This window comes from Saccharopolyspora hirsuta, assembly GCF_008630535.1.
Classification (GTDB): Bacteria; Actinomycetota; Actinomycetes; order Mycobacteriales; family Pseudonocardiaceae; genus Saccharopolyspora; species Saccharopolyspora hirsuta.
On sequence record NZ_VWPH01000007.1, the window covers coordinates 456711 to 504440 of the forward strand.

The 47730-nt window shown below is 72.0% G+C and carries 45 protein-coding genes and 1 rRNA gene; 20 read left to right on the forward strand and 26 right to left on the reverse strand.

Annotated elements, in window-relative coordinates; genetic code table 11:
- Positions 1–21 precede the first annotated feature (21 nt).
- From F1721_RS17895 to hutH, 4 genes are all read right to left on the reverse strand, one after another.
- Positions 22–1335: a formimidoylglutamate deiminase gene (locus F1721_RS17895; RefSeq protein WP_150067828.1), complete on the reverse strand. Its 1314-nt coding sequence runs from the start codon at positions 1333–1335 to the stop codon at positions 22–24.
- 3 nt (positions 1336–1338) lie between these two features.
- On the reverse strand, positions 1339–2541 hold the full coding sequence (locus F1721_RS17900) for an allantoate amidohydrolase (protein WP_150067829.1): 1203 nt from the start codon (positions 2539–2541) through the stop codon (positions 1339–1341).
- 72 nt (positions 2542–2613) lie between these two features.
- Positions 2614–4257, reverse strand: coding sequence for a urocanate hydratase (gene hutU / locus F1721_RS17905; protein WP_150067830.1), 1644 nt, complete (start codon positions 4255–4257; stop codon positions 2614–2616).
- A 13-nt stretch (positions 4258–4270) separates the two neighbouring features.
- On the reverse strand, positions 4271–5803 hold the full coding sequence (gene hutH, locus F1721_RS17910; protein WP_150067831.1) for a histidine ammonia-lyase: 1533 nt from the start codon (positions 5801–5803) through the stop codon (positions 4271–4273).
- Between the two features lie 85 nt (positions 5804–5888).
- Between hutH and F1721_RS17915 the strand changes: the two genes are divergently transcribed.
- Entirely contained in the window at positions 5889–6671 is a 783-nt protein-coding gene (locus F1721_RS17915) for an IclR family transcriptional regulator (protein WP_150067832.1), read from the forward strand.
- A 383-nt stretch (positions 6672–7054) separates the two neighbouring features.
- Here the strand turns inward: F1721_RS17915 and F1721_RS17920 are convergent, their stop codons facing one another.
- From F1721_RS17920 to F1721_RS17935, 4 genes are read right to left on the reverse strand one after another with little or no spacing between them, the layout of a single operon-like run.
- Entirely contained in the window at positions 7055–7933 is an 879-nt protein-coding gene (locus tag F1721_RS17920) for an ABC transporter substrate-binding protein (protein ID WP_150067833.1), read from the reverse strand.
- Positions 7933–8613 carry an ABC transporter permease gene (locus F1721_RS17925; RefSeq protein WP_150067907.1) on the reverse strand — a complete coding sequence of 227 codons (681 nt, stop codon included), beginning with the start codon at positions 8611–8613 and terminating at the stop codon, positions 7933–7935. The genes F1721_RS17920 and F1721_RS17925 overlap by 1 nt, the downstream gene beginning before the upstream one ends.
- Positions 8610–9266 carry an ABC transporter permease gene (locus F1721_RS17930; protein WP_150067834.1) on the reverse strand — a complete coding sequence of 219 codons (657 nt, stop codon included), beginning with the start codon at positions 9264–9266 and terminating at the stop codon, positions 8610–8612. Before F1721_RS17930 ends, F1721_RS17925 begins: the two co-directional genes overlap by 4 nt.
- Entirely contained in the window at positions 9263–10354 is a 1092-nt protein-coding gene (locus tag F1721_RS17935; RefSeq protein ID WP_150067835.1) for an ABC transporter ATP-binding protein, read from the reverse strand. The genes F1721_RS17930 and F1721_RS17935 overlap by 4 nt, the downstream gene beginning before the upstream one ends.
- Positions 10355–10729: 375 nt before the next feature.
- Here F1721_RS17935 and F1721_RS17940 point away from each other — a divergent pair, with 375 nt between their 5' ends.
- Positions 10730–12265, forward strand: a complete 1536-nt coding sequence (locus tag F1721_RS17940; protein ID WP_150067836.1) for a bis-aminopropyl spermidine synthase family protein — start codon at positions 10730–10732, stop codon at positions 12263–12265.
- Between the two features lie 243 nt (positions 12266–12508).
- On the opposite strand, the gene yczE is transcribed toward F1721_RS17940, so the two are convergent.
- The 5 genes from yczE to F1721_RS17965 form a co-directional block, all read right to left on the reverse strand.
- Positions 12509–13180 carry a membrane protein YczE gene (yczE, locus tag F1721_RS17945; protein ID WP_246155092.1) on the reverse strand — a complete coding sequence of 224 codons (672 nt, stop codon included), beginning with the start codon at positions 13178–13180 and terminating at the stop codon, positions 12509–12511.
- Positions 13181–13313: 133 nt separating this feature from the next.
- The gene (locus tag F1721_RS17950; RefSeq protein ID WP_246155094.1) at positions 13314–14015 is read right to left on the reverse strand and encodes an alpha/beta fold hydrolase; all 702 of its coding nucleotides are present in this window, start codon (positions 14013–14015) and stop codon (positions 13314–13316) included.
- Between the two features lie 187 nt (positions 14016–14202).
- Positions 14203–14772, reverse strand: coding sequence for a TetR/AcrR family transcriptional regulator (locus F1721_RS17955; protein ID WP_150067838.1), 570 nt, complete (start codon positions 14770–14772; stop codon positions 14203–14205).
- Between the two features lie 50 nt (positions 14773–14822).
- A complete protein-coding gene (locus tag F1721_RS17960) occupies positions 14823–17639 on the reverse strand; it encodes a sensor domain-containing protein (RefSeq protein ID WP_150067839.1) in 2817 nt (938 codons plus the stop codon).
- Positions 17640–17940: 301 nt separating this feature from the next.
- On the reverse strand, positions 17941–19134 hold the full coding sequence (locus tag F1721_RS17965) for an NAD(P)-dependent malic enzyme (protein WP_150067840.1): 1194 nt from the start codon (positions 19132–19134) through the stop codon (positions 17941–17943).
- 435 nt (positions 19135–19569) lie between these two features.
- Here F1721_RS17965 and F1721_RS17970 point away from each other — a divergent pair, with 435 nt between their 5' ends.
- Positions 19570–20172, forward strand: coding sequence for a dTDP-4-dehydrorhamnose 3,5-epimerase family protein (locus F1721_RS17970; RefSeq protein ID WP_150067841.1), 603 nt, complete (start codon positions 19570–19572; stop codon positions 20170–20172).
- A gap of 6 nt (positions 20173–20178) precedes the next feature.
- Here F1721_RS17970 and F1721_RS17975 read toward each other — a convergent pair whose 3' ends face one another.
- On the reverse strand, positions 20179–20493 hold the full coding sequence (locus F1721_RS17975; RefSeq protein WP_150067909.1) for a S26 family signal peptidase: 315 nt from the start codon (positions 20491–20493) through the stop codon (positions 20179–20181).
- A gap of 78 nt (positions 20494–20571) precedes the next feature.
- On the opposite strand from F1721_RS17975, the gene sodN reads away from it, so the two are divergent.
- The 3 genes from sodN to F1721_RS17990 all read left to right on the forward strand — a co-directional run bounded on the left by sodN (position 20572) and on the right by F1721_RS17990 (position 23298).
- Positions 20572–20979, forward strand: a complete 408-nt coding sequence (gene sodN / locus F1721_RS17980; RefSeq protein ID WP_150067842.1) for a superoxide dismutase, Ni — start codon at positions 20572–20574, stop codon at positions 20977–20979.
- A gap of 349 nt (positions 20980–21328) precedes the next feature.
- Positions 21329–22192: a P63C domain-containing protein gene (locus F1721_RS17985; RefSeq protein ID WP_211840507.1), complete on the forward strand. Its 864-nt coding sequence runs from the start codon at positions 21329–21331 to the stop codon at positions 22190–22192.
- 245 nt (positions 22193–22437) lie between these two features.
- Complete coding sequence (locus F1721_RS17990; RefSeq protein WP_150067844.1) at positions 22438–23298, forward strand: alpha/beta fold hydrolase; 861 nt, start codon at positions 22438–22440, stop codon at positions 23296–23298.
- A gap of 19 nt (positions 23299–23317) precedes the next feature.
- Here the strand turns inward: F1721_RS17990 and F1721_RS17995 are convergent, their stop codons facing one another.
- Both F1721_RS17995 and F1721_RS18000 read right to left on the reverse strand, forming a co-directional pair.
- Positions 23318–23902 (reverse strand): NAD(P)H oxidoreductase, encoded by a 585-nt coding sequence (locus F1721_RS17995; protein ID WP_150067845.1) that lies wholly within the window; start codon positions 23900–23902, stop codon positions 23318–23320.
- Positions 23903–23923: 21 nt separating this feature from the next.
- Positions 23924–24919 (reverse strand): NADP-dependent oxidoreductase, encoded by a 996-nt coding sequence (locus F1721_RS18000; RefSeq protein ID WP_150067846.1) that lies wholly within the window; start codon positions 24917–24919, stop codon positions 23924–23926.
- A 107-nt stretch (positions 24920–25026) separates the two neighbouring features.
- On the opposite strand from F1721_RS18000, the gene F1721_RS18005 reads away from it, so the two are divergent.
- From F1721_RS18005 to F1721_RS18025, 5 genes are all read left to right on the forward strand, one after another.
- Complete coding sequence (locus tag F1721_RS18005) at positions 25027–28125, forward strand: ATP-binding protein (RefSeq protein ID WP_150067847.1); 3099 nt, start codon at positions 25027–25029, stop codon at positions 28123–28125.
- Positions 28126–28179: 54 nt separating this feature from the next.
- Positions 28180–29148 (forward strand): GlxA family transcriptional regulator, encoded by a 969-nt coding sequence (locus F1721_RS18010; protein ID WP_150067910.1) that lies wholly within the window; start codon positions 28180–28182, stop codon positions 29146–29148.
- Between the two features lie 10 nt (positions 29149–29158).
- Positions 29159–29785 (forward strand): DJ-1/PfpI family protein, encoded by a 627-nt coding sequence (locus tag F1721_RS18015; protein ID WP_150067848.1) that lies wholly within the window; start codon positions 29159–29161, stop codon positions 29783–29785.
- Between the two features lie 18 nt (positions 29786–29803).
- Positions 29804–30400, forward strand: coding sequence for an acid phosphatase (locus tag F1721_RS18020; protein WP_150067849.1), 597 nt, complete (start codon positions 29804–29806; stop codon positions 30398–30400).
- Positions 30401–30564: 164 nt separating this feature from the next.
- Positions 30565–31032, forward strand: coding sequence for a GNAT family N-acetyltransferase (locus tag F1721_RS18025; protein ID WP_150067850.1), 468 nt, complete (start codon positions 30565–30567; stop codon positions 31030–31032).
- A gap of 6 nt (positions 31033–31038) precedes the next feature.
- On the opposite strand, the gene F1721_RS18030 is transcribed toward F1721_RS18025, so the two are convergent.
- On the reverse strand, positions 31039–31467 hold the full coding sequence (locus tag F1721_RS18030; protein ID WP_150067851.1) for a hypothetical protein: 429 nt from the start codon (positions 31465–31467) through the stop codon (positions 31039–31041).
- A 399-nt stretch (positions 31468–31866) separates the two neighbouring features.
- On the opposite strand from F1721_RS18030, the gene F1721_RS18035 reads away from it, so the two are divergent.
- Positions 31867–32793 (forward strand): diacylglycerol/lipid kinase family protein, encoded by a 927-nt coding sequence (locus F1721_RS18035; RefSeq protein WP_150067852.1) that lies wholly within the window; start codon positions 31867–31869, stop codon positions 32791–32793.
- A gap of 247 nt (positions 32794–33040) precedes the next feature.
- Positions 33041–33295 (forward strand): WhiB family transcriptional regulator, encoded by a 255-nt coding sequence (locus F1721_RS18040; protein ID WP_093157940.1) that lies wholly within the window; start codon positions 33041–33043, stop codon positions 33293–33295.
- 287 nt (positions 33296–33582) lie between these two features.
- Here the strand turns inward: F1721_RS18040 and F1721_RS18045 are convergent, their stop codons facing one another.
- On the reverse strand, positions 33583–35076 hold the full coding sequence (locus F1721_RS18045; protein ID WP_150067853.1) for a PAS domain-containing sensor histidine kinase: 1494 nt from the start codon (positions 35074–35076) through the stop codon (positions 33583–33585).
- Between the two features lie 211 nt (positions 35077–35287).
- On the opposite strand from F1721_RS18045, the gene F1721_RS35650 reads away from it, so the two are divergent.
- On the forward strand, positions 35288–35362 hold the full coding sequence (locus F1721_RS35650; RefSeq protein WP_103908190.1) for a 50S ribosomal protein bL37: 75 nt from the start codon (positions 35288–35290) through the stop codon (positions 35360–35362).
- Positions 35363–35438: 76 nt separating this feature from the next.
- Here F1721_RS35650 and rsrA read toward each other — a convergent pair whose 3' ends face one another.
- Complete coding sequence (rsrA, locus tag F1721_RS18055) at positions 35439–35771, reverse strand: mycothiol system anti-sigma-R factor (RefSeq protein WP_150067854.1); 333 nt, start codon at positions 35769–35771, stop codon at positions 35439–35441.
- Complete coding sequence (locus tag F1721_RS18060; protein WP_150067855.1) at positions 35768–36421, reverse strand: sigma-70 family RNA polymerase sigma factor; 654 nt, start codon at positions 36419–36421, stop codon at positions 35768–35770. Before F1721_RS18060 ends, rsrA begins: the two co-directional genes overlap by 4 nt.
- Before the next feature lie 227 nt (positions 36422–36648).
- Here F1721_RS18060 and ybaK point away from each other — a divergent pair, with 227 nt between their 5' ends.
- Complete coding sequence (gene ybaK, locus F1721_RS18065) at positions 36649–37125, forward strand: Cys-tRNA(Pro) deacylase (RefSeq protein ID WP_150067856.1); 477 nt, start codon at positions 36649–36651, stop codon at positions 37123–37125.
- A 399-nt stretch (positions 37126–37524) separates the two neighbouring features.
- On the opposite strand, the gene F1721_RS18070 is transcribed toward ybaK, so the two are convergent.
- Genes F1721_RS18070 through F1721_RS18080 form a run of 3 tightly spaced genes read right to left on the reverse strand, consistent with a single transcriptional unit; the run spans position 37525 to position 39652 of the window.
- On the reverse strand, positions 37525–38136 hold the full coding sequence (locus tag F1721_RS18070) for an alpha/beta hydrolase family protein (RefSeq protein ID WP_150067857.1): 612 nt from the start codon (positions 38134–38136) through the stop codon (positions 37525–37527).
- Positions 38133–38849, reverse strand: a complete 717-nt coding sequence (locus tag F1721_RS18075; RefSeq protein ID WP_150067858.1) for an SOS response-associated peptidase — start codon at positions 38847–38849, stop codon at positions 38133–38135. The genes F1721_RS18070 and F1721_RS18075 overlap by 4 nt, the downstream gene beginning before the upstream one ends.
- Before the next feature lie 38 nt (positions 38850–38887).
- Positions 38888–39652 carry an SOS response-associated peptidase gene (locus tag F1721_RS18080; RefSeq protein ID WP_150067911.1) on the reverse strand — a complete coding sequence of 255 codons (765 nt, stop codon included), beginning with the start codon at positions 39650–39652 and terminating at the stop codon, positions 38888–38890.
- A gap of 371 nt (positions 39653–40023) precedes the next feature.
- On the opposite strand from F1721_RS18080, the gene aroA reads away from it, so the two are divergent.
- From aroA to F1721_RS18100, 4 genes are all read left to right on the forward strand, one after another.
- A complete protein-coding gene (gene aroA / locus F1721_RS18085; RefSeq protein WP_150067859.1) occupies positions 40024–41292 on the forward strand; it encodes a 3-phosphoshikimate 1-carboxyvinyltransferase in 1269 nt (422 codons plus the stop codon).
- 16 nt (positions 41293–41308) lie between these two features.
- Positions 41309–42313: a ribosome small subunit-dependent GTPase A gene (gene rsgA / locus F1721_RS18090; RefSeq protein WP_150067860.1), complete on the forward strand. Its 1005-nt coding sequence runs from the start codon at positions 41309–41311 to the stop codon at positions 42311–42313.
- A gap of 194 nt (positions 42314–42507) precedes the next feature.
- The gene (locus tag F1721_RS18095) at positions 42508–43368 is read left to right on the forward strand and encodes an SCO4651 family lipoprotein (protein ID WP_150067861.1); all 861 of its coding nucleotides are present in this window, start codon (positions 42508–42510) and stop codon (positions 43366–43368) included.
- 98 nt (positions 43369–43466) lie between these two features.
- Positions 43467–44279 carry an SCO4651 family lipoprotein gene (locus F1721_RS18100; protein ID WP_150067862.1) on the forward strand — a complete coding sequence of 271 codons (813 nt, stop codon included), beginning with the start codon at positions 43467–43469 and terminating at the stop codon, positions 44277–44279.
- Positions 44280–44341: 62 nt separating this feature from the next.
- Here F1721_RS18100 and F1721_RS18105 read toward each other — a convergent pair whose 3' ends face one another.
- Positions 44342–44845: a DUF6912 family protein gene (locus F1721_RS18105; protein ID WP_150067863.1), complete on the reverse strand. Its 504-nt coding sequence runs from the start codon at positions 44843–44845 to the stop codon at positions 44342–44344.
- A gap of 96 nt (positions 44846–44941) precedes the next feature.
- Positions 44942–46378 carry a WS/DGAT/MGAT family O-acyltransferase gene (locus F1721_RS18110; RefSeq protein WP_150067864.1) on the reverse strand — a complete coding sequence of 479 codons (1437 nt, stop codon included), beginning with the start codon at positions 46376–46378 and terminating at the stop codon, positions 44942–44944.
- Positions 46379–46462: 84 nt separating this feature from the next.
- Here F1721_RS18110 and F1721_RS18115 point away from each other — a divergent pair, with 84 nt between their 5' ends.
- Complete coding sequence (locus F1721_RS18115) at positions 46463–47224, forward strand: TrmH family RNA methyltransferase (RefSeq protein WP_150067865.1); 762 nt, start codon at positions 46463–46465, stop codon at positions 47222–47224.
- A 161-nt stretch (positions 47225–47385) separates the two neighbouring features.
- On the opposite strand, the gene rrf is transcribed toward F1721_RS18115, so the two are convergent.
- Positions 47386–47502, reverse strand: a 5S ribosomal RNA gene (rrf, locus tag F1721_RS18120).
- Positions 47503–47730 lie beyond the last annotated feature (228 nt).

The window sequence follows — 47730 nt, forward strand, 5'->3', positions numbered from 1 at the left end:
CTTGCTCCTAGTACGTTCGGTTCATCGGGGTTTGCGCAGGTCGGCGATCGCGTCGCGGAGCTCCCGCGCGGCGTCGACCGCGCGGTGCGCCCGGTCGCGCACGATCCGCTCGCCGTCCACGACCACCTCCCGCACGTCGCCTGCGCGCGCGACGGCCGGGACGGCATCGGGGGCGGCCCCGGCCAGGCGGGGCGAGCCGAGGTCGACCGCGACGAAGTCGGCGCGGGCCCCGACCTCCAGCCGCCCGGCGTCGGTCCAGCCGAGGGACCGGTGACCGGCTTCGGCCGCCACGTCGAGCAGTTCCCCGGCGGTGAAGTGGCCGCGGGTCTCGGTGGCCAGCCGCTGGTAGGACTCGATCGCCTGGGCTTCGGCGAGCGGGTCGATCACCGAGTGCCCGTCGCTGCCGATCGACAGCGGGCTCCCGGCGACCCGCAGCTCCGGCGCGGGCCCGATGCCGTCGGCCAGGTCCGCCTCGGTCGTCGGGCACAGGCACACCCCGGTGCCGCTGCCGCCCAGCAGCGCCACGTCGCCCGCGGCCAGGTGGGTCGCGTGGACGGCGGTGACGTCCGGGCCGAGCGCGCCGCGGGAGTCCAGCAGCTGCGTCGGGGTGCAGCCGTGCGCGGCGAGGCAGGCCTCGTTCTCCGCGCGCTGCTCGGAGAGGTGGACGTGCAAGGGCTTGTGCCGCGCCCACTCGACGACTTCCGGGATCGCCTCGCCCGGCACCGCGCGGACAGAGTGCACTGCGGCACCGAGCCGAGCCCGCTCACCATCCACAGTGAACTGGTCCACTCTGGACACCCAGCCCGCCGCGTCGCCGTCGGAGAACCGCAGCTGCACGCCTTCCAGCTCGCGGCCGAAACCGCCTGCCAGATAACAGGTGTCCAGCAGCGTGATCCGGATTCCCGCGTCCCGCGCGGCCTGCACCAAAGCCTCGCCCATCGCGTTCGGGTCGGCGTAGCGGGTTCCGCCCGCGGCGTGGTGCAGGTAGTGGAACTCGCCGACGCAGGTGATCCCGGCCAGCGCCATCTCCGCGTACACGCCGCGGGCGAGGCGGTAGTAGCTGTCCGGTTCCAGCGCCGCCGCCACCTGGTACATCTGCTCGCGCCAGGTCCAGAAGGTGCCGCGGTCGCCGGTCTGCCAGCCCCGCAGCGCCCGGTGGAAGGCGTGCGAGTGCGCGTTGGCCAGCCCCGGCAGCACCATGCCCGGCAGCTGCTCGGCGTCCCCGGCCGGGACGTCGACCGCCACCGCGGTGATCCGGCCCCGCTCGACTTCGAACCGCACGCCCGGCCGCGGCCCCTGCGGCAGCCAGGCCCACTCGCACCAGAACGTCGCCATCGCTCAGCCCGCCAGGTGTTCCAGGACGCGGGCGAGCGCGTGCGCGCCCTCGGTGCAGTCGTCGTCCTCGGCGTGCTCCTCCGGGGCGTGGCTGACGCCGGTCGGGTTGCGCACGAACAGCATCGCGGTCGGCACCTCGGCGGCGAGGACGCCCGCGTCGTGCCCGGCCCCGGTGGCCAGCGCGGGCGCGTCGTCCAGCAGCGCGCTGAGCCGGTCGCGGAACGCCGGGTCGAAGTGCACGGTGTCGCCGTAGGACTCCTCCGCGACGTCCACCTGGCACCCCTCGGCCGCGGCGAACTCCTGCGCCGCGGCGGTCAGGTCCGCCACCATCGACCGGGTTCCGGCGTCCTGCGGCGACCGCGCGTCCAACCAGACGTCCACAGTGGACGCGATGACGTTGGTGCCGCCCGGCGTCGGCACCAGCCTGCCCACCGTGGCCCGGCCGTCGGCCACCGCCCCGGCGGCGCGGCGCGCCGCCACCACCAGCTCGGCGGCGGGCAGCATCGGATCCCGCCGGTCGGACAGCAGCGTCGCGCCCGCGTGGTTGCCCTGGCCGCTGAACCGGAACCGCCACCTGCCGTGCGCCAGGATCGAGGACGCCACCGCGATCGGCCGGTCCAGGTCGATCAGCCCGCGCCCCTGCTCCACGTGCAGCTCGACGAACTGCCCGATGCGCCGCAGGGCTTCCTCGTCCCGCCCCACCCGGGACGGGTCCGCCCCGAAGGAGCTCATCGCCTCGGCGAAGGTCACGCCGCTCGGATCGCGCAGCGCGCGGGCCCGGTCGGCGTCGATGGTCCCGGCCAGCAGCCGCGAACCCAGGCACGGCACCCCGAACCGGCCGCCCTCCTCCTCGGCGAACACCACCACGGCCAGCGGCCGCCGCGGGCGGAAACCCCGCTCCTGCAGCAGGTCCACGGCGCTCAGCGCGCTGACCACGCCCAGCGGCCCGTCGAAGGCGCCGCCACCGGGCACCGAGTCGAGGTGGCTGCCGGTCACGACCGCGTCGTCGCCGGGCTCACCCCACCACGCCCAGATGTTGGCGTTGCGGTCGGTGGTGACCTGAAGACCGCGGGCCTCGGCCTGCTCCACGAACCACTCGCGCAGCTGCCGCTCGGCGTCGTCGAAGACGTGCCGGGAGAACCCGCCCCGCCGCCGGTCCGCGCCCACCCCGTCGATCGCCGCCAACAGCGCACCAGGTGAAACCACTTCGACTCCTTCCTGCTCGGGATCCCGCGCGCACTTTCCGGGGCTACAGCACCAGAAAGTGCGCACGGACGGTCACACCAGCGGCGTCCGGACACCGCGCTCCGCCGCGACCTGCTCCGCTCGGGGGTAGCCCGCGTCGACGTGGCGGATCACCCCCATGCCCGGGTCGTTGGTCAGCACCCGCGCCAGCTTGCGCCCGGCCAGCTCCGTGCCGTCGGCGACGGTGACCTGACCGGCGTGCAGCGAGCGCCCCATGCCGACCCCGCCGCCGTGGTGCAGCGACACCCACGTCGCCCCGGAGGCCGTGTTGACCAGCGCGTTCAGCAGCGGCCAGTCCGCCACCGCGTCCGAACTGTCGGCCATCGCCTCGGTCTCCCGGTACGGCGAGGCCACCGACCCGCAGTCCAGGTGGTCGCGGCCCAGCACCACCGGCGCCTTGAGCTCGCCGGAGGCCACCATCTCGTTGAACCGCTCCCCGGCCTTCGCGCGCTCCCCGTAGCCGAGCCAGCAGATCCGCGCCGGGAGCCCCTGGAACGACACCTTCTCCCCGGCCATCCGGATCCACCGGGCCAGGTGCTCGTCCTCGCCGAACAGCTCCAGGACCGCCCGGTCGGTCGCGGCGATGTCGGCCGGGTCCCCGGACAGCGCCGCCCACCGGAACGGGCCCTTGCCCTCGCAGAACAGCGGCCGGATGTAGGCGGGCACGAACCCGGGGTAGGCGAACGCCCGCTCGTACCCGGCGAGCTGGGCCTCGCCGCGCAGCGAGTTGCCGTAGTCGAACACCTCCGCACCGGCGTCGAGGAACCCGACCATCGCCGCCACGTGCTCGGCCATCGACTCGCGGGCCCGCTCGGTGAACTCCTCGGGCTTGGCCGCCGCGTAGTCGGCCCAGTCCTCCAGCGCGACGCCCAGCGGCAGGTAGGACAGCGGGTCGTGCGCGGAGGTCTGGTCGGTGACGATGTCCACCGGCACCCCGCGCCGCAGGACCTCCGGCAGCACCTCGGCCGCGTTGCCGATCACCGCCACCGAGTACGCGCGCCGCTGCTCCTTGGCGGCCACCGCCTTGGCGATCGCGTCGTCGAGGTCCGCGGCCACCTCGTCGAGGTAGTGGTGCCGGACGCGGCGGTGCGCCCGCTCCGGGTCGCACTCCACGACCAGCGCCACACCGCCGTTCATGGTCACCGCCAGCGGCTGCGCGCCGCCCATCCCGCCGAGACCGGCGGTGAGGGTCAACGTGCCCGCCAGCGATCCGCCGAACCGCTTGGCGGCGACGGCGCCGAACGTCTCGTAGGTGCCCTGCAGGATGCCCTGCGTGCCGATGTAGATCCACGACCCGGCGGTCATCTGCCCGTACATCATCAGGCCGAGCGCGTCGAGGCGGCGGAACTCGTCCCAGTTCGCCCAGTCGCCGACCAGGTTGGAGTTGGCGATCAGCACCCGCGGGGCCCACTCGTGGGTCTGCAGCACCCCGACCGGTTTGCCCGACTGCACCAGCAGCGTCTCGTCCTCGCGCAGGTCGGTCAGCTCCCGCACGATCGCGTCGAAGCACGCCCAGTTCCGCGCGGCCTTCCCGGTGCCGCCGTAGACCACCAGGTCGTCGGGCCGCTCGGCGACCTCGGGATCGAGGTTGTTCTGCAGCATCCGCAGCGGTGCCTCGGTGCTCCAGCTGCGCGCGGTCAGTGTCGTGCCGCGCGGGGCACGCACAGGTCGGCTCATGACACCCTCCGTTTCACAGGTACTCGGCGACGGCGGATCGCACCGCGCCGGAGCGGATCAGGTCTTCGGCCGCGGCGATCTCCGGCGCGACGTGCCGGTCGGGGCCCGGGCCGGGCACGCGGGTGCGCAGCAGGTCCCGCACCGCCGCCGTGGCCGGGGCGGGCTCGAGCGGTGCGCGCAGGTCCAGGGCGCGGGCGGCGGTGAGCAGTTCGACGGCGAGCACGCTGGTCAGCGCGTCGATACCGCGGCGGAGCTTGCGGGCCGCCGACCAGCCCATCGACACGTGGTCCTCCTGCATCGCGCTGGTCGGGATGGAATCCACCGAGGCCGGTGCCGCGAGCCGCTTGAGCTCGGTGACCAGCCCGGCCTGGGTGTAGTGCGCGATCATGTGCCCGGAGTCCACGCCCGGGTCGTCGGCCAGGAACGCGGGCAGCCCGTGCGAGCGCGCCACGTCGAGCATCCGGTCGGTGCGGCGCTCGGCCATGCTCGCCACGTCGGCCAGCGGGATGGCCAGGAAGTCCAGCGCGTAGGCCAGCGGGGCGCCGTGGAAGTTGCCGTTGGACTCCACGCGACCGTCGTCGAGCACCACCGGGTTGTCGATGGCCGCGGCCAGCTCCCGGTCGGCGACCACCTCCGCGTGGCTGACGGTGTCGCGCGCCGCGCCGTGCACCTGCGGGGCGCAGCGCAGCGAGTACGCGTCCTGCACGCGCGTGCAGTCGGGGCCGCGGTGGCTGGCGACGATCGGCGACCCGGCCAGCAGCGCGGCCATCCGCGCCGCCGACACCGCCTGGCCGGGGTGCGGGCGCAGCCGCTGCAGGTCGGCGGCGAAGACCCGGTCGGTGCCCAGCAGCGCCTCCACGCTCATCGCCGCGGTCACGTCGGCCACGTCCAGCAGGGCGGCGATGTCGTGCACCGCGAGCACCAGCATGCCGAGCATGCCGTCGGTGCCGTTGGTCAGCGCCAGACCTTCCTTCTCCGCCAGCACCACCGGCTCGACACCGGCCTCGGCCAGCACCTCGGCGGCCGGGCGCCGGGCGCCTGCGGCGTCGAAGACCTCGCCCTCGCCGGTGAGCGCCAGCGCGACCGCGGCCAGCGGCGCGAGGTCGCCGGAGCAGCCGAGCGACCCGAACTCGTGCACCACCGGCACGATGCCCGCGTTGATCAGGGAGGTCAGCGCGTGCGCGGTCGCCGGGCGGACGCCGGTGCGGCCGGTGGCGATGGTGTGCAGGCGCAGCAGCATCTGCGCGCGAACGACCTCCGGTTCCACCGCCGGGCCGGTGCCCGCCGCGTGCGAGCGCACGAAGGCCTGCTGCAGCGCGGCGCGGCGGTCGCCCGGGATGTGCCGCACGGCCAGCGCCCCGAACCCGGTCGAGATCCCGTAGACCGGGCGGGACTCGGCGGCCAGGGCGTCGACGTGCTCGCGGGTGGCGGCGATGCCCCGCTCGGCGAGCGGGGTCAGCACCACCCGGGTCCCGCCTCGGGCGACCGCGACCACCTGCTCGCGGGCCAGCGGCTCCGGCCCGAGGTTCAGCGCGTCGTCTCCCATCCCTCCATACCAACGCCCGGACGCGATTCGCAGAAGCCCGGATAGGGTGAGAGCGTCTGGTATTCCAGACCGACGGGGAGGTGCTGTGGGCGACAGCAGCGACGTGCCCGCGCTGCGGCGGGGCCTGGCGATCCTGCGGCTGCTGGCCGGGCGGGCCGGGCCGGTGTCGGCCGGGGTCATCGCCCGCGACCTGGACCTGCCGCGCTCCACCACCTACCACCTGCTCGCGGAGCTGGTGGCGGCCGGATTCGTCACCCACCTGCCCGAGGAGCGCCGCTACGGCCTGGGCATGGCGACCTTCGAGCTCGGCTCGGCCTACCTCCGCCACGACCCGCTGGAACGCCTGGCCGGGCCGCTGCTGCGCCGCCTGGTCGACGAGGTCGGCTCCACCGCGCACCTGGGCGTCCTGCACGGCGGCGAATCGCTCTACCTGATCAAGGAGCGCCCGTCCCAGCCGCAGACCCTGGTGACCGACGTCGGGGTGCGCCTGCCCGCCCAGCTGACCGCCTCCGGCCGAGCGATGCTCGCCCACCTGCCCGCCGCGCAGGTGCGAGCCGTCCTGCCCTCCAGCGAGCGCTTCGTCCGCCGCACCGACCGCGGCCCCCGCAACCTCCCCGAGCTGCGCCGCCTGCTGGCCGCCGAGCAGCGCCGCGGCTGGGCGGTCGAGGACGGCTTCGTCACGGCGGGCTTCGCCTCGGTGGCGTGCCCGGTCTTCGACCACGGCGGCCACCCGATAGCAGCGATCAGCGTGACCTTCCGCCACCCCTGCGAAGGCCAGGAGTGCGGCGCCACCTGGCCGGACCTGGCGGGTCAGGTTCACCGGACGGCGGCCGAGCTGACCACCAGGATCAGCGGACGCCCCACCTGACGGCACCGGCACCACGGCCGATGGGGGGCTTGCTCGGGGATCGGTGGTGATACCGGGGTGGGGTTGGCGAGGAGCGGTGCCGTTGGGTGCGGGGTTGGGTTTGGGTTCAAAGCGTTGCTTTGTGCGGTGTTGCAATTTCAATCGAAATTGCCAGCGTTCTCGACGGAACCTGCAGTGGCGAGGTGAGGCAATTTCAATCGAAATTGCAGACGTCACCACCCCTCGGACGGCCGTCGCAGGACGTCCCCCTCGGACGGCCTCTCGGACGGGCCCTCGGACGGGCGGGATCGGGGGTTGGGCTGGGTTTCGTGGTGGGTGCCAAGCTCAGCGGGAACGTCTGAGGGGCGCCTCCGGTGTGCGGAAGCGCCCCTCGGGACTTCGGGTCACAGCCCTGCGCTGGTGATGAACTCCTTCGCCAGGTCTGCCGGGTTGGCCTTGTCGACCTCCAGGCGGCGGTTGAGGTCCGTCAGCTTCTCCGTGGTCAGGGCTCTGGACACCTTGTTCAGGGCTTCCGCCTGCTGGGGGGTCAGCTTTCCCTTGTGCACCAGGGGGACCACGTTCTGGGCCGGGAACATGTTCTTCGGGTCGTCCAGCTTCACCAGGTTCTTCTCCGCGATCTGGGAGGACGTGGTGAACAGGTTGGCCACCTGGATCTGGCCGTCGACCAGCGCGTTCACCGTGATGGTGCCCGCCTCCACGGGGCGGATCTCCTTGAAGGTGCAGCCGTAGTCCTCGGCGATCTTGGCCTCCCAGCGGGACTTCCACTCCGCCGGGGCGCCCAGCACCAGCTCACCGCAGCGCGGCCCGAGGTCGGCCATCGAGCGCAGCCCGCTGCCCGCGGTGGCGGCGGTAACGGTCAGCACGTCGGAGTCCTCCGCCGGGGACTGCTCCAGCAGCTCCATCTCCCCCGGCACGGTCCGCTTCAGCTGGTCGTAGACCTGCTGGGTCTCGGTGACCGAGGACTTCGGGTCCAGGTACTCCAGCAGGTTCCCGGTGTAGTCCGGCACCACCGAGAGCTCCCCGTTGCGCACCGCGTTCACGTAGAACTCGCGGGCGCCGATGCGGGGTTTGGTCTGCACGTCGGCGCCGGTGGTCTTCAACGCCTCGGCGTAGATGTGCATCAGCAGCTCGCTCTCGGCGAAGTCCGCCGAGCCGACGACCAGCGTGCCGCCCTGGTTTCCATTGGCCGCCAACGGGTCCTGCGATCCGCAGCCGGTCAGCAGCAGCGCCGCCGCAGCCGCGCACACCAGCAACCGCTTCATCAGTCCTTACCTCCTCGTCGGGCGGCCAGCTGCAGACCTCGCGGCACCAGCAGCCGGGTCGCACCGGCCAACACCAGATCGAGCAGCACCGCCAGGACCGCAATCACGATCGCGGCCGAAGCCATCTGCGCGTAGTCGCTGATCTTCAACCCGTCCAGCAGGATCCGCCCCAGCCCGCCGAGCCCGACGTAGGCGGCGACGGCGGCGGTGGCCACCACCTGCAGCATCGCGCTGCGCACCCCGCCGAGCACCAGCGGCAGCGCGGTCGGCAGCTCCACCTGCCACAGCCGCTGCGCGGCGGTCATGCCCATGCCCTTTGCCGCGTCCACCGCGTCGGCCGGGGCGTTGCGCACGCCCGCGTAGGCGCCGGAAAGGATCGACGGGATGGCCAGGATCACCAGCCCGGCCAGCGCGGGCAGCTCACCGAGCCCGAAGCCCAGCACCAGCAGCGTCACCAGGCCCAGGGTGGGCAGCGCGCGCATCGCGTTGCCGACCCCGACCACGAGCACCGACCCCCGCCCGGTGTGTCCGATGTAGACACCCAGCGGGACGGCCACCAGCGAGGCCGCCGCCACCGACACCACGCAGTAGTAGAGGTGCAGCAGGGTCTGCGCCAGGACGCCGCCCGGCCCGGTCCAGTGCGCCGGGTCGGTCAACCACGCGATCAGCTCGCCGATCACGCCGCGCTCACCCCCGCCCGCGCCCACGGCGTGGCCAGCCGCCACAGCACCACCAGCAGCAGGTCCACCACCAGCGCCAGCAGCAGGGTCAGCACGATGCCGATGACGATCTGCACCGGGTAGTCGCGCTGGAACCCGTCGGTGAACAACCGACCGAGCCCGCCGATGCCGACCAGCGCGCCCACGCTGACCATGCTGATGTTGCTGACCGAGGCCACCCGCACCGCGGAGGCCAGCACCGGCACCGACAGCGGCAGCTCGACGCCGAAGAACCGCCGGGCGGGCCGGTAGCCCAGCGCGGTGGCCGCGGCGACGACGTGCGCGGGCACCGAGTCCAGCGCGTCCTTGACCGGGCCCACCAGCAGCGCCGCGGTGTAGAGCGTCAGCGCGATGACCACGTTGATCGAGGACAGCAGCGGGGTGCCCAGCAGACCGGGGATGATCACGAACAGCGCCAGCGACGGGATCGTGTAGACGACGTTCGCGGTGCCCTGCAGCGCACCGCGCAGCCAGCGCACCCGCTGCGCCAGCCGCCCGAGCGGCAGCGCCAGCAGCACACCGAGCAGCAGCGGCAGCAGGGCCAGGTAGACGTGCTCGGCGAGCTGGCCGAACACCAGCTCGCGATTGCTCGGGCTGCCGAAGTAGTCGATCACGGCAGCCCCTCGGGTCGGCGGTGCTGCTCGATCACGCCGAGCACGTGCTCGGCGGTGACCACGCCGACGTACCCGCCGTCGGGGTCGACGACCACGCCGAGCCCGGTCGGCGCGGACAGGGCGGCGTCCAGCGCGCCGCGCAGCGGGGCGCCCCGGGAGTACAGCGAGCCGCCCGCGACGAGCCGGTCCTCGGTCAGCGGACCGTCCACTTCGGTCTCCGGCGGCAGCCAGCCGCGCGGCTTGCCCGTGTCGTCCAGCGCCAGCCGCCACTGCTGCTGCCGGTCCACCCGGGTGCCGAGCTGGACGGTGTCCACCGGCTGCGGGCGCAGGCTGTCGGAGTCCACGAAGGACAGCCGCCGGTAGCCGCGGTCGCGGCCGACGAACGCGGTCACGAAGTCGTCGGCCGGTTCGGCCAGCAGGTCGTCGGGTTCGGCGTACTGGGCGAGGTGGCCGCCCTGCCGCAGCACCGCGACCTTCTCGCCGAGCTTGATGGCCTCGTCGATGTCGTGGGTGACGAACAGGACCGTCTTGTCCAGCTCGTCCTGCAACCGCAGCAGCTCGTCCTGCAGGCCCTCCCGCACCACCGGGTCGACGGCGCTGAACGGTTCGTCCATCAGCAGCACCGGCGGGTCCGCCGCCAGCGCCCGCGCCACCCCGACGCGCTGCTGCTGCCCGCCGGAGAGCTGCGCCGGGTAGCGCTTGGCCAGCTCCGGCTGCAGCCCGACCAGCTCCAGCAGATCCCCGGCGCGCTTGCGGGCCTCCTGCTTGCTGCGGCCGTGCAGCAGCGGAACGGTGGCGATGTTGTCGAGGACGGTGCGGTGCGGGAACAGCCCCGCCTGCTGGATCACGTAGCCGATGCCGCGCCGCAGCTCCGCCGGGTCGCGCTCGCGCACGTCGGTGCCACCGACGAGCACCTTGCCCGAGGACGGCTCGATCATCCGGTTCACCATCCGCATCAACGTGGTCTTCCCGCACCCGGAAGGACCCACCAGCACGGTGATGGTGCCTGTCCGCACCGACAGGCTCAGCTCGTGGACGGCGACGGTGCCGTTCTGGTACTCCTTGCGCACGGCCTGGAACTCGATCAACCGAGCCCCCTCATGTTCGGTCTGTTCGGCAAGCGGCGTGAGCCGCTTTCGCTTTCGGTGAGCTGGTTCGCAACTCGCACCGCCGCGGGTTCACGGTGCCCACCCCGCTGGGGTTCCTTCCGGCGAGGACGGCCCTGACGCGGTGTATTGGCATGCATAAGTCAGGGCACCCGCAGTCCAGGCGGGCGCTGAGGTTCCGCCACCGGCACCGCCACGCAGAACGACCACTGGAACACTCCCTAGTCGCGGTCCCCCTAAACCCGGCCGACCCTAGCTCGATCGGACGCATCGTGCGATCGCCGATGCACACGTGTGATCTCGTTCCGCCTGCTGAGAGCGCGGCGCCGAACCGAGCACCGTAAGCTGATTCACCCGATGAACACTGCTCCGCACCCCACTCCCGATCCCATCGACGCCGTGCAGGGACTGCTCGCCGACGCCGGTGTGCTCGCGCGCCGCCTGCGCGAGGTCCTCGCGCAGCTGACCGGCGAACCCGTCGAGCTCGATGAGCTGATCCGCCGCACCGCGGTCACCCGGCGCACCGTCGAGGACCTGCTCGCCGCCGCCGGTCCCGACCTGGAAACCACCGGCACCGCCCACCGGCTGGCCCCGCAGGCCCGCGACCGCTACCGGGAGCGCTTCGCGCTGGACGAGCTGGGCGCGGCGGCTCCGACCGGGCCCGAGCAGGCGGCGCTGATGCGCGAGTTCATCGACGGCGGGCCGAAACCCGCGGCCGCGCTCGACCACGTCACCGCCACCCCGGAAACCGCGCTGCGCCGCGCCGAGTGGCTGCGCGACAACTACGACCTGCGCGGCGCCAACGTGCTCTGCTTGGGCGACCACGACCTGACCTCGCTGGCGCTGGGCCTGGTGGCGCCGTCGGTGTCGGTGACCGTGGTGGACGTCGACGAGCGCATCCTGCAGCACATCGACACCGTCTCCGCCGAACGCGGGTTCGACGTCCGCACCCTGCACGCCGACCTGCGCTTCGGGGTGCCGCCGGTGCTGGAGGGCTGGGCCGACCTGGTGTTCACCGACCCGCCCTACACCCCGGAGGGCATCGGCCTGTTCGCCACCCGCGCCGCCGAATGCCTGGCCGGGCCGCACAGCCGCCTGCTCGTCGCCTACGGCTACAGCCCGCGGACCCCGGCGCTGGGCCACAAGGTGCAGCAGGAGCTGCTGCGGCTGGGCATGGTGTTCGAGGCGATCCTGCCGCGGTTCCACCGGTACTTCGGCGCGCAGGCCATCGGCAGCGCCAGCGACCTGTACGTGTGCCAGCCGACGGCCCACACCCGAAAGCTCGCGCTGCGGCAGGCGCCCGGCATCTACACGCACGGGCCGCAGTCGGTGGAGGCGATCGAGGCGACCGCGCCACCGGAGTTCCTGGCGGCGATCGGCGAACGCCTCGGCACCCCGGTCAGCTCGCTGCGCGACCCCGGCTGGTCGCGCCCGATCAAGCGCCAGCCGCAGCCCCCGGTGTACGACCTGCGGTCGGACCCGGGCCCGTGGCTGCTGCGCATGCTGCTGGCGGGCAACACCGACCGGCTGGCGTTCCTGGTGGACAACAACCACCCGGACATCACCAGCGAACGCGCCCAGCACGCGCTGTCCGACCTGGTGGCGGCGAAGTACCGGCTGCGCTTCCACCGCAGCACGCCGAACTCCCGGCACGCCCTCGTGGTGGCCGACCTGGTGGAACCGGACTCGGTGGCCGGTTACCTCCTGCAGCGCGCGCACGGCAAGATCGGCAACGTCTGCCGCGAAGGCCTGATCGCCCACGTCGACCCGGAGCTGACCAAGCGCACGGCCAAGGACCGAGTCGTCGCGCTCGCCCCAACCCCGTCGGACCTGGACCTGCGCCTGATCGACCTCCCCCGCCACCGCATCGCCGACCTCCTGGCCCGGCTCTAGCCGTCGGCTTCTTTCCGGGACGCAGCCGCGAGGCGTACGCAACAACAGCGTTGGGTTGCCGCAAGCGCGCAGCTCTTAACCCACCCTCGCAGCTCGCACCGCCGCGGGTTCACAGCGTTCGCCTGGCGAGGACGGCCCTGACGCCGTGTATCGGTCATACATAAGTCAAGGCACCCACAGCCAGGCGGGCGCTGAGGTTCCGCCACCGGCACCGCCACGCAAAACGAGGCTGGAATCAATCATCTAGCCGTCGGCGGCGAGGCGGACCGTGGTGACGCGGAGGAACTGCTGGACCAGCGGGCCCATGAGCAGCGCGATCAGCAGCGTGCCGAGGCCGACCGTGCCGCCGAGCAGCCAGCCCGCGGTCAGCACGACCAGCTCGATCGCCGTGCGCACCAGCCAGATCGGCTTGCCGCCGGAGAGGCGGACCGCGCCGGTCATCAGGCCGTCGCGCGGTCCGGAGCCGAACCTGGCGCCGAGGTAGACCGCGTCGGAGAAGGTCAGCATCAGCAGGCCCAGCAGGAGGTAGCCGATCTGCTGCACCAGCGAGGTCGGCGGCGGCACGAACAGCGCGGCGAGGTCGGCCGAGGTGCCGACCAGGACCACGTTCAGGAACGTGCCCAGGCCGGGCAGCTCGCGCAGCGGGATCCAGCAGAGCAGGACCACCACGGCGGTCAGGTTCGTCGCCCAGCCGAACGACATGCCGGTGCGCAGCGAAAGCCCTTCCGCGAGCACGCTCCAGCTCGACGCCCCCAACGACGAGCCGACCAGGAAGGTCAGCGCCGTGCCGTAGCCGACGAGCCCCACCAGCAGCTGGACCAGCCGCCAGGCCTTCTTCTCCGCTCGGAGCTGCTCACCGGCCGTCATCCGCCTCGCCACGAACTGGCCGCGCTCGGTTTGCGGTGCTCCAGTCACAGATGTCCTCAACGCCTGCCCCCGGAGGGGTTCACGAGATCCGCGCGACGCGGATCGATGTCCCCCCGATCCTGGGATCGGCGCAGCACCGGTTGAAAGAGCCAGATCGGCCGTACTGGCTCCTCCCCGGGGATCAGCGCTCTTCGAGGAGCGCCCTGAGCGCGGCGGCGAACTGCGCGGGCCGTTCGGTGGGCCCGAGGTGGCCGCCGGGGAGCTCCGCCAGCGGCAGGCCGAGCTTGGTGGCGAGGGCCGCGGCGGCCCGGTACGGGAGCTGGCCCCGGGAGTCGATGCCCGCGACGGGGACCAGCCGCGGGCCCGCCGCACCGAGCGCGGCCAGGTCGACCTCGCTGGTGGTGAACGGGATCAGGATGTGCTCCAGGAACAGCGGTTGGAGCTCGCCGAGCAGCGGCAGCAGCTCCAGCAGTTCCGGGGTGGGCGGTTCGGGCGAGGTCTCGGCGTAGCCGTCGAGCCAGTCGCCGGGTTGGTGCAGCTCCGGGGAGTCCGCGCCGGGTTCCACGGCCGTCATGACCTCGGTCATGAGCCGAGCGGCTTCCTCCATCCCCCGGGTGCGCGCAGCCGTTCGGACCGCTTCGAGCGCGTCCCGGTGGCGTTCGGCGTCCGGCAGCAGGCCGAGCACCGGGGGTTCGTGGACGACCGCGAGCCGGAGCCGGTCGGGGTGGCGGGCCAGCAGGTCGAGGGTGGCGATGGCGCTGGAGCTGAAGGCGAACACGATCGGCGGCTCGTCGAAGAGCGCCTCGACCAAGCCGAGGACGTCCCCGGCGAAGACCTCCGGGTGCTGGTCGCGGTGCTCGGTGTTCGGCCACGCCGAGACCACGCGGCTGGACGCGGAGACGACGCGGTAGCGGTCGGCCAGGTGCGCGGCGAGCCCGTCGAGGACCCCGGCGTGCCCGGCGCCGCCGGGCAGGAGCAGCAGCGGCGGGCCGTCGCCGCGGTCGCGGTAGTCGATGGGGACGCCGTCGAGGGTGAGCGTTCCGGTGCGGATGGGTTTCTCCCGTCAGGTGCTAGATCTCGGACCAGTTGTCCAGGACGTGGTGGAGCGTGTCGATCGCCCGCCGCCACGAGGTGTCGAGGCTGTGGTCGGCGGTGAAGCCGTTGGTGGCTTCCAGGTCGCTGAAGCCGTGCAAGGTGCTGCGCAGCAAGCGGACCGCGTCGGTGGCGTCGGGTTCGGAGAGGTCGTAGCCGCGCAGCAGCGCGTAGCAGACCTCGACGATGCGCGCGGCGCCCGCCGATTCGGCGAGCCCCTCGGACGAGACCGGGTGCCGGGTGGCCGCGTAGCGGCCCGGGTGCCCGGTGGCCAGGGCCCGGTAGGTGTCGGCGAAGGCGACTAGGGCGTCGTAGCGGGAGCGTCCCGCCACGGCCTCGCCCAGGGCGTCGGCCCATTCCGCGAGCGCCCGCAGCGCCACGCGTTCCTGCAGGTCGGCGAGGCCCCGGATGTGGGTGTAGAGGCTGGCGTCGCGGACGCCGAAGCGCTTCGCGAGCGCCGCCAGCGTCAGGTTCTCGAAGCCGATCTCGTCGGCGAGGTCGGCGGCGGCGGACACCAGGGCGTCCGGGGTGATCCTCGCGCGCGGCATTTCCTAACCTCCCTAGGATCAATCCTAGGGTACACAGGAAACCGGCCGGATCAAGCGCCGGGGATCGGCATCGGACCCCGGGCGACGAGGTCGCGGAACTCGCGGGCCGGGACGGCGCCGGAGAACAGCCAGCCCTGGTAGGCGTCCACGCCGACGCCGGAGAGCACGTGGAACTGGGTCGCGGTCTCCACGCCCTCGGCCACGCACTGGCGCCCCATCGCGCGCGCCATGTCCACCACCGCGCGCGCCACCGCGAAGTCCGAGGCGTCGCCGCCGACCCCGGCGACGAACCGGCGGTCCACCTTGATGATCTGCGCGGGCAGGTCCTTGAGCCGCGCCAGCGACGAGTAGCCGGTGCCGAAGTCGTCCACCGCGAACCGCACGCCGCGCGAGACCAGCTCGCCCATCTCGTGCCGGGTCCGCGACGGCAGGTCCACCAGGGCGGTCTCCACCAGCTCCAGGATCACCCGGTCCCAGGAGATGCCGGTCTCGGCGACGATGTCGGCGACCGCGTCGACGAACTCCGGCCCGCCCGGCACCAGCCCGGCCAGGTTCACCGCCACGCCCACCGGCCGACCGCCGCGCACTGGCCAGGTCGCCGCCTCCCGCAGCGCGGTCCGCAGCACCCAGCGGTCCAGCTCGCGCAGCAGGTCGCCCTGCTCGGCGACGGGCAGGAAGGCGTCCGGGGCGAGCATCCCGCGGTCCGGGTGCGGCCAGCGCACCAGCGCCTCCGCGGTGACCACCACGCCGTCGGCGTCGACCACCGGCTGGTAGTGCAGGGCGAGCCCGTCGTTGTTCAGCGCCTCCCGCAGCTGCCCCTCCAGCTGCAGCTGCCGGTCTGCGGAGGCCATCAGCGCCGGGCTGGCCAGCGAGACCTTGCCGGTGCCGCGGCCCTTCGCCTCGAACATCGCCGCGTCGGCGAAGCGCAGCAGGTCCTCGCCGCCGGACGCGCTGCCGTCGGGCACCGCGGCGCCGATCGACGCGGAGACCCGGATCAGCTGGCCGTGCACCGGGACCGCGGTGCGCAGCAGCCCGGCGACCCGGTTGGCCAGCGAGTCGACCCCGCCGACCGCCTCGATGTCCGAGCAGATGATCACGAACTCGTCGCCGGACAGCCGGGCCGCCGTGCACCCGGCGGGCAGCCCGCCCTCCAGCCGGCGCGCCAGCGCCACCAGCAGCTCGTCGCCGGCGTCGTGGCCCAGCGAGTCGTTCACCCGCTTGAAGTTGTCGATGTCGCAGAACAGCACCGCGACCCGGTGCGAATCGGCGCGGCCCAGCAGCCGGTGCAGCAGGTCCTTGACCGCGGTGCGGTTCGGCAGCCCGGTCAGGTCGTCGTGGGTGGCCTGGTAGCGCAGGGCCTCGGCGGCCCGCCGCCGCTCGGTGATGTCCTGGAACACCACCAGCCAGAAGTGGGTGCCGTCGTCCTGCACCGACGCGGAGGTGCGCAGCTCGCAGTACACCGGTTCGCCGTCGGAGCGCACCAGCACCCGCTGCGGCACCCGGCGGCGGATCCCGGAGTTCTCCGCCGGTGTGGGCAGGTTGGTGTGCTGCTCGTCGGGGTGGGTGATGTCCTTCGCGGTCATCCCGCGCAGCTGGTCGAGCTGGTAGCCGAGCAGGTCGCACAGCGCGTCGTTGGCGTCGACCAGCCGCTCGGCCCGGTCGAACAGCCCGATGCCGACCGGGGTGATGCTGACCAGGTCGGTGAACCGCTGGCTGGAGCGCTCCATGCGGGTCACCACGGCCCGCTGCTCGGTGACGTCCTGGGCGGTGCCGACCAGCACGTCGTGGCCGTCGGCGTCCTTGATCGCGGTGCCGTGCAGCCGCAGGATCCGGGTGGTGCCGTCGATGCGCAGGTAGCGGTGCTCGACCTCGATCGGGTCGCGCTCCTCGACCAGCGGCCGCCAGGCCCGCCGCACCCAGCCGCGGTCGTCGGGGTGCACCCGGTCCAGGTAGCTGTCGAAGGTGATCGGCGCGTTGGCGGGCTTGCCGATGATCTCGTGCAGCATGTTCGACAGCCGCATGACGTTGGACCGCAGGTCCCACTCCCAGGTGCCGAGCCGGGCGATCCGCTGCGCGTCCTGCAGCTTGCGCCGCTCGTCGCGCAGCTGCCGCTCCAGCGCCCGGTGCTCGGTGACGTCCTGCACGGTGCCCTGCACCCGCTCGACCCGACCGGCCCGGTTGTACTCGGCCCGCCCGGTGCACAGGTAGACGCGCTTGCCCGCGTGGTCGCGCAGCTCCACCTCGAGCAGCTCGTCCTCCGGGGCGGTGAGCACGTCGAGGTAGAACTGGCGGGCCCGCTCCACGTCGTCGGGGTGGGTCGCCTCGATCATCGCCAGCACGCCCACGGCCTCCTGGGCGCCGGAATCGCCGAGGAACTCGGCGAGCACCGGGCTGCGGTAGAGCTCCCCGGTCTCCGGGTAGTAGACCCAGCTGCCGACCTTGGCGATCCGCTGCGCCTCGATCAGCCACCGGCGCTCGTCGCCGTCGGCGGCTTCCGCCGCGTCGTGCCCGCCGTCGGCCAGGTCGGAGACGTCGACCAGCACGGTGACCCGCAGCCGCGCGTCGTCGGCGTGCGGCCAGCTCAGCGGGCGGACCGGGTGCTGGCCGGTCCTGGAGCGCAGCAGCGAGACCGGGCCGTCGCGGACCACCAGGTCCGCCAGGCGGCAGCCGATCAGCGCCGCGGGCGTGGTCTCGCCCGCCAGCTTCGCCGCCTGCTCGGTGGCCCGGACGACGATGCCCTCCTCGGTGCTGAGCAGGGCGGGCGCGGCGGGCAGCGGCAGCAGGGCGAACTCCTCCGAACGGGCACCGGCCAGGCCGAGGCCGCCGGAGTTCGTCCGGATCCTCTCGCTCCGCTCGGTCACCAGCACCCCTCCTGCGTCGCAGCCGCGCGACCGCTGCCCCGTTCTGCACAGCACCCCGCGAACGAGTGATCTGCAACACAACGGGTCGTGCGGCCGACAATACCGGTCCCCGCACCGGCGGTAACGCCATGGTGCCGCGAGCGGGACCGGATTCCCTGGAGAGGTGACCGCCATCGCCCGACTTGATGACGCGATGCTCGGAAATTCCGATGAAACGGGGCCGGGGAGAGTCTCCCCGGCCCCGCCTGGCACGGCCGCACCGGAGCAGCCCCAGCCGCTCGGGTGGCCGTCGTGCGCATCTGTGCGATCAGGCCCTGGCGACGCCTTCAGCGCGAGCCGCCTTGGCCACCGCGGCGCTGACCTCGGGCGCCACCCGCGGGTCCAGCGGGCTGGGCACGATGTAGTCCGCGCTGAGGTCGTCGGCGGCGACCGCCGCGATCGCCTCGGCGGCCGCGACCTTCATCCCGTCGGTGATCTTGCGGGCGCCGACGTCCAGCGCGCCCTTGAAGATGCCGGGGAAGGCCAGCACGTTGTTGATCTGGTTCGGGAAGTCGCTGCGGCCGGTGGCCACCACCGCGGCGTGCCGCCGGGCGACGTCGGGGTGGATCTCCGGGTCCGGGTTGGACAGCGCGAACACGATCGCGTCGTCGGCCATCGTGGCCACCAGCTCCTCGGGCAGCTGCCCGACCGACACCCCGATGACGACGTCGGCGCCGCGCAGCGCCTCGGCCGGACCACCGGTGATCCCGCTGGCGTTGGTGAACTCGGCCAGCTCCTGCTTGATCGGGGTCAGCCCCTCGCGGCCGGAGTGGATCACGCCGCGCGAGTCGAGCACGGTGATCTCACCGACGCCGGCGGTGTGCAGGATCTTCGCGCAGGCGACCCCCGCCGCACCGGCACCGGAGATGACCACGCGCAGCGAGCTCAGCTCGCGGCCGACCACCTTGGCCGCGTTGCGCAGCGCCGCCAGCGCCACCACCGCGGTGCCGTGCTGGTCGTCGTGCATGACCGGGATGTCCAGCGCCTCGGAGACCCGCCGCTCCAGCTCGAAGCAGCGCGGCGCGGAGATGTCCTCGAGGTTGATCGCGCCGAACGACGGGCGCAGCCGGACCAGGGTCTCCACGATCTCGTCGACGTCGGTGGTGTCCAGCACCAGCGGGATCGAGTCCAGCCCGGCGAAGGTCTTGAACAGCGCGGACTTGCCCTCCATGACCGGCAGCGACGCCCGCGGCCCGATGTCGCCGAGCCCGAGCACCGCGGTGCCGTCGCTGACCACGGCCACCAACCGCTGCGTCCAGGTGTAGCGGTCGGCCAGCGCCGGGTCGCTGGCGATCGCCCGGCTGACCTGCGCCACGCCCGGGGTGTAGGCGATCGAGAGGTCGCGCGCGGTCGCCAGCGGCGCGGTCACCTCCACGCCCAGCTTGCCGCCCTCGTGCGCGGCGAAAATTTCTTCGTTGGTCAAATCGGCACCGTTCGCGGTGCGGTCGTTCACGGTGGTCACGGCGTCCCTCCTGTAGCCATGCCTGCAGCCCGGGCACGTTCCGGGCCGGGCGGACGGGCGGCGCGGTGCCGCCCGGAACAACGCCGCTGCACCGGGCTTTTCCGGTCCAGCGGGTGTGAATGAACCGAACGCGGCTGCCCCGGTCGGACAGCGGTTCGGCGGACGCTGCGGTTCGAACAGTGTGCCAGGCCTCCAGATCAATGTCAGCGACCGGGATCACACAAGCTCACCAGCAACTTCAACAAAATGTCAACGGTCTTGGGCAGTACGGGCGTCCGGTTTTGATTCGAAAAAGCGCAGTACGTACGTACGGTTTTCAGAATTTGCGCTGACCGAACGATCGCCGGATTTTCTCGGCGACGCCCGCGGTGCGCGCGTCCGGTCAACCGCTGCCCCTCCGGACCGTGTGCCAACCTGCCCCATAGGCTTTCGACCGTGCAGGTACGTCGACTTGAGAACACCGGCGCGATCGAGTTCATTCCGAAGTCGTTCCCGGACCACCGCGGCCTCTTCGTCGCGCCGTTCCAGGAGGCGGCGCTCGTCGAAGCCGTCGGGCACCCGATGCGGGTCGCGCAGACCAACCACAGCGTCTCCGCCCGCAACGTCATCCGCGGCGTGCACTTCTCCGACGTACCGCCCGGCCAGGCCAAGTACGTGTACTGCCCGCGGGGAGCGCTGCTCGACGTGGTGGTCGACATCCGGGTCGGCTCGCCCACCTTCGGCAGGTGGGACGCCGTCCGGCTCGACTCCGACGAGTACCGCGGCCTCTACGTGCCTGAAGGCCTCGGGCACGCCTTCGTGGCCCTCACCGACGACACGGTGATGAGCTACCTCTGCTCAACGCCCTACAACCCGGGCGCCGAGCACGGCATCAGCCCGCTGGACCCGGAGCTCGGGCTCCCGTGGTCCGACCACCTGACCGGCGAGCCGGTGCTGTCGGAGAAGGACCGGGCCGCCCCCACCTTCGCGGAAGCGGCGGAGAAGGGGCTCCTTCCGGATTACGAAACCTGCCTGGCCCACTACGAAACCCTGCGCTGACCCGGGTCAGCGCAGGCGCCCCGGGTTCGGCCACAGCCGCCAGCGCACGACCCCGAGGACCTCGGCCGGGCCGAGCTCCCGCGAATCGGTCGAGCCGAAGCTGTTGTCGCCCTCCACGTGCCAACCGCCCGCCTCGCGGCGCACCGCGCGCTTGACCGACAGCTGCTCCGGCCGCTGCGCCCAGCGGACCAGGACGACGTCGCGCGGGCGCGCGCGGGCGCGCAGGCGCAGCAGCACGACATCGCGGTCCCGCAGTGTGGGAACCATGGACGGTCCCCGCACCAGCAAGCGGCGCCAGGGCCACCGCCCGAGCGATTTCACAGACACCTCCAGTAGGACGCCGAGGATCTTCCAGAGTAGGGTCGGCCCTGTCGGAGCACTCACTGTCAGGGAGGAATCATGCGACTGCTGTCGCGAATCCTCAGCCCCCGCCTGGAGGCGACCGCGCACTGCGATCTTCCGTGCGGCGTGTACGACCCGGCCCAGGCGCGTATCGAGGCTGAGTCCGTCAAGGCGATCCAGGAGAAGTACCAGGCCAACGAGGACCCGGAGTTCCGCACTCGGGCGATTCTGATCGCCGAGCAGCGCTCCGAGCTGGTCAAGCACCACCTGTGGGTGCTGTGGACCGACTACTTCAAGCCGCCGCACTTCGAGAAGTACCCGCAGCTGCACGAGCTGATCAACAAGGCCACCAAGGCCGCGGGCGCCACCGGCACCAAGGGCTCGATGGACCCGAAGACCGGTCAGCAGCTGCTGGACTACATCGCCGAGATCGACAAGATCTTCTGGGAGACCAAGCAGGGCTGAAGCACCAGCTCCACCGGGGCGCCGACCAGCGAGAACCTTCGCTGGTCGGCGCCTTTTCCGTTCTCCGGACCGCTTCCGCGATCTGCCCCCTTAGGACGGCCAGGGCACAGTCCGAGGTTGATCTGCTACCACGAACATCGATCCTGCCCGCTCCCTCGCTGGCACCGCAGCATTACCAAGACTATTTAAAATGGAGCACGGGGATCATGCAGTGCCCTTCCGCTACCCGCGCTAGGCCAAACGGGGAGAATGCTGCGAGGAGTCGGGGATGCCACTCCCCCCTGTCAGCCCCTCCCGCTACGGTCGTACCACCGTACGAAGCGCACCCGCCCCAGGAGAGGCCACCGACTTGACAAAGTCAAAGAACCCCACGCCACGCAGCCCGTTCGCGAAGCATGTCGGCCAGATCCAGCTTGGAAATAACGATCTAGACTGCTACGTCCTGGACTCGGAGATTCGAGTCCTAGCACTTCGATCGGCAGTTCGAGCGCTAACAGGAGTCGACGGAAGCGACCTCGACAGCTATATCGGTGTCCAAAACCTCCGAGACCACCTCGACAGCCGACGAATATTGGCGAGCGCAGTCGAGTTCTCCATCCCGGGAACACAGTTCACCGGCAAGGGAATTCGCGCCGACGCATTCCTTGACATTTGCCGAGCTTATGTAAACGCACATCAGGACGGGAAGCTGACAACTCCACGCCAACAGGAGTTGGCGATGAAATCAGCAGTCTTGCTCGCCGCATGCGCAAAGGTTGGCCTGGACGCCCTCATCGACGAGGCAACAGGCTACCAGTATGAACGAGCCGAGGATGCTCTCCAGGTCAAGCTACGAGCGTACGTCCTGGACGAACTGCGCGACTGGGAGAAAACTTTTCCAGACGCACTGTGGGAAGAGTTCGGAAGACTTACGAACTGGAGCGGGCCACTCCATTCTAGACCAAGATGGTGGGGGAAGCTCGTACTCGCCCTCATCTACGACGCACTCGACCCAGACGTGGCCAATCACCTCCGCACCACAAAACCGGCCCCGCGGAAGGGACAGAACTACCACCAGTGGCTCACCGAGGACATCGGACTCCAGTCGCTGATCACCCACATCCATCAGGTCATTGGCATCGCAAAAACCTGCAACACGATGAACGAGCTAAAGGAGAAGGTGGCGTTTCACTACGGAAAGAAGCCAATTCAGCTGCCGCTGGAACTAAATTAGGAACCACCCAAGTTCAGCGTGTGGCGCCCCAAGGCCACGTCGAGCATCGCGCTCGTCAGAGCGGTGCACGCGATACGCGGAAAGGATCAGCGCGGCAAGCGCACTGCGGTGCAAGCTCCGGCAGCACCGAGACGACGCACTACATCTTGATCAAGGGTGATCCGGCTGGTTGCCACCCGTTCGACCCGCCCCGGAAAAGCAGTGGCCTGCCGGAGGTGGGGCGTCCACAATCGACCGTCGTGGACGTGACCGATCCGATTCGCCTCGGCCAGCACCGGCTTCCCGACGGGCGGGACCTCGCCTGGGCCGAGTGGGGGCCGGAGGACGGGACAGCCGTGCTGCTCTGCCCCGGTGCGGCGACGAGCCGTCGGCTCGGGTTCGGCACCGATGTCGTCGACGCGCTCGGCATCCGGTTGATCTCGGTCGACCGGCCCGGGCTCGGCGCGTCCGATCCGGCACCGGGCCGCACGCTGACCGATTTCGCCGCCGACATCGGCGAACTGCGCCGCGCCGTCCTGGACTCGGCCGAGCTCGCCGTCGTCGGGTACTCGGCGGGCGGGCCGTTCGCGCTGGCCTGCGCAGCGGAGGGCGTGGCGGTGCGGGCCGCGGTCGTCGCGGGCGCCGACGAGTTCGCGTCGTTCGACAGCGGGCTCCCGGACGACCTGCGCGACATGGTCGAGCTGGTGGCCGCCGATCCGGCCGCCGCCGAGCAGTCCTTCGCCGAGTTCGGCAGCGCCGACGCGCTGTGGCAGCTGATCACCAGGTCCAGCCCGGAGGTCGACCTGGCCGTCTACCGGGCGCCGGGGTTCGAGCCGGTCTTCCGGCGGGCGATGGCCGACGGTTTCGCGCAAGGCCCCGCCGGGTATGCGCGCGACACGGTGCTGGCCATGAGCCGCTGGCCGTTCGCCGTCGCCGACGTCCGCACGCCGGTCGACCTCTGGTACGGCGGGCTCGACACCAGCCCCAGCCATTCGCCCGACCACGGCACCACGCTGGCCGGACGTCTGCCGTCCGCGCGACACCACCTGGTGCCGGACGCGGGCGGTTCCCTGCTGTGGACGCACGCCGGAGCGATCCTGCGCGGCCTGGTGGGTGCCGACCGCTGATCCGGTCGGCACCCCGCGCTCAGCGGTCCAGGAACTGCTGCGCCGCAACCTCCACGTCGGCCAGCACCCGCTCGGCGTCCAGGGTTTCGAGGTCGTGGACCAGCCGGAGCTCGGCGTCCTCGATCCCGCAGAAGTTCGAGATCCCGATCCGCAGCTGCACGTCCATCATCTCGGCGAGCCCCACCTCCGCGTAGCCCTCGCGGGACCCACCGGCCAGCCCCAGCCACAGCATGCGCTTGCCCGCCAGCCGCGGTTCGCCGCGGCCGTAGGCGAACCCGTGGTTCCACACCCGGTCGATCCAGCCCTTGAGGATCGCCGGTGGCGCGAACCACCACACCGGGAAGACCACCGCGATCAGGTCCGCGGCGTCGATCCGGGCCATGTGGGCGTGGACCTCGGGCGAGTAGGTCTTGTCCCGGTCGTTCCAATCCGGTTCGTCGGCGGTGGTCAGGCGCGGGTCGAAGTCCTCGGCGTACAGGTCGAGCAGGTCCACCTCGTACTGCGCCGCTTTCAGCTCGCGGTGCACCAGATCCGCGCTCCGCGCGGTGATCGAGTCGCCCCTGGGGTGCGCGACAACGACGAGCGCGCGGGAATTCGGCGACATGACAGCGTTTCTCCGATCTCCTCAGTCGTCCAGGCGGACGAGCATCTTCCCGGTGTTCGCGCCGCTGAGGACTCCCAGCAGCGCCTGCGGAGCGCGTTCGATCCCGTGCTCCACCGTGGTCTCGGTGCGCAGAGTCCCGTCGCGCAGCCAGTTCGCGGCCTTGCCGAGGTACTCCGGGAACTGGTCGAGGTGGAGGCCGACGAGCAGGCCGCGCATCGTGATCTCCTTGGCGGCCATCTGGAAGTAGTTCTCCGGGCCGCCGTGCGCGCCGATGGCGCCCACCAGGGCGATCCGGCCCCCGGCGCGCATCGCGTCGATGGCGGCCTCCAGCTGCTCGCCTCCGACGTTGTCGATGTAGACGTCGATGCCGTCCGGTGCGGCGACGTCGAGCTGCTCGGCGACCGGGGCCGACCGGTGGTCGATGGCCGCGTCGAACCCGAACGTCTCGCGCAGCTTCCGCGCCTTGACCGGGCCACCGGCCGACCCGATGACCTTCGCGGCCCCGAACTCGCGGGCCAGCTGCCCGGCCACGCTGCCGACCGCACCGGCCGAGGCGGACACGAACACCACGTCGCCGGGGCGGACCGGGGCGGTCTCGGTGGTGGCGACGTAGGCGGTCAGCCCGGTCGTGCCCAGCGGGCCGAGGTAGTCCGGCTCGGCGGCGACCGAGGTGTCGAGCACCTCGACCTCGGATGCGTCCAGCCGGGCGAACTCGCGCCAGCCGAGCCAGTGCCGCACCGCGGCGCCGACCGGCACCTCCGCCGCCCCGGAGGCGACGACCCGCCCGGTCGCCGGACCGTCGAGCACCTGGCCCACCTGGTACGGCGGCAGGAAGGTGACGCCCGGGTCCATCCGCACCCGCATGTAGGGGTCGACCGACATCCAGGTGTTGCGCACCAGCACCTGCCCGGTGCCGGGTTGCCGGACCGGCGTCTCGACCAGTTCGAAGTCCGCCGCGCGGAGCTCCTCACCGGGAAGCGACCGCAGCCGGATCTCGCGGCCGGTGTTCTGTGCCATCACCACTCCTCTCCGAGCTGGCCCCAGCTTCGGCGGCACCGGTTGCGGTTCGTTGCGGGTTCGCTTGCGGTCGGCCATCACCGCAGGTCGCCGAGTACTGTCAGGACGTGCGTTTCGGAGTGCTGGGCCCGCTCGCGGTGTGGACCGACCACGGCGCTCCGGTGCCCGTCCCGGAGGCGAAGGTGCGAGCGCTGCTCGCGGCCCTGCTCGTCGCCCCGGGCCGCTTCGCCTCCACCGACCGGCTGGTCGAGGACCTCTGGGGCGCGACTCCACCGGGCAAACCGGTGCCGACCCTGCGCGCCAAGGTCTCGCAGCTGCGCCGCGCGCTGGACGCCGACGAGCCGGGTGCCCGCGCGCTGCTGGAGTTCCGCTCCGGCGGGTACCGGCTGAACATAGACGCCGAGGCGGTCGACGCCGGGCGTTTCGGAGTGCTGACGGCGCAGGCCAGGACAGCGGCCGACGCCCGGACCCGAGCGGCCGTGCTGGCCGAAGCCCTCGACCTCTGGCGCGGCGAGGCGTTCGCGGAGTTCGCCGACAGCGACTTCGCAGTGCCCGCCCGCACCCGGCTGCACGACCAGCGCCTGACCGCGCAGGAAGAGCACGCCGCGGCCCGCCTCGAACTCGGCGAGCACGTCGAAGTCGCCGCGGACCTGGCCGAGCTGGCCGCCCGGCACCCGCACCGCGAACGCCTGCAAGCCGTCCACCTGCGCGCGCTGTACGGCGCCGGGCGGCAGGCCGAAGCGCTGGAGACCTACCAGCGGGTGCGCACCCGGCTCGCCGACGAGCTCGGCGCCGACCCCGGCCCCGAGCTGTCCACATTGCACAGTTCGATGCTCCGGCAGGAGCCCGGGCTGACCGCCGCCCGGTCCCGGCACAACCTCCCCGCCGCGGTGTCCGAGCTGATCGGTCGCGGCAGCGCCCCGGACGAGGTGCGCGCGCTGCTGAGCACCGGACGCCTGGTGACCCTGACCGGGCCCGGCGGGGTCGGCAAGACCCGCCTCGGGCTGGAAGTCGCCCGCGCCGCGGCGGATTCCTTCCCCGACGGCGCGTGGCTGGTCGAGCTCGCCGGATCGTCCGGGACAGCCGTGGCCGACGCCGTCGCCGCCGCGCTCGGCCTGCGCGACGAAACCGCCCACTCCCCGCAGGACGGCGCCGCCCGCCTGGTCGAGGCCCTGCGGGACCAGAACCTGCTGCTGTTCCTGGACAACTGCGAGCACGTCGTGGACGCGGCCGCATCGCTCGCCGAGCGACTGCTGGCCGCCGCCCCCGGAGTGCGGCTGCTGGTGACCAGCCGGGAACCGCTGCACCTGCCCGGCGAAACCCTGTGGTCGGTCCAACCGCTGGACCCGCCCGAGAACGGAACCCCGGCGGCGGTCCGCGATTCCGGTGCCGCGCAGCTGTTCCTGGCCAGGGCTGCTTCGGCCGCGCCCGACTTCAGCCCGCAGGACGAGGACGCCGCGGCGATCGCCGCGATCTGCCGCCGCCTCGACGGGCTGCCGCTGGCGCTGGAGCTCGCGGCGTCCCGCGTCCGCGGCCTCGGCGTGCGCGAACTCGCGGCGCGCCTGGACGACCGCTTCGACCTGCTGATCGCCCGCAACCGCCGCGCGCCCACCAGGCACCAGACCCTGCGGGCGGTGATCGACTGGAGCTGGGAGCTGCTGAGCGACACCGAGCAGACCGTCCTGCGCCGCCTCGCCAGCTGCGCCGACGGTTGCACGCTCGAAGCGGCCGAGGCGATCTGCGCCGACGAGGACCTGCCGCCGCACGCGGTGCTGGACGCGCTGACCGCGCTGGTCGACCGCAGCTTGCTGACCGTCGCCCTCCCCGAAGGGCACCCGCGCTACCGGCTGCTGGAGTCGGTGGCCGCCTACTGCCGGGAACGCCTGGCCGAGGCGGGCGAAACCGACTCCGCGCGGCAGCGAGCGCGCCGCTACCACGCCGACTTCGCCGAACGCGCCGAAGCCGGGTTGCGCAGCGCCGAGCAGCGGACCTGGTTGCGCCGCCTCGATCTGGAGCTGCCGAATCTCCGCGCCTCGCTGGACGATTCGGTCCGGCACGGCGACACCGGGGCAACGCGCCACTTGGCGGCGGCCGCGTCCTGGCACCTCTTCCTGCGCGGCCGGTTCCGGGAGGCGCACCAGCTGCTGGCGTGCTCCGGGCCCGACCCTGAGGTCGCGGCCTGCCGGGACGCCTTGGCGGTGCTCTCCGGCGCGGAGCGCAAGACCGCGCGCGAGCGGCCGGAGATCACCGGCCCGGTCGCCCGCGCGCGGGCCGAGTGCTTCCTGGAGTACGTCCACCTCGACGTCGGCGACTACACCGGCCCGCCCGAACCCCTGGAACGCGCGCTGCGGGTCTGCCGCCAGGCCGGTGACCGCTGGGGCGAGGCCGCCGCCCTCACCAACCTGGCCAGGCGCGCGATCGTCCGCGGCGAACTCGCCCGCGCCCGCGAGCGCGCGACAGCGGCGAAAGCGCTGTTCGACGAGCTCGGCGACGAGTGGGGCCAGCTGCAGGCGGCCGAGCCGCTGGCGCGGATCGCCGAGATCACCGGCGACTACCCGACGGCCGAGCGCACGCACCTCGACGGCCTGCGCACCGCCGAAGACCTGGGCCTGGCCTCCGACGCCGCGGACAAGCTGTCCGGCCTCGGCCGCATCGCCCTGCTCACCGGCGACCTCGCCACCGCCGAAACCCGCCACCGGCGCGCGGCCGAGCTCGCCGCGGCGGTCCACGACGAGCAGGGCCTGGTCTACGCCGAGTTCGGCCTCGCCCTGACCGCCCGCCGCCGAGGACGCCTGGACGACGCGGAACAGCTGTGGCAGCGCCAACTCCGCTGGAGCCGCCGAGCCGGTGACCAGCCCGGAGTCGCCCTGGCCCTGGCCGAACTCGGGTTCATCGCCGAGCAGCGCGGCGACGCCGACACCGCAACCCGCTTCCACGCCGAAGGGCTCACCACCGCCGAAAGCACCGAAGACCCCCGCGCGATCGCCCTCGCCCTCGAAGGCCTCGCCGGTGCCAAAGCCCTCGCCGGAGAAGCAGGAGAGGCCGCCCACCTGCTCGGACGAGCAGCCGCGATCCGCGAAGCAGTCGGCGCGCCGCTCCCGCCAGCCGAACGCGCCGACGTCGACCGCATCACGGCCCGAGCCCGCGGATCAGCCCCGGAAGCCTTCGCCGAGGCCTACGCGGAAGGCCGCGCCGACCTGTCCTGATCGGTGGGGTGCTCGTCCTTGAGGACGCGCACCGGCGCGGCCAAGCTCGGTGGGGTGAGCAGGCACCGGGTGGTCATCGCGGTCTACGACGGCGTTCAGCTGCTGGACGTCGCCGGGCCGCTGGAGGTCTTCGACGGTGCCGACCACCTGCTCGGCGGTGGCTACGACGTGCGGCTGGCCTCGCTCAGCGGCCACGACGCGGTCACCTCCTCGCGGGTGCGGCTGGGCGTGGACGTCGCGCTCCGGGACGTCGACGAGCTCGACACCCTCGTCGTCGCGGGCGGCTGGGGGTTCCGCGAGGCGGCCGGTGATCCGGAGCTGGTCCGGCAGGTGCGCCGCCTGTCCGGCCTCGCCCGCCGCACGGCGTCGGTCTGCACCGGCGCGTTCCTGCTGGCCGAGGCCGGGCTGCTGGACGGGCGGCGGGCCACCACGCACTGGGCGATGTGCGACGAGCTCGCCGAGTCCTACCCGGACGTCGCGGTGGAACCGGACGCGATCTACGTCCGCGACGACGCCGTGCTCACCGCGGCCGGGGTGAGCACCGGCGTGGACCTCGCGCTCGGCCTGGTCGAGGACGACCACGGCGCCGAGGTCGCCCGCACCATCGCCAAGTGGCTCGTGGTGTTCCTGCAGCGCCCGGGCGGGCAGTCGCAGTTCAGCGTGTGGCACTCGGCGCAACCGGTGCACGACCGCGCGCTGCACGAGCTGCTCGGCGAGATCGCCGCGAACCCGGCGGGCGACTACCGGGTCCCGGTGATGGCCGACCGGCTGGCCATGAGCCCGCGGCACTTCACCCGCCTGTTCACCAAGGAGGTCGGCACCAGCCCCGGCCGCTACGTCGAGCGGGCGCGCGTCGAAGCGGCCCGCGCGATGCTCGAAACCGGCCAGCGCGGCATCCCGCGGCGCTGCGGGTTCGGCAGCGCCGAGACCATGCGCCGCGCCTTCGTCCGCCAGCTCGGCATCCCGCCCAGCGCCTACCGCGACCGCTTCCGCACCGCCGGGCGACCGGCGGCGACGCACTGAGGAGACCACAGTGGACATCGCATTCGTGCTCTACGACGGGTTCACCGCGCTGGACCTGATCGGACCGTACGAGGTCCTCGCCGGACCGCCCGGCGCGACCCCGCACTTCGTGGCCGCCGACCGCGACACCGTGGTCTGCGACTCCGGCCTCCCGGTCCGGCCCACGACGACCTTCGCCGAGCTGACCCGCCCCGACATCGTCGTGGTCCCCGGCAGCTCCCAGTGGCGCACCGCGCTGGAGCGCACCGAGCTGACCTCCTGGCTGGCCGCGGTCCACCCGACCACCACCTGGACCGCGTCGGTGTGCACCGGGTCGACCCTGCTGGCCAAGGCGGGCGTCCTCACCGGCCGACCGGCGACCACGCACTGGGCGGCCCGCGACGCGCTGGCCGAGCTCGGGGCGCAGGTCAGCACCGACCGCGTGGTGGTCGACGGCGACGTGATCACCGGCGCCGGGGTGTCGGCCGGGATCGACATGGCGCTGCAGCTGGCCGCCCAGCTGTGGGGCGAGGACAGCGCGAAGCTGATCCAGCTGGCCCTGGAGTACGACCCGCAGCCGCCGTTCGACGCCGGATCGCCGGAGAAGGCCGGGCCGGAGCTGACCGCGGCGATCCGCGAAGGGGTGCTCCCGGCGTAGCGCGGTTACGCTCGGGCCGTGGCACAGGACGAGCACCGCGTTTACCTCCTCCGACACGGCACCACCACCTGGTCCCAGACCGGCCAGCACACCAGCCGCTCCGACATCCCGCTCACGGTCGAGGGCGAACTGCGGGCGCGCCAGGCCGGGCAGACCCTGACCGCGCTGCGCCCCGCCGGACCCGTGGTCGTGCTCGCCAGCCCGCGCCAGCGCGCGCAGCGGACGGCGGCGCTGGCCGGTCTGGACGACATCGTCACCGAACCGCTGCTCGCGGAGTGGGACTACGGCGACTACGAGGGCCTGACCACCGCGCAGATCCGCGAGCAGGTCCCGGACTGGACGGTGTGGACGCACCCCTGCCCGGGCGGCGAGACCGCGGAGCAGGTCACCGCCCGCGCCGACGACCTGCTGGCCCGCATCGCCGACACCACCTCCGACGTGGTGCTGGTCGGCCACGGCCACTTCAGCCGCTGCCTGATCGCCCGCTGGCTCGGCCTCCCCGCGACCGCCGGAGTCCGCTTCGCCCTCGACCCGGCCGGGATCACCGTCCTAGGCCGGGAGCGCGGCGTCCCCCAGATCGTCCGGGCCAACATCCCGCCCTGGCAGCAGGGCTGACTTTCCTGTTCCAGGCTCGTTCTGCGCGGCGGTGCCGGTGGCGGAACCCCAGCGCCCGCCCGGACTGCGGGTGCCCGGCTTCATGCATGCCAGTTCAGCGCCGCGGGGATGGCCTGCCGGGCGCGAATATGCTGGCCCGGTAGGCAGAACCCGTGGAGGTACCGATGATCCGCCGTGCGACCGAAGCCGACGTCCCGGCCATGGTCGAGCTGGTGCACGAACTCGCGCTGTACGAGAAGGCGCCCGAGAAGTGCCACCTGACCGAGCAGCAGCTGCGCACCGCGCTGTTCGGCCCGGACCCGGCGCTGTTCGGGCACGTGGCCGAAGTGGACGGTGCGGTCGTCGGGCTCGCCCTGTGGTTCCTGAACTTCTCCACCTGGGAGGGCGTGCACGGCATCTACCTGGAGGACCTGTTCGTGCGTCCGCAGCAGCGCGGCAGCGGCCTGGGCAAGGCCCTGCTGCAGGCGCTGGCCAAGGAGTGCGTGGACCGCGGCTACGCGCGGCTGGAGTGGCAGGTGCTCGACTGGAACGAACCGGCGATCAACTTCTACAAGGCGGCCGGGGCGATCCCGATGGACGAGTGGACCGTCTACCGCCTCACCGGCGAGCCGCTGCGCGCCTTCAGCGCCTGAACCCGCTCAGCTCTCGCGATCGGCGTCGGGGGCGGCGTTGCCGTAGTAGGACCAGCGCCGCCCCTCGCGGTTGAACATGAACCACAGGACCGCGATCGCCGGAACCGCGAGCACCAGCCCGATCACCGGCTGGCCGGACGGCCCGAAGGCGTACCACGCGGTGCCCAGCAGCATCAGCTGCATCAGCAGCGCCGGGGTGCGCGCCCAGTGCTTGCCCTTGAGCATCCCGATGCCCGCTGCGAGGACCCCGGCCGACAGCAGGGCGAAGTACCCGGCCTCGCCGTAGGTCTGGGTGGGCCCGAACTCCCCCACCCCGTCGAGCGTGGCGGTACCGCGGATCAGCAGCGCGACGACGAAGACCAGCCCCGCCACGGCCTGCAGCGTGGTGAGTACGCCGGCGATGCGCACGGTGCGCGGGACAGCTTCGGTCGACACGGTTGCCCTTCCGGAAAGCGGAACTCGGTCACTCTGCGTATGCCCCATCGATGGTAATACCGCCTGAATGACGCATGGCTGCGACCACGGTCACGCGCGATGATCGGCTCATGGCTGCCACGGCGATCGCGGATATCGGGGTGTCCGCGCCCGTGCGCCCGACCGGCCCGGGTGGACGACGGACGGATGCGCTCCGGGGTTGCGCATCCGGCGCCCACCGGGCTCCGGCGGTGGTCAGCGGCGCGGCGCACCTGCTCCTGGTGTCTCAGCCGGCCCGCCCCGCCCGCGTCGGGCACCGCGGCCGGTCCGGGTGCGGATCGCGGCGGAAGGAGGCCGTGCGGGAGAGCTGAACCGCTGGACGGTGCACGGGCGCCCGGTGGTCTCGCCTAGGCTGCGGGTGTGCGCGCCGTACTCGTCGTCAACCCGCAGGCGACGTCCACCACTGCGGCTGGCCGGGATGTGCTCGCCCACGCGCTGGCCAGCGAGCTGAAGCTGGACGTCGTCGAGACCCAGTACTGGGGCCACGCCGCCGACACCGCCCGCGCGGCCGTCGAGGACGGCGTGGACCTGGTGATCGCGCACGGCGGCGACGGCACGGTGAACGAAGTGGTCAACGGCATGTTCGCCGCGGGCGAGGTGGGTGACCGGGCAATGCCGACGCTGGGCGTGGTGCCCGGCGGCTCGGCGAACGTGTTCGCCCGCGCCCTGGGCCTGCCCCGGGATCCGGTCGAGGCCACGCACCGCCTGCTGCGCGCGGTGGCCGAGCGCAGCGGCCGCTGGGTCGGGCTGGGCCGCGCCGACGACCGCTGGTTCACCTTCAACGCGGGCGTGGGCTGGGACGCCGAGGTGGTCGCCGAGGTCGAGCGGCTGCGCTCGACCGGCCGGAACGTGACGCCCGCCCTGTACGCCCGCACCGCGCTCGCCTGCTACTTCCGGATGGCCCGCGAGGAGCCGAAGCTCACCTTGCGAATCGGTGACGAAACGCAGGTCGGCGGATTGCACAGCGTGTTCGTCTCGAACACCGACCCCTGGACCTACCTCGGCTCCCGCCCGGTGCGGATGAGCCCGGAGACCAGCTTCGACACCGGCCTGGGCGTCTTCGCGCTGCGGAACATGCGTGCTTACCCTGTGTTACGACATGTAGCGGAAATGCTGCGCGGTAGAGCGAAACCACACGGAAGAAACTCAATTCAGCGTGCGGACGTGGGCCATCTCCGCGTAACCTGTACGGAGCCGTTGCGCCTGCAGGTCGACGGCGATTGCCTGGGTGAGCGTTCGGAGATCGAGTTCCTCTCAGTCCCGGAAGCTCTCCGCGTCGCTGTATAACCTTCTCGTAACGGATGGACGTAGTTGCCGACTCGCGGCCCCCGTCTGCGACCGGTGACACACCGAAACCCCTGGTCAAGTCCTGTCGATCTTTCAGGTGAGTTCCCTCACCACGCGAGATCGAACTCTTGACATCGCGGCAGTTCGTGAAAGCATTCACAAGCACACGGACTCCGTGAAAGCATTCACAAACACCCCGAACGAACGAGCGGCGCGCGTGGGCGCGCCTAGCGAGGAGCAAGGAACGATGGACTGGCGCCACGATGCGGTTTGCCGTGACGAGGACCCGGAGCTGTTCTTCCCCGTCGGGAACAGCGGTCCTGCCGTGCTGCAGATCGCCGAGGCGAAGGCCGTTTGCCGCCGTTGTCCGGTCGCCTCCGAGTGCCTGGCTTGGGCACTGGAGAGCGGGCAGGACGCCGGCGTCTGGGGCGGTATGAGCGAGGACGAGCGGCGTGCCCTCAAGCGGCGCAACGCTCGCACCCGGGCCCGCACCAACGCCTGAGTAGCGAAGCTCGCTGAAGACGTGGCGGGTCGATCGCACCCCCGGTGATCGACCCCACGTCTTCGCCCCGGTCGCGAAGCAACGGCCATCGCACCGAAAGAACCCGCACACCCCGACGAGAACCCGGCCGATCCGCGTCGATGTCGGCCCCGGAAGAACCGCCCAGCTCACCGCTCGTTCGAGCAGGCGGATCCGGGATTCCGACCCGGTCGGCCGCGATGCGACAACCCGACCGCCGCATCACCAGCATCGACGCACCGCGCGGCGCCCGACCTACCGGGCAGACGTCAGCGCCGGTACTTCAGCGGAACTCGCAACACCGCCTCGGTACCCCGCTGCCGCCCGCGACCGCGCAAGCTCAACGACCCTCGGAGCTCGGATTCCACGAGGGTCCGCACGATCTGCAGGCCGAGGCGTTCGGCGCGCTCGAGGGAGAAGCCCTTCGGCAGGCCGCGACCGTCATCGGAGATGACCACGTCGAGCCAGCGCGCCGAACGCTCCGCCTGCACCACGACTTCACCGCCCTGCCCTTCCGGGAAGGCGTGCTCGAACGCATTCTGCACCAGCTCGGTGAGCACCATCACCAGCGGGGTCGCCAGCTCGGCGGACACCACCCCGAACCGACCTTCGCGACGCACCTTCACCCCGGTCTCGGCCGCGGCGACGTCGCTCATCATCGGGATCACGCGGTCCACCACGTCGTCCAGGTCGACCCGCTCGTCCACCGACATCGACAGCGTCTCGTGCACCAGCGCGATCGACGTCACCCGCCGCACCGACTCGTCCAGCGCGAGGCGCGCCTCGGTGTTCCCGGTCCGCCGCGCCTGCAACCGCAGCAGCGCGGCCACCGTCTGCAGGTTGTTCTTGACCCGGTGGTGGATCTCGCGGATCGTCGCGTCCTTGGACATCAGCGCGCGGTCCCGGCGCTTGACCTCCGTGACGTCGCGCACCAGCACCAGCGCACCCGCGTGCTGCCCGCGCGGCTGCAGCGGCAGCGCCCGGAACAGCACCGTCGCCCCGCGCGCCTCGGCCTCGATGCGCATGCTGGGCTGGCCGCCCATCGCGCGCCGCACGCGCTGCGCCACCTCGTCGGCGTCGAACGGGTCGTTGAGCAGCGACCGGGTCAGCGGCGCCAGCTGCGCCCCGACCAGGTCCGCGGCGTGGCCCATCCGGTGGTAGGCGGACAGCGCGTTCGGGCTGGCGAACACGACGGTCCCGGAGCTGTCCAGCCGGATGAGGCCGTCGCCGACCCGCGGGCTGGTGTGCACGTCGGGCGCCGGTTCCGGGGTCGGGAAGGTGCCGTCGGCGACCATCTGGCACAGGTCGGCGGCGCTGCCCAGGTAGGAGATCTCCAGCGGGCTCGGCACCCGCGGCACCGCCAGGTTGGTGTCCCGGCTGAGCACCGCGACGATCTCGTCGCCCAACCGGACCGGGATGGTCTCGCGGCGCACCGGGACCCCGAGGTGCCAGCGCGGGTCCTCCTCGCGGCAGATCCGGCCCTCCAGGGCCGCGCGCCGCAGCTGCGGGTGCTCATCCTGCGTGACTTCGGTGCCCACCACGTCCTCCGGATGGGCGGTGGGGGCCGTCGTCGGCCGCGCCTGGGCGACGCACAGGAAGCGGGTGTCCGGGGCCTCCTGCGGGCCGATCGGCACCCACAGCAGGAAGTCGGCGAAGGACAGGTCGGACAGCAGCTGCCACTCGGCGACCACGAGCTGCAGGTGGTCGGCGGCAGTGCCGGACAGCCCGGTGTGCTCGGCGAGCAGGTCACTCAGCGTGGACAAGATCAGCTCCTCGGCAGGTCCTCTCGGCCATCGCTTCCTCCTCACCGCGGCCCGGTGGGCCCCTGCTTAGGAAACCACGAGCGGAACCACCCGCCAGCGGCAGGTGGCGGGCATGTCAGACTGGGAGCTCGAAACCCCAGCGGTGACCTGGTCGGCCTCGACGCCCGACCGGTCGCCGGACTGGCCGGAAGCCGAACTTGAGGAGATGCCGATGGGCAAGCGCGCTCGCAAGAAGAAGGACCGGAAGAAGAACAAGGCCAACCACGGCAAGCGCCCCAACTCGTGAGCGCCGGCGGCACCAGCCGTCGAACACGCGAATGGCCCCGGACCAGATCGGTCCGGGGCCATTCGACGTCTTGGGATCATTCCGCCGAGGTTCGCTTCGTCCGAACCTCGACCGACGTGCCGTCGGGGCCGCGCTCGACGGTCACCTCGGCCTTGCGCAGGACAGCTTCGCGGATCGAGGCCCGGAGCCGTTCCTTCAGCTCCGTCGGAGCGTGCTCACCGCTGCACTTGCGGTGCAGCAGGGCCTTGATGTGCTCCTCGATGCCGAAGTGCTCCAGACAGCTCCCGCAACCGTCGAGGTGCTGCTGAACCGCAGCGCGACGCTGCTGGTCGCACTCGTTGTCCAGGAACAGCCACACCTCGGCAAGCACGTCCTCGCAGGAGGCTTCGTCCGGCTCGCCGCAGTTCATGAAGTGCTCACCTCCCGCTGGGTCTCCCGCAAGAAGCCGCGATCACGGGCGACGTCGGTGAGCATCTCACGCAGCTGCCTGCGACCACGGTGCAGCCTCGACATGACGGTGCCGATGGGCGTGCCCATGATCTCGGCGATCTCCTTGTACGCGAAGCCTTCCACGTCCGCGAGGTAGACCACCATGCGGAACTCCTCGGCCAGCTGCTGCAGCGCGGCCTTCACATCGGTGTCCGGCAACCGGTCCAGCGCCTCGACCTCCGCCGAGCGCAGGCCGCTGGAGGTGTGGTTCTCCGCCTGCGCGAGCTGCCAGTCGGCGATCTCGTCGGTCGGCTGCTGCTGCGGCTGGCGCTGCCGCTTGCGGTAGCCGTTGATGTAGGTGTTGGTGAGGATGCGGTACAGCCAGGCCTTCAGGTTCGTGCCCTGGGTGAACGACTTGAACGCGGAGAACGCCTTGAGGTAGGTCTCCTGGACGAGGTCCTCGGCGTCCTGGGCGTTGCGCGTCATCCGCAGCGCCGCGCCGTAGAGCTGGTCCAGCAGCGGCATCGCGTCCTGCTCGAAACGCGCCGCGCGCTGCTCGTCGGTCTCCTCGGCGTGGTCGGAGTCGTTCGGTCGCCCGGTCACGTCCGGGTGCTCTGGGGTGCTTGGCACCGGGCTCCTTTCCCGCCGCCTGGACGAGGTGACAGCAGGCGACGAACCCATGCGCTCGTTCGCATGGTCCAGGTTCGAGGATACGCGCGCCCTACTGCGACTACCTGTCGGTGACAGCCGTGCAGGCTCTGGGCGGTCCAGCACGCAGGTGTTCGTCGAATCCATGGTCACGTCCCCTCCAACGCGACACCCGCGGCCCGTTATTCCGGCCTTCTAGAGTGACGCGCATGGCAGGTAAGGGCACTCCCGCTACGGCGCTGCTGACCAAGCGCAAGGTTCCGCACGAGGTGCACGCGTACGACCACGACCCGCGCGCCGAGTCCTACGGGTTGGAGGCGGCCGAGGCGCTCGGCCAGCCCCCGGAGCGGGTCTTCAAGACGCTGGTCGCGGAGGTGGACGGCAAGCTCGCGGTCGGGGTGGTGCCGGTCACCGGGCAGCTCGACCTCAAGGCGCTCGCGGCGGCGGTCGGCGGGAAGAAGGCCAAGATGGCCGAGGTCGCGGCGGCCGAGCGCGCCACCGGTTACGTCGCGGGCGGCATCTCCCCGCTCGGGCAGAAGAAGCGGCTGCCGGTCGTCGTCGACTCCTCGGCCACCGGCTTCGACACGATCTACTGCAGCGCGGGGCGGCGCGGCCTGGAGATCGAGCTCGCCGCCGCGGACCTCGTGCGGCTGCTCGACGCCGTGGTCGCCGACATCGCCGGGTGACCGCTGCGCAGGGGGAGCGCCCCGGCGGACGATGACAGGCCGCTCCCCCGCGCCGCGCATCAGCTGCACCGGGAACCGAACAGGCTGGGGGGATGCGTCCTGTCCGGGAGGTGTGGGAGTCGGCCGCTCGTTCCGATCCGGGAACCGGTTCACGATCGCGGGCGCTGAACTCTCCGCTGATCGTCCGGACCAGGGGCCCACCGGGCAACGCCGGTGTTTTCAGATGGTGATTGCCCCAGCTGAACAGCACCCCGGGTCACCCGTCCAGGGGCGGCTGCGATCAGCCCCGCTCCTCGTGGAGCGCAGCAGCCCGCAGAACGCGCGGTGCGAGCATGGGAACCTTCCTGTCACCCCAGGCCCGCCGAGGTGAGGAAGGGAACCTTCCTGTCATCACGCGCGCTAGTCGAGCAGGCGGAGCACCCGCACCAGCCACTCCTGGGCGGCGCGGTAGACGGCGTCGACGTCGGCCTTCAACGAGTGATCACCGGGCACCAGGACGACCTCGCGGTTGTGCGACGGCTCGGGCTGCCCGAACGCGTCCCGCTCGCCCTGCACCACCAGCACCGGTGCTTCGACCCCGTCCAGCTCCGCCAGCCGGGACTTCTCCGGCTTGCCCGGCGGGTGCACCGGGAACGCCAGGCACAGCACCGCCGAGGCCGCACCGGCTTCCGCGGTCCGGCACGCCACCCGCGCCCCGGAGGAACGGCCGCCGAAGATCAGCGGGAGGTCGGCGAACCAGCGCTCGCCGAGGTCCTCCGCGACCGCCAGCCACGCCGCGTCCAGCTGCTTGGCCGGGGCCGGGGCCCGTCGACCGGCCACCCGGTACGGCTGCTCGACGAGCGCGACGTGCACGCCCGCCTCCGTGGCGGCGCGGGTCACCGCCACCAGGTCGGGCGCGGCGATGCCGCCACCCGCGCCGTGCCCGAGCAGCAGCGCGGCGCGCCCTTCCTCCGCGCAGTGCAGTTCGGCCCGGGCCGGGCCGTGCGGGGTCTCGACCTCGACGCTGGTCATGACTCGAACAGCGCTGCCTGCTCGGCGGGCTCGGGCACCGGTTCGACCTGCCGCAGCAGGTCCGGGTGGTTGTTGCGCATGCTGTTCACCTCGGTGGAGACGGGGTGGAGCGCCAGCTCGTCGAGCATCCCCTCGGCCGGGGTCAACAGCTCGCCGATCTCGGTCCGCTGCGGGTCGAGCCAGTCCGACCAGCGGTCCTGCGGCAGCACCAGCGGCATCCGGTGGTGCACGTCGGCCAGCTCGCCGACGGCGTCGGTGGTGACCACCGCGCACGTCACCAGCGGCCGGTCGGTCGAATCCGGCGCCCACCAGGCGGAGAACACCGCGGCCATCGCCAAGCTCGCCCCGTCCTTGCGGCGGCACAGGAACGGCTGCCGCCGCCGGTCACCCGGCCGCCACTCGTACCAGCCGGTCGCGGGCATCAGGCAGCGGCGCCGCCGCGCGGACTCGGCGTAGGCGGGCTTGGTGGTGATCGACTCGGCCCGGGCGTTGATCATCGGCGGCCCGCTGCCGATCTCCTTCGCCCAGGTCGGGACCAACCCCCACCGCACCGGGCGGATGCTGCGCTCGGCACCGCGCTGGACGACGATCGGCACCGTCTTGGTCGGAGTCACGTTGAAGTCCGCGACCACGGCCCCGCCGGTGCGGTCGACCGCCTCGAACTCCTCGGCCAGCGCCGCCGGATCGTGCTGGACGGCGTACCGACCACACATCAGAACTCACCCCGCGTCGTGCTCCACCTCGCGCCGAATCACTTCGACCCGGGATCCAAACCTACCGCCTGCGGTTGCGGCTCGAGCGGCACGCGTTCGACGAGCTCGGCACCGTTGTTCCGGACGTTGTTGACCGCCGTGGACACCGGGCGCAGCTCCAGCGCGGCCACCAGTTCCTCCGACGGCGGCGCCAGCAGGTCGGAGACGTCCGGCTGGTCCGGGTCGAGCCAGTGCTCCCACGCGGTGGGCGGCAGCAGCAGCGGCATCCGGTCGTGCACCTCGGAGAGCTGCCCGATCGAGCTGGTGGTCAGCACCGAGCAGGTCACCAGCGGTTCGGCGTCCTCGACCTGCGGATCGCGCCAGGTCGCGAAGATGCCCGCCATCGCCAGGCTGGAACCGTCCGGGGAGGTCATGAAGAACGGCTGCTTGCGGTTGCCCTCGCGCTTCCACTCGTACCAGCCGTCGGCCGGCAGCAGGCACCGGTAGCGCTTGATCGAGGTGCGGAAGGCGGGCTTGGTCGTCACCGTCTCGGACTTGGCGTTGATCATCCGGCTGCCGATGGACTTGTCCTTCGCCCACATCGGCACCAGGCCCCAGCGCATGACGCGGATGGTGCGCTCGGTCCGCTCCAGGTCCCGCTCGCCGGACTCGTCCTGCGGGTGCCGCTGCACCACGGTCAGCACCCGCTTGGTCGGCGCGACGTTGAAGTCCGCGCCGGGAGCAGCACCGCCGGTGCTGTCCAGCGCGGCGAACTCGGCCGCGAGCTTGCCCGGATCCTTCGTGGAGGCATACCTGCCGCACATGCCCGGTCGAACCTCCGTCACCTAGCAGCGGTGTGGTCCACCCCATCCTGGCAGTCCGGATCGCCCCGGGCGAGCGGCACGAGCAGATCCCGAACGCACGCGAGGTGACAGGAAGGTTCCCCTCCTCGCACTACCGGGCCCGACAAGTGACAGGAAGGTTCCCTTGCTCACGCCACAGGCCCGCCAGGTGACAGGAAGGTTCCCCTCCTCGCAGCACCGCGTCCGCCGGATGACAGGAAAGTTCCCATGCTCCAACCCCCGCCGCGGCGGCCCGGCGCCACAGGTGCCACGGCGGGTCACTCCACCAACACTCGGTGGCCAACGCGCCCCCGGCGCTGAATTCCCCGGGCCAGGTGGGGGATCATTGGCCCATGACCCAGCTCTGGCCTGCCCCTGTCGCTGCCGGTGCGGTGCGCGCGACCGTCCCGGTTCCCGGTTCGAAGTCGATCACCAACCGGGCGCTGGTGCTCGCCGCGCTCGCCGACGGCCCTTCGACGCTGCGTGCTCCGCTGCGCAGCCGGGACACCGAGCTGATGGCCGGTGCGCTGCGCTCTCTCGGGGTCGCGATCCAGGACGGGCCGGACGGCTCGTGGCAGGTCACCCCGGCCGCGCTGCGCGGACCGGCGGAGGTCGACTGCGGTCTGGCGGGCACCGTCATGCGGTTCGTGCCGCCGATCGCCGCACTCGCCTCCGGGCGAATCACCTTCGACGGCGACCCGCACGCCCGGAAGCGCCCGCTCGGCGCGGTCCTGGACGCGCTGCGCGCGCTCGGCGCCGACATCGACGGCGACGCGCTGCCGTTCCAGGTCAACGGTGCCGGGAAGCTGCCCGGCGGTGCGGTGACCATCGACGCGTCCGCGTCCTCGCAGTTCGTCTCCGGGCTGCTGCTGTCGGCGCCGCGGTTCGAGCAGGGCGTGGTGGTCCGGCACGCGGGCGAGCCGGTGCCGTCGCTGCCGCACATCGAGATGACGGTGTCGATGCTGCGCGCCGCCGGGGTCGAGGTGGACGACCAGGAGCCCGACACCTGGCGCGTGGCCCCCGGCCCGATCCGGGCGCTCGACCTGGACGTCGAGCCCGACCTGTCCAACGCCACCCCGTTCCTCGCCGCCGCGGCCGCCACCGGCGGCGCGGTGACCGTCCCCGGCTGGCCGACCCGGACCACGCAGGCCGGTGACGCGATCCGCGACATCCTCGCCCAGATGGGCGCCCAGGTGGAGCTCACCGGCGACGGCCTGACCGTCACCGGTCCCGCCGAGCTCAACGCCGTCGACCTCGACCTGCACGACGTCGGCGAGCTCACCCCCACCGTGGCCGCGCTGGCCGCGCTGGCGACCGGCCGTTCCCGGCTGCGCGGGGTCGCGCACCTGCGCGGGCACGAGACCGACCGGCTCGCCGCGCTGCAGACCGAGCTGACCAAGCTGGGCGGCGCGGTCGAGCAGACCGAGGACGGCCTGGTCATCGAGCCCCGGCCGCTGCACGGCGGGAACTGGCACTCCTACGCCGACCACCGGATGGCCACCGCTGGCGCGATCCTCGGGCTGCGGGTCCCGGGGGTGCTGGTCGAGGACATCGCGACCACCGGCAAGACCATCCCCGACTTCCCCGGGATGTGGGCGGCGATGCTCGGAGGAGATGCGTGAGCCCGGAGGCGGACTGATGCGCAAGCGAGGCTGGAGCCACCTCGACGAGTCCGACGTGCGGGTCCGCCCCGGCCGGGGCAGCCGACCGCGCAGCAAGCAGCGCCCGAAGCACGCCGACGCCGAGGCTGCGATGGTCGTCGCCGTGGACCGCGGCCGCTGGACCTGCGCGCTGGACGGCGACCCGGACCGGCTGGTCACCGCGATGCGCGCCCGCGAGCTCGGGCGCACCCCCGTGGTGGTCGGTGACCTGGTGGACCTGGTCGGCGACACCTCCGGGAAGCCGGACACGCTGGCCCGGATCGTGCGCGTCGCCGAGCGGGCCAGCGTGCTGCGCCGCACCGCCGACGACACCGACCCCTACGAGCGGGTGGTGGTCGCCAACGCCGAGCAGCTGGTCATCGTCACCGCGCTCGCCGATCCGCCGCCGCGCCCGGGGTTCATCGACCGCTGCCTGGTCGCCGCGTACGCGGGCGGGCTCGCGCCGGTGCTGTGCCTGACCAAGGCCGACCTGGCCGATCCGGGCGAGTGGATCAGCACCTACTCCTCGCTGGACATGCCGATCACCATCACCCGCCTCGGCGAAGACCCCGCGGAGCTGCGGGGACTGCTAATCGACCGGGTGTCCGCGCTGGTCGGCCACTCCGGGGTCGGAAAGTCCACACTGGTCAACCAGCTGGTCCCGACCGCCGACCGGGCGACCGGTGAGGTCAGCGGCGTGGGCAAGGGGCGGCACACCTCGACCTCGGCGGTCGCGCTGCCGCTGCCCGAGCGGGGTTGGGTGGTCGACACCCCGGGCATCCGCTCGTTCGGCCTGGCGCACGTGACCGCGGACGACGTGATCGCGGCCTTCGAGGGGTTCTCCGAAGCGGCCGAGGAGTGCCCGCCGAACTGCGGTCACCTCGGCGGTTCCGACGACCCGGACTGCCACCTGGACGCCTTCGCGGCCGACGGCGGCGGGCTGGAGCAGCTCGGCTCGCTGCGCCGGTTGCTGCGCTCCCGGGCCGGGCTCGACGACGCCTGACCCCGGAAAAACGCGAATCTCACCCCATTTTCCCCCGTTCGGGAGGCGATCGTCCCCTGTGGCGTGACGACTTCGTTGTTAGCGTGGGGCGCGAGGTCGGCGTGGCGGATGATGTTTCCGCAGCTCACGCAGGCCGTCGTGCGGTTCCCGCCGCACGAGTCCCAGAGCCGACGACGGCCCGAGGAGCGTGCCCGATGTCCCGAGCCCGCACCAGGACCGCGGTGATCTCCGCCGGTCTCGCCCTGATCGCAGCAGTCACCGGATGCTCCGCGGAACCTCCGGTGCCGACGAATTCCGTGGCCGCCAACCCGGACCCCCGCCCGGTCGCCGACACCGTGCTGTCCCAGGTGATCAGCAAGATCAGCGAACGCGGCAGCACGCACAGCCAGGTGCGCGGAAGCCTCGGCGTGGTCGGCGAGCTCACCGCCGACGGCGTCGTGCGCTACCGCGGCCCGCAGACCGACCTCGCCTTCGACGGGCAGACCCGCAGCACCCGGAACCAGCCACCGCAGCGGATCGCCCTGTCCATCGTGGACGGAGTCGGCTACCTGCGGACCCCGCTGGCCCGCCCGGCGCCGGACAAGCCCTGGCTGCGGATCTCCCCCGGCGCGGACGACTTCGGCTCCAAGCTGCTCAGCCCCGCCCTGGGCCAGGTGCACCGGGCCGTCGACCCGCGCGCCACCTTCAGCGGGGTCGAGCGGGCCACCCGGATCCAGAGCAGCGCCCCCGACCAGGTCGACGGCAAGCCCACCACCCGCTACGACCTGCGCATCGTCACGGAGCAGGCCGCCGAAGCGGCCACCGACCCGCAGCAGCGGAGCCGGTTCCGCAAGGCAGCGGACTCCGGCGAGGCCGAGCTCGAGTACCAGCTGTGGCTGGACGAATCCGGGCTGCCCGCGCGGTTCGCGGCCTCCGGCCAGGTCGCCCAGGCCGGTCAGGTGTCGCTGACCTCGACCTACCGCGACTGGGGCGCGCCCGCCGAGGTGGAAGTGCCGCCGACCGAGGAGATCGGCGTGTTCCAGGACGCCCCGCCGCAAGCGCAGCGGCCGCGGTGACGTCGACATAGCCCACAATTACCCCGAAACAACAACGGACCAGGTCAACGCACTGCTACGTTCCGGGTATTGCTTTCTCCACGCAGAGAGGACTATTCGTGCGTCGCATTGCCACCGCCCTGTCCGCTGCCGCGCTGGCGGCCACCCTCGGGGCGTGCAGCCAGGGCGGCTCGCCCACCGGCTCCGACAACGCCGGGGACAACTCCGGCTCGGCGATCACGGACATCTCGTCCCTGGTCAACGCCGCGAAGACCAACATGGACGAGAAGAAGACGGTCACCGTCACCTTCGAGGGCACCGGCCCGATCGCCCAGCTGTACACCAGCATGAAGTGCCAGGTGGACGCCGCCGCGGAAGCGATGGGCTGCAGCGGTGGCCCGACCGAGATGGTCGTCAGCAAGGACGGCATCTTCATGAAGAGCCCGGAGATGGCGCAGCTGGCCGGTGGTGACCCGAGCAAGCCGTGGCTGAAGATGCCGGCGAACGAGGAGGTGGCCCAGCAGTTCGGCGAGCTGGGCAAGATCAGCGACTTCGAGGCCATGCTGCCCCCGGGGTCGACCATCACCTCGTCCGCCGAGGAGCAGGTCAACGGCAAGGACGCGACCCGCTACGAGGTCACGACCAACCTGCAGGAGGCTGCGGGCGCGGCCACCACTGACGCCCAGAAGGCGGGCTTCAAGGTCATGCTGGACTCGGGCGTCACCGAGATCAAGCAGACCGTCTGGGTCGACTCCGACAAGCTGCCGCTGCAGGTCAAGATGACCACCCCGGCGCTGAAGGTCCAGGGCCAGGAGATCCCGGAGACCACGCTGACCGTGCACTACTCGGACTGGGGCAAGCCGGTGAACATCACCACCCCGCCCGCCGACCAGGTGCAGGAGATGCCGAGCCTGCCGGGCATGCCGGGCTGACACCCGCCGACGTCCGCCGGGCGGTCCGAGCACCGCCCGGCGGACGCACCGCGAAGACCTGACTACATGAGTTCCAGCAGGAACGGCACTTCCTGCGGCGCGTACCAGGCGAGCTCGTGGTCCTCGGCGTCGCCGAGCGCGAACTCCGCATCCGGATCGCCCAGGTCGGCGGCGTCGATCACCTCCGCCGCCGCGCGCACCGCGTCCTCCGCCTCCGCCGCGTCCACGTGCACCGCGGCGATCTGCTTCCACTGAACCGGCCCGGACACCTTCACCACCGCGTGGTCCAGGTCCGGCCGCAGCGTCACCTCGTCGACATCGGCCGAGATCACCACCCGGCGCAGCTCCGGCTTCTCCCCGGACCCCAGACCACCGGCGATCAGCCGCAGCGACGCCCGCGCAGCCTCCCGCATCGCGGCGTACTCAAGCTCCTCGGTATCGCCGCTGGCGTAGGACTCGCGCAGCGCAGGCGTCAGTGCGAACGCCGTCCCGCCCAGCGGCTGCAGCTGCTTGTCTTCCACCAGTTGCCGCAGCATCGGCAGCGTGGCGGGCAGGTAAACCCTCATGCCTCGACCATCCTCATCATGTCCTCCACTGCATCAGATCCAGCGGCGTCTGCACGTTCCGGCGGCCGGGTCGGCGGCGCGGCAGGGAGATGTCCCTCATGCCTCGACCGTGCCGATCATCTCGTCCACCGCTTCCCCGATCATCGCCGCCAGCACGTCCACGTCGGGCATCGCGTCCCGATCGGCGTTCAGCCCGAAGTACACACCGCCGTCGTAGGAGGTCACCCCCACCGACAACGACTGGTTCTTGGCCAGCGGCACCACCGGGAACATCTCCATCATCCTCGCCCCCGCGGCGTACAACGGCACCTGCGGTCCGGGAACGTTGGTCACCAGGACGTTGAACAGCCGGTCCGAGAACTGGTTGGCCACGCGCGCTCCGAGGGCGTGCAGCGTCGGCGGCGCGAACCCGGACACCTTGACCAGCGCCCCGGCCGCCACCTGCTGCCCGGACTCCGCGTGCGCCCGCATGGCGTGGCTGACCTGGTGCAACCGGACCGTCGGGTTGCCCTCGCCGACCGGCAGGTCGACCAGGTACGCCGACACCTTGTTGCCCACCGAACCGACCGGCAGGCTGCTCGTCTCCGGGTAGGTCGCCCGCGCCTCGGCGTCGTCGGAGCGGACCGACACCGGGACCATCGCGCGGACCGTGGTCGACGGCGCCACCACCTCCCCGCGCGACAGGAGCCAGTTCCGCAGCGCGCCGGTGACGACCGCCAGCACCACGTCGTTGACCGTGCTGCCGTGCGCGCGGCGGACCGCGCGGAAGTCGTCGAGCTTCGCCCGCGCGACGGCGAACCGGCGCTGCGCCGAGGTCGGCGCGTTCAACGGCCCGCTGGGTGCGGGGACGACGGCGGTGCGCAGCGCCGAAGCGACCCCGCCCAGCGCGCGGGAGACCTTCTGCACCGTGGCGGTGACGTCCACCATCGCCGCGCGGACGTTCTCGACCACCTCGCCCGGTCGCTGCACGGCATCGGTCACCGCTTCCACCACCAGCTCGGCCAGGCTCGGCTCCGGGCGCGGCATCCACAGCTCGTCGACGTCGGGGATCTCCCGGTCCCGCTCGACGTCGAAGATCACCTGGCCGATGTCGATCGCGCCGATCCCGTCCACCATCGCCTGGTGGGTCTTGGTGATCACCGCGACCCGGTTCTTCGACAGCCCCTCCACCAGGTACACCTCCCACAGCGGGCGGGTGTGGTCGAGCTTGCGCGACATCAACCGCGCGGCCAGGTCGTGCAGCTGCTCGTCGCTACCCGGCTTGGGCAGCGCCGAGCGGCGGACGTGGTAGGTCAGGTCGAAGTCCTGGTCGTCCACCCACACCGGCCTCGCCAACCGCCCCGGGACCTGCATGACCCGCTGCCGGTAGCGGGGCACCAGCCCCAGCCTGCGGTCGATCAGCGACAGCACCCGGTCGTAGTCGAATCCGCTGCGCGGGCGCCGGAACACCGCCACCCCGCCGACGTGCATCGGCGTGGTGTGGTCCTCCAGGTAGAGGAAGGACGCGTCGACGGCGGAGAGACGATCGGACATGCCCGCGATCCTGGCACACAACCGGCCCGAGCCCGAGGGGTTCCTGCTCGCCCGCCCCACCGCAGCGCATGTGACACTTGGTCGGTGACCAGCGAAGTTTCCCCGAAAGACCGATTCCTCACCGTCTACGGACGCAAGCCGGTGCTGGAGGCGCTGGCCGACCGCGACCTCCGGGTCGACAAGGTGGTCCTGGCCGAGGGGCTGCGGGGAGCGATCATCGAGGAGATCAAGGAGGCCGCGGCCGACCGCGCGGTCCGGGTCCAGCGGGCGAGCGCGCACCGGGTCAAGGTGCTGGCGGGCAACGGTCGGCACGACCAGGGCGTGCTGGCCGACGTGGTGGCCCGCAAGATGCGCCCGCTCGCCGATGCCCTCGAAGACCCGGCGAAGGCCCCGGGCACGATGCTGCTGCTCGACGGCCTGACGACTCCGGCCAACGTCGGCATGATCCTGCGCACCGCAACGGCCGCCGGGATCGACGGGATCGTGGTGCCGCACCGCGGCGTCGCCAGCCTCGATCCGCTGGTCATCAAGGCCTCGGCCGGGGTCGCCTTCCACGCCCCGGTCCTGCGCACCCGCACCGCGGGCGAGGCCGCGGAGATGCTGAGCGATGCGGGATATCCGCTGTACGCGCTGGAGGCGGACGCCGCCGACAGCATCTACAACACCGACTTCGGTTCCCGAGCCGTGTTCGTGCTGGGCAGCGAAACCGCGGGCCTTTCCGAAGAGGTGCAGTCCCGGATCGCCCAGCCGCTGGCCATCCCGATGGCCGGTGAGGTGGAATCCCTCAACGTCGCCAGCGCCGCCGCGGTGCTCTGCTTCGAACTCCTCCGCCGCAAGCTGTCCTGACACCGGCGAAACCCCCGCTGTCGTGCGGGGAACCCGCTGGCCCGGGCTCCCCGCACGCGCACGGTCAGCGCGGGAAAGCGAGTTCTTCGAGTCTGGGAATGCAGAAGGGCCCCTTTCTTTTCCGGATGTTCCGGAAAAGAAAGGGGCCCTCTCAAATTGTGTGTCGGCGGTGTCTTACTCTCCCACACCCTGTCGAGTGCAGTACCATCAGCGCTGGGGAGCTTAGCTACCGGGTTCGGAATGGGACCGGGCGGACCCTCCCCGCCATCGCCACCGACAACCCTCAATCCCGCACCACAGCACGGGAAACTCGTGGTCGTCATCGCTTTGATGACACACAAATCTAGTTTTCAACTAGCCTGGGAAACAACCAGGATCCTGGTTGTTGTCTCAGACACCATATAGTGAGTGCGAGCAATCTTCGTGAGCAAGTCCTCGGCCTATCAGCACCAGTCAACTCCACACCTTACAGTGCTTCCATATCTGGCCTGTCAACCCAATCATCT

Bases quoted from the DNA above. Each gene is read 5' to 3' on its own strand.
- F1721_RS17895 (WP_150067828.1), bottom strand. From the start codon at position 1,335: ATGGCGACGTTCTGGTGCGAGTGGGCCTGGCTGCCGCAGGGGCCGCGG.
- hutU (WP_150067830.1), bottom strand. From the start codon at position 4,257: ATGAGCCGACCTGTGCGTGCCCCGCGCGGCACGACACTGACCGCGCGC.
- hutH (WP_150067831.1), bottom strand. From the start codon at position 5,803: ATGGGAGACGACGCGCTGAACCTCGGGCCGGAGCCGCTGGCCCGCGAG.
- F1721_RS17920 (WP_150067833.1), bottom strand. From the start codon at position 7,933: ATGAAGCGGTTGCTGGTGTGCGCGGCTGCGGCGGCGCTGCTGCTGACC.
- F1721_RS17940 (WP_150067836.1), top strand. From the start codon at position 10,730: ATGAACACTGCTCCGCACCCCACTCCCGATCCCATCGACGCCGTGCAG.
- F1721_RS17955 (WP_150067838.1), bottom strand. From the start codon at position 14,772: ATGCCGCGCGCGAGGATCACCCCGGACGCCCTGGTGTCCGCCGCCGCC.
- sodN (WP_150067842.1), top strand. From the start codon at position 20,572: ATGCGACTGCTGTCGCGAATCCTCAGCCCCCGCCTGGAGGCGACCGCG.
- F1721_RS17995 (WP_150067845.1), bottom strand. From the start codon at position 23,902: ATGTCGCCGAATTCCCGCGCGCTCGTCGTTGTCGCGCACCCCAGGGGC.
- F1721_RS18000 (WP_150067846.1), bottom strand. From the start codon at position 24,919: ATGGCACAGAACACCGGCCGCGAGATCCGGCTGCGGTCGCTTCCCGGT.
- F1721_RS18025 (WP_150067850.1), top strand. From the start codon at position 30,565: ATGATCCGCCGTGCGACCGAAGCCGACGTCCCGGCCATGGTCGAGCTG.
- F1721_RS18040 (WP_093157940.1), top strand. From the start codon at position 33,041: ATGGACTGGCGCCACGATGCGGTTTGCCGTGACGAGGACCCGGAGCTG.
- rsrA (WP_150067854.1), bottom strand. From the start codon at position 35,771: ATGAACTGCGGCGAGCCGGACGAAGCCTCCTGCGAGGACGTGCTTGCC.
- ybaK (WP_150067856.1), top strand. From the start codon at position 36,649: ATGGCAGGTAAGGGCACTCCCGCTACGGCGCTGCTGACCAAGCGCAAG.
- F1721_RS18070 (WP_150067857.1), bottom strand. From the start codon at position 38,136: ATGACCAGCGTCGAGGTCGAGACCCCGCACGGCCCGGCCCGGGCCGAA.
- F1721_RS18075 (WP_150067858.1), bottom strand. From the start codon at position 38,849: ATGTGTGGTCGGTACGCCGTCCAGCACGATCCGGCGGCGCTGGCCGAG.
- F1721_RS18080 (WP_150067911.1), bottom strand. From the start codon at position 39,652: ATGTGCGGCAGGTATGCCTCCACGAAGGATCCGGGCAAGCTCGCGGCC.
- aroA (WP_150067859.1), top strand. From the start codon at position 40,024: ATGACCCAGCTCTGGCCTGCCCCTGTCGCTGCCGGTGCGGTGCGCGCG.
- rsgA (WP_150067860.1), top strand. From the start codon at position 41,309: ATGCGCAAGCGAGGCTGGAGCCACCTCGACGAGTCCGACGTGCGGGTC.
- F1721_RS18095 (WP_150067861.1), top strand. From the start codon at position 42,508: ATGTCCCGAGCCCGCACCAGGACCGCGGTGATCTCCGCCGGTCTCGCC.
- F1721_RS18105 (WP_150067863.1), bottom strand. From the start codon at position 44,845: ATGAGGGTTTACCTGCCCGCCACGCTGCCGATGCTGCGGCAACTGGTG.
- F1721_RS18110 (WP_150067864.1), bottom strand. From the start codon at position 46,378: ATGTCCGATCGTCTCTCCGCCGTCGACGCGTCCTTCCTCTACCTGGAG.